Source organism: Microcoleus harperi Pol14_C6, from assembly GCF_036701295.1.
GTDB lineage: Bacteria > Cyanobacteriota > Cyanobacteriia > Cyanobacteriales > Microcoleaceae > Microcoleus.
Genome location: NZ_JAUBQN010000001.1, coordinates 286,080 through 343,750, shown reverse-complemented (window position 1 = coordinate 343,750; position 57,671 = coordinate 286,080). Strand labels below are relative to the sequence as shown.

Sequence of the window (57,671 nt, the reverse complement as noted above, 5' to 3'; positions counted from 1 at the left end):
TCTCGAAGAGCGCGATCGGGCGATCGAACAAGTTAAACAACTCACTCAAGCCCTCAAACAAGAAGAAGCCCGCCACGCTGAAACTAGCAAAAATTTAACTAGCGCCCTCGGAGATGCTGTTGACTTGCTCGCGAAAGCCCAAAATCCCGCTCCTGCAAAAACCGAGACAGTATATTCTTTGGAGATAGTACCCACTCGCACTGCAAATCCCGGCGAAACTGCTCTGGAAATCCGCCAAACTTCCGCCCCAGGCAAAAATCCCGCCCAGCTTCCACCTTCTAAAAATCAGTTACTCGACTTACCGCCCTTTGGGAATTAGGAGCTAAAAATTCAGGAATTGTCGGCATGGCGAGTCCCCTTAGCAGATGGGATTTAGTCACGGATGCGTTGTTTTTGCTTTTCCTGCACTTAGAGGGCATTAATTCATCCGCTTCTTTATTATTCCTCATCCACAGATGGTTTACTAATAGATTTAAATGTACTCTATCTCAACCTATAATCCGCATTCAAAATTTTGAGGAGTGCCAAAAAATATTCCTCGCGTCGTGCCGACCTACAGTCTTTAGATAGAACTTAACAGAGCTAAATTTTAGTAATATCTACAACGACTGATACGTGAGGAAACTTTATGAAGGCAGAGATATCCGCAGTCGGGGCAAAGATGGAGAGCATGATTGACAGCTTGATTATCCTGTTGCCCAATATTGTGCTAGCGTTAATTGTCTTTGCAATCTTTTTCTGTGTGGGCGGGGCGATTAAAAAAGCGGTCAGGCGGCTTACCCGCAACCACCACCAAGCACGAAATTTGGGGCTGGTGTTAGGACGGTTGGCGCAGGGTACGATCGTTCTAGTTGGCCTGTTTGTTGCTCTTTCGATTGTAATTCCCACATTTAAAGCTGGGGATTTGATTCAATTGCTGGGAATTAGCGGGGTGGCGATTGGTTTTGCCTTTCGCGATATCTTGCAAAACTTCTTAGCCGGTATCCTAATTCTGTTAACTGAACCTTTCCGAATCGATGACCAGATTGTGTTTAAAAACTTTGAGGGAACGGTAGAAAATATTGAGACCCGCGCTACAACAATCCTAACCTATGATGGTCGCAGGATTGTCATTCCCAATGCTGAATTGTTTACGAATTCGGTGACAGTGAATACCGCTTTCGATAAACGCCGCACGGAATACGATGTTGGTATTGGTTACAACGACGATATTGACCGCGCCAAGAAGTTAATGCTGGAAGCATTGTACAGCGTAAATGAGGTGTTGAAAGATCCTGCACCCGATGTGCTGGTGGTTGAGCTAGCAGAAAGTACCGTCAATATCCGCGTTCGGTGGTGGATTGCTCCGCCGCGCCGAATTGACGATATGCGATCGCGCGACAAGGTAATTTGTGCTATTAAAAAAAAGCTGGTGGAAAACGGCATCGATTTGCCTTATCCCACGCAACAAATTTTGTTTCACGACCAAACCGAAGAAACCGATGGCGATCGCTCCCAGCAGCGTGAAGGATGGCCCGCTGGTAAAAGTAAAGTTCCGAAACCTCGCCCTATTGGGGGCTCTGTGGGAAAACTTGCCCAAGGGCGATCGCAACAAGACGGCAACGGAAAATCTTAACCGCCTCACAAGTCATGAAAAATGTCAAGTGAGCAAACTTTTAGATTCGCTGCACTTGGGTCGTGCAACTGGAATTTATATTAATCACCGAGCGATCAAAGGAGTAACAAACCCGATCGATCTCATGCCTAATTTTCAAGCAAAAACCACAGTCCTATTGCCATAAACTAAAACACGATTTTGTAAATGATATCGCACGGCTCTTGCTAACACAACTCTTTCTAAATCTTTACCTTTGCGAACCAAATCAGACACTTCATCGCGGTGACTGACGCGCACAACATCTTGTTCGATAATCGGGCCCGCATCTAAATCTGGTGTAACATAGTGGGCTGTTGCACCGATAATTTTTACCCCTCTTTCATAAGCTCTTTCGTAGGGATTTGCACCCACAAACGCGGGTAAAAATGAATGGTGAATATTAATTACATTGGGAAACTTTCTGATAAAGTCTTGGCTCAAGATTTGCATATATTTAGCCAAAACTACTAAATCTATCTTATATTTTTTAATGATTTCTAACTGTTGTGCTTCTTGAATAGCTTTATTCTCTTTAGTAATGGGAATATACTCAAAGTCGATACCGTATTGTTCGGCAATAGGCTTTAAATTTTGATGGTTGCTAATAATCAGGGGTATTTCACCCTTAATTTCTTGCGCTCGCTGTCGCCAAATCAAGTCTAACAAACAATGATCTTGACGGCTTACCCAAATCGCGATGCGCCGAGTTTGATGGGAGAAATGCAATTGCCAATTGGCTTGTAAGTCCTTGGCAATTTCAGTAAAAGCAGGTGTTATTTGTTCGGTGGTTAAGTCAAAATCATCTAATTGCCATTCTAGCCTGCTTAGAAATAATCCGGCGGTAAAATCTGTATGGTGATCCGCGTGAATGATATTGCCATTATGGGAGGCGATAAAGTTAGCAAGTAAGGCGACGAGTCCTTTGCGATCGGGACAGGCAATTAACAGGGTTGCAGTAGGTTTAGTCATTGTATAATTGCAAAAGTGTTGAGTTTTATTTTAGGCGATCGCAGCGGGTTAGTTGCGATGGGCGATCGTCAATACTCCGGACAGTTTTGGAGGCAGAGACTGAAACCCTCATTCTACCGTTAGCATTTGACCTCACTGAGAAGGCCCAAACTCGCATTCTGCCGTTAGTGATGGAAAACTGTCCGGACTATCGATCGTCAATCGTTAGTGAAAACCGAGAAAGCCAGTTTTTGCGATCGACTGAGTTTCTGAAACCCTGCATCGGGTAGGGGTTAAATACAAGTTTTAATCATCTTTCATCGGCGAAGGGCATTCGCTAATACACATTATGACTATCCATAGAATAGAGTACCTGATTCTTTCTTCGGTTATAGAACATTATGAAAGTCTCAAAAATGTGGCATCGGATTGGAGACTCTCTCATGCTGAGGTGGCAGTAGCAGCCGAGCGCTTATTTCAGAAAGGTTACATCTTAGCTGGATTTTGCACTGAAGATGACAAATTAATTGAAGGTATTACCTTGAATCGCTCTCAAATTCAGGCACACTTGGATGGAAAACTCAACGCTCTTTACTACTTAACGCCTCAAGGGGGAGCAAGGTGGGAAAGCTTAACTCATCCCAATTGGAATCATTATAGACAATGGTATATGGGTTCTAGACGTGATGAAATAACTGGCTTAATTAAATCAGAAATAACCTGTTGTTCTCGGCAGATAATCGAAAAAATTATAAATCTTAGCGAACATTTAGAAAGCCAAACTATTCTTCTAGAAACTTGTGTTTGGGAGAAAATAGAGTGCTGGGAGGCAACGTACTGGAAAACTTTACCCAAAGCTTACAAAGTTACTTACCAGTATCGACATTTTGAATGGTGTATCAACTCAAATACACCCCAAGAGTGGATTGACAAAGATCGACAAGCAAGGCAGTGGAACTCAGAAATTTTGCATTGGTATACGGAGCCAGAATTAGATACAAACCCATCAAGTTTGTTTGGAGATGAATATCTCAACTCTTACCCAGCATTAGCACAAACTCCGAATCCAAAAATCGAATACTTGATTCTTGAGTTTGCTGTAATAGACAACTACTACGGACTAAGAAGAGTTGCATACTCAATGCACTTATCTCATGCTGAAACAGCACTTGCAGCGGATTCCTTATTTCAGAGAGGGGACATTAAAGCAAAGGTTTTTGCCGATGAAGATGACACCGAGGGAACTTCAAATGTTATCTTAACAAGAGCTGGCATTCAAGACCACTTAGACGGGAGACTTCTAGTTAGCTACTATTTAACTCCTCAAGGCGGTGCTAGATGGGAAGCAATGGCTGATCCTGATTGGAATAAGTTTTTCATTCTTAAATTTTTTGAACCGTTCCCTTACGAAGAGCAAATTCTAGGCACTCAGCGACAAATTATCGAACAATTGTTGGGTTTAGAGCGCTTTATTTTTGATCGTCAACATATCCGAGGAAAAGAAGTTTGGGATATCTTGGAACCTTGGCAAGCTACCTACTGGAAAACTCTACCGCGAGGCTATCGCGTTCGTTGTGAATCTCAGCCCAATGCTTCGGATGATTCGGACTTAGATTACCTAAAACAAGGAGCTCCCCCTGAGTTAGTTGAGGAATACGAGCAAGCAATGCAAAGGTACGAAAACATGAATAAATGGTATACAGATCCGTCCTTTGACTAGGATTTAACTTTACTATAAATCCTTACTTGTCATGCTGAGCGGAACACAGTTAAGCGAAGCCTCGGGCGAGATTCTTCGCTTCGCTCAGAATGAAAACTAATTTAGGACTTACGCACGGGTGGTCAGAAACCGGGTTGATGGGCGAAAATACTGCATCCCGACCTTTAAAACTGGTAAAAACCCGGTTTCTTTGGTATTTATGCGTAAGTCCTACAATTAATCAGAATGACAGCTACTCAAGCCGATTTGATATAACTTCTGCTAAAACCCCATCGCCCCAGCTACTGCATCCAAAGTCGGAGCAATGCCACTTTTAAATTGATTGTTGCTGTGATTAATTGCCGTATCCGGGTCTTTCAAACCGTTACCAGTCAACACGCAAACCACCGTCGCCCCAGTCGGAACTTGGTCTTTTACCTTCAGCAAGCCGGCCACAGAAGCTGCACTCGCCGGTTCGCAGAAAATCCCTTCCTGCGATGCTAACAAACGGTAAGCGTCGAGAATTTCGGCGTCGGTGACTGCGGCAAAACCGCCGCGGCTGGCTTCCGAGGCTGCGATCGCCTGTTTCCAGCTAGCCGGATTCCCAATCCGAATTGCCGTCGCCAGGGTGTCCGGGTGCGCCACCGGTTCTCCCGTTACCAACGGCGCAGCACCCGCCGCTTGAAATCCCATCATCTGCGGCAAGCGCGAACATTTTTTGGCTTGGTGGTATTGACAAAAACCCATCCAGTATGCTGTGATATTTCCCGCATTTCCGACGGGAATGCACAGCCAGTCCGGGGCGTCGCCTAAAGCGTCAACGACTTCAAAAGCTCCGGTTTTCTGGCCTTCCAAGCGGTAAGGATTCACCGAATTTACCAAGGTCACGGGGTAGTTAACGGCCATTTCGCGGACAATTTCTAAAGCTCGATCGAAATTTCCCCCAATCGAAATTACTTCCGCACCGTAAAGCAAAGCTTGCGCCAACTTGCCCAACGCCACGTAACCCTCGGGAATCAACACGAAAGCTCGCATCCCCCCGCGTCGGGCGTAGGCAGCGGCGGCGGCCGAAGTATTGCCGGTACTGGCGCAAATTACCGCCTCGGCGCCTTCCTCCTTCGCCTTGGAAATCGCCATTGTCATCCCCCGGTCTTTGAAACTACCAGTGGGGTTGAGGCCGTCGTATTTGACCAGGACGCGCACGTCTCGACCGATGATAGAGGCGATCGCAGGTGCTGGAATCAGGGGAGTATTGCCTTCTTGGAGGGTCACTACCGGCGTGGTTTCCGTCACCGGCAGGTAGGGGCGATAAGCTTCGATCAAGCCGGGCCAGCCGTGGCGCTTGGGCGAGGCGGCGCGGGCAGCAGAGTTAGCAGCAGAGTCAGTAGCAGGTAGAATCAGGGTCACGGTGTCAATGGTTTTAGGCAATGGCCGAAGAATTTACACTAATTTTAGCTCGATCGGTTAATTTGATGTTTAATACGATCGGTTCAGGTTAAAGTAACTTAATGGTGTGAATGTGTAGATATGTCTACTCAATTACTAATGTCAAATAATTCATCCACTCTTTCCCGGCCTCAAGTCACCGCGAGCAACCCCGAAATGGCTAGTTCTTCTACCCTATCGACCAGTTTTGCCCGCAAAGTAGATTCGGTGAAGTGCCCCTACCAAGCCGATCAGCAAGTTAAGTTCCTGCACTTGCAAGCGGAAATCGAATCCTTGCTGCTGGAAGTGCAAAGCCTCAAACAGCAACGCTCGATCGCTGGCTTGCGGGATCTAGACCCCATTTCTGGCAGCAACAGCAATTAGCAGACAACAGTCGCTAATGCTAATTGTCCTGCCCCTGTGTTATAAAAACAAAGGTTTTGCTACCCGCAGTATTTTTTGCCGAAAGTGCTAGAAATTCCTAACTGCGGATAGCGATCGCTAGCTTTTGCTAAAACGCGCTTGCCTACAGCTCAACTCGTCTGCTGCTTGCTGGCAACGAGCTGACATTTTATGGCGCTTTTTTATTGCGCTAATTTGTTAAGCCATCCTCATGGCATACGGAGAATCGAAATCAATTTATGACAGCATCGATCGAAAAACCACTAAATTTGACATCCGCAAGTGACACTTCCAACCTGCGCCTGAAAGATATTCTCAAAACCCTGCCGCGGGAAGTATTCGTCAAAAATCCCCGCAAAGCTTGGACAAAAGTAATCGTCAACGTTCTTTTAGTTGCTGTCGGTTACTGGGGCATAGCAGTCTCTCCTTGGTTTCTACTACCCCTAATGTGGATTTTCACAGGCACCGGATTAACCGGTTTTTTTGTGATCGGTCACGACTGCGGGCATCGGTCATTTGCTAACCGCCGCTGGGTAAACGATTTAGTCGGACATATCGCATTTCTGCCGTTAATTTTCCCGTTTCACGCATGGCGGCACGGACACAATTATCACCACAAGCACACCAACAAAATTGGCGAGGATAATGCTTGGCACCCGATGACAGCAGCAGACTACGCTGGCGCGTCCAAGCCTTTACAAATCGCTTATAGTTTAATATTTGGTCCTATGTGGTGGATCGGCTCGATCGCCCACTGGGCAAAAGTACACTTTATGTGGTGGCGGTTCACAGGAAAACAGAAACAAGAACAAGTGCGGTTTTCTGTCTTAGTGGTTTTAATCGGTGCTGCGATCGGATTTCCGATTTTAATTGCAACCACAGGCATTTGGGGATTTGTCAAATTTTGGTTGATGCCCTGGCTGGTTTACCATTTCTGGATGAGCACTTTTACGATCGTCCACCACACAGCACCAGACATTTCCTTTAAAGAACCCGAAGAATGGAACGAAGCCCAAGCGCAACTGTCGGGAACAGTTCACTGCGATTATCCCCGCTGGGTAGAGTTTCTGTGCCACGACATTAACGTCCACGTTCCCCACCACCTTTCAACTGCTATTCCCTGGTACAATTTGCGCCTCGCCCACAGCAGCTTAAAGGAAAATTGGCAAGATCATCTCTACGAAACAGAATTTTCGTGGTCTTTAATGAAGCGGATTGCCGACAACTGTCACTTGTACAATCCCGCTGGTGGCTATCAAACATTGCAGGAATTTAACGCTAAAACAAAGTAAGTTTTAAATGCGATAAATGCCAGAAAAACCCGGTTTGTCACACACAACCGGGTTTTTCGATATTATAACCCATAGCCTTTGTAAGGGGCGGAATGCGCGCCCTACTGTCAACATCACAATCCGTACCATGATTAAATCAGTCATTCCCAATCTAAAATCTAAAATCTAAAATCTAAAATCGAATGACTTTCAATCCCAATAACTGTCGCAACGAAAGCGAAGTAGAAAGCAAACTTATTGTCAGCTATCTGCTACCAAAGTTAGGCTATACCCCCGACACTTGGCACCAAGAAATCGCATTTGGGAATATTCGTCTAGACTTCCTCTCATTTGCCACGCAAGTTATCCCCATAGTTGTCGATGCAGACTCGCCGATGAGTGTAGTAATGGAGGCTAAACATCCGAAGGAAAATTTAGACCGCCACCTGCGAAAACTCCATCGCTATTTAACAAGTTTGAGCATCCGCTACGGACTCATAACTAACGGTAAAGAAATTAGAATTTATGAACGAGTAGCCGATGATATTGAGCTAGTCTTTAAGTGTGCTGGAAAAGACATTGAAAAGAGAATTGATGAAATTATCGCTTTAATTGGCAGAGAAAGTTTAAAATTTATAAAAAATCCCGATAATCTCGAACTGGAAGATAGTAAAATTAATTTGGTTCGTCCTGAGTTAGTTAGCGAAGTCCCAGTACAGCCGAACAATCCCGCCACCGCAGAACCTGAGCCAAGTCAAATCTCAGAACCGGAACAAATACCTGAAAATTATTCAGTTAAGCCTCAAGTTAAATCCGATGTAACCGTTCCCCAAAAAAGGCAAAATAGTATGAAAGTTATTGCAGTTTACCATAACAAAGGTGGCGTGGGCAAAACTACAACAGTAGTCAATTTAGCTGCTGCGCTGAGCAAGAAAGCTAAGAGAGTATTGGTGATAGACTTAGACAGTCAGGCTAATACAACCTTTGCGACGGGTTTAGTAAAATTTGAGGATGAAGAACAAGATGATTTGAAAGATAATAATATTCTTCAAGTTTTGCAATCAGAAGACTTTTTCTCGATCGCAGAAGTAGCTCGCAAGTCTAATTTTTGCCATCCAGAAATAGATGTGGTTCCTTCCCACATTGATTTAATGCAATATGAAATGGAACTGAATCAACTAGATTACAGCCGAATGATTTTAATTCAGAAACTAGCAGAAGTACAGAATAAATATGATATTGTACTGATCGATACGCCGCCATCGTTGAATTTTTATGCTAGAGTTGCCCTAATTGCGGCAGATTATTTAATTATTCCTTCTGACTTAAAACCTTTTGCGAATCAAGGGCTGATTAATGTCAAGGATTTTATTAAAAAAGTTAATGGATTCAAAAAACAAATTGGCAAGAAACCTCTAGAAGTTTTAGGCGTACTCTCTTGCAAAATCTCAACAAATAGTAAATTTGTACAGTACAGTTTGCCCAAGCGGAGGGAGGCAATTCCCAAACGCTACGGCTTTGAAATCATGGACAGCGTAATTTACGAGAGAGACGATTTAGCAAAGTGTGCAGAACAATTTCAAATCGTGGGAAATATGGAAATCGCAGATCCCATTTCAGTGCTAGACTTTAAGCCTGATTGCATCGCATCCCAAGAATTTGAAATGCTAGCACTCGAAGTTTTAGAAAAAATAGGTAAAAACTAATGAAAAAATTATCTCCGTCACTGGTTGCAGTTAAAAAAATTACATCCGCAGTTCCCCGTTCCAATTTTGCAGAGGCTGATTTGGATAAATTAGCGAGACTGATTTTAGAGTCAGGAGGATTGATTAACCCGATAATTGTCCGCCGCAACGGTATGGATGCTTACGAAATAGTAGACGGAGACTTTGAATACTATGCGGCGGCGAGAGCAAAGGAAATAGAACCTCAAAAAGGCGAGACAATCGGAGCATTTATCCTGGAAGAAGAAAATGAAGAGCTTCTCCTACAACAACTTGAAATTCTCAGAAAAACCGCAATCACTCAGACGAAAAGTGTAAGTGACGTTCCCCAGCAGTCCTCTAGCTTTGAACAGCGGCTGACAAATATTGAAACTCGATTGGAAAACAGAATTAATGAATTGAAAGCCGAGTATACGCAGGAAAAACAGGCGCTCATAGAGAGGGTTAAAGATGTTGAAAGCCGGATTCCAAAACCTGTTCCGCTGTTGGAAGCACTCAACACTCAAGATAAATTCAAATTGGCTACAAATTTGAAAAATGCTGGCATAAAAGCTCAAATAATAGAACAAATCATCAAAGAGCGAGATTTGGAGCAGTTTGCATCTTTTGAAAATGTGTTGGAACGCATTAAAGGTAAAGGGTTAGGCGAGAAAACAATGATTAAGCTTATTGACAAGTGGCAAAAATATTTATAAGCTTTCACCCATCTCAATTGCATTTTTGGGGCGCTCAAGTCCCGCCCGACAAAAGTTGAAAAACCCGATCTGACTCGGCGGTTGAAACCCATCCTACACGAACTTCCGTCCCTCTCGCTTGAGACTAAAGAATAAGGGCGATATTAAAGCTGGCTTTCGTATAAATCGCAATTGCGATCGCAACTCGCAACGCCAGCCCGCTCGCCCTGACGCCAAAATAAGTAAAGATGAGTAAAGCAGTGGATCATTGGTGTCCCGCAGCCAGTTAAACTCTTCACAGTCGCTTTTTTTAGGAATTGCAGTAACTTTTGCCGTAGCTTGCGGGGCGGGACGCCATCGCCCGGGCTGTCACCGCACAGCCAGCAGCACAGTTACAGCAGCAAGGGGATATTTCCCCAGATAACCGAGTTCGATCGCAGACTGGGAAGACTCAGCCCAAGAAACCCTTTAACTTACCACGGTCTGGGTAAGGTGTTTGTCTCGCACCCTACAATTAGAGTTCTTGGGTTAGTCCTGCATCCCTTAAAACACAGGCTGTAAAGTGAAACATACATAAATACCCAAACATCAGATTTTCATGACAAAAGGGGACTTGTAACAAGATGGATCGATCGTCCGATCAAAACCAAATAGTTGAATATTTGCGGATTAAGCCAATTAGTCACACTCAGATTTACACTTCCCAAATTGCCATACCAGAGCCTCATCGGGGCGAAATTCCTCGCGAACGCCGCGAAGCTCTCAGGAGAAGTCTGATCGAGCAAGGCAGCAACTTAATTCCTTTAATTGTACGCCCTACCGAAGCTTACAGCAACGAAGAAGAATATGAAGTAATCTGCGGCTCAGATTGGTGTATTGTTGCTAAAGAACTCGGCACCGAGCAAATGTGGGCGTGGGTATTTGAAATGACCGACGAGGAGGTAGCTGTTGCTCAAGCAGAAATGGAACATTTAGCTCCGCAACCGACTCCTAAAACAGCACAAATTGAGACTCTCCTGCAACAATTTGAGCTATCATTTCAAAAAAAGGTAGATAGTCTAACAAAACAAATAGAACAATCTGTTAAAAAAAATGAAGACCTGCTAAAAAAGCACGTAAAAGCTCTAACTGAGCCGAACTTTGAGCGTAACCAAATAGAACAGATTAAGCATTTGCTCGAACAAGTGGAAAAAGCATTTCATGAAAAGGTAGATAAAATGGCTAAAAAAATTGAACAATCGAGCAGCGACCGTCCGCCAACATCCGCTGTTATTTCTGAGGTAAATCTTGAAGGTGCTTTGAGACAGTTGGATGAACTGGAAAGACTGCTGTCAATCAAATTAGAACGCACAGTCCAAACAATTAATCAGTTTGTTTCCGACGCCATTGAAAACGTAGAAAATGACCTGAAAAATCAAATTGAAACGCTCCGGCACCAACTGGGAGCCGCAGGGACTCACTCAGAAAGACAGCCCGAGGCACAGCCGAAGAAGCAGCCAAAAACGCAGCCGAAGAAGCAGTCGAAAGCACAGCAGAAACCTCAGTTACCGCAGTTGCAGTTGGAGTTGCCGTTTCCGTCCCCGTCGCCAGAAGAAGACTACGAAAGTCTTTCGCTGAGGCGGTTGAAGGCGATCGGCAAAGACAGGAAAGTGCGGGGCTACGCGCGCATGAAGCGACCGGAAATTCTGGAGGCTCTCAGACAAACTGACGGTCAATAAAAGCGTAGTTGCTAATAGTTAAAAACTAATTATTGGGTGTTCGATCGCGTTTTTGGGCAAAAAGCGCGCTCGGGCTTTCAGAATAGTCCTGGGCGCAGAAACGACCCGATCGCCTGGCCGCGAAACTGCGAGAATTAAATATTAATCCCGATACAATTTAGCGATCGTCCTTTTTATTCTAACTTTCTGTATTGTAAGCGCGTTTAGGCGATCGCATATCCCGTATGTTGCCGAACATGATACGGATGAAACCCTAAAACTATCTTGTCTTTAGGCACTCCTAATTCTACAAGTTCTGCGGTAATTCCCGTTTCTATACCATCTTGTTGAATCCAGATTTTGCCGTCGATAATTTCCACATGAACGATACAATCGTGAATTCTTTGAGGCCCTTGCCAGCCTTCGTGCATCAGTAAAAAATTGTTTTGTTCGCGGTCAACAATAACGCTGCTTTTAAGTTGTCCGTAACTCTTAGGAATACTGGCATAACTATTTAAAACAGTGCGAACAATTTGGCGATATTCATCTAGTCTATCCATCTGATAATTATCTCCCTTGATGAATCAAAAACAATTAGTTTGAGTCTTTTTTTTGTAACAAAAGTTGCCCAAGTGGCTCGGATAAAATATCTAGATAAACTTCTTTCCGAACAGCCAGATATATATTCCGTTCTGGTTCTGAGAACTCTAGGATATCTTCATAGACAATATACTGTCCCAGAGCTTCTTCTAAGTCATGAACGGGTGAAATACTCAAAAAACTTTTTACTTCAACAGCAATTTTGCGACCTTGCTTTTCGGCAGCCAGTATTTTTTATGCACCCAAATCGACGAATAGGGAACGATCGCCAATTTCTAAGGTTAACGGATCGTTTGTTATCATCCAGCCGTCTTTTTCTAGAGCTGTTCTGACAGTATTGTGGTAGATGTCTTTGGCTGGCATATTTTAAGCTGAACCATCAAATCTCACCCTACTTATAGAATAACATAAGACTTTTGAAAACTGATAGCTCATCAATTCCAACTACTTATTGCCGCGTGTATCTGTGCTTCACCCCCATCGGAAAATACTCCGCATCGCCCGTCGCAGTTAATGTCACCACAGGTAACTGATATTCTGGCGGAACGTAATTAGCAAATTCGCTGTTTAGCCGTCGCAATTGCGCGAGAATTGAAGATGCGATCGCCTGCTTCATCTCCTCGTCGCCCTCCACCCCCGCTGCTAATTCCACAACCACGGATAAAAACCGATTTCGATCCGCATTTTCCTTGACTTGCAGCACAAATTTTCCAGTCACCCATTCCCGAATGGTGGGAACTTCTAAACCTACGGTGACATTTTCCGGGTAAATGTTGGCACCGAAGTAGGAAACGGTAAAGTGCGATCGCCCGAATACATAGACAAATGGCAAGCAGCGAATTCCTCTGGGGAAATCAGAAACTTTCATACCTGCTTCTTGCTGCAAACGTGCCACAGGGTTAAATCCCCATTCTGCCAAAAAATTGAGCATTGCTTCGTAACAAATTAAACCGCCGTTATCCGAGATGTGATAGCGTATTAGCGGGATGCCGTTGTCGCCAGAAAATAACAGCGTGCCGTCATTATTCACTTCAAAAAAGCGACTTTTCGGATCGTACTGCACCAGCGTTGGCAACCGCGATTCCCCGAATAAATTGCGTGCTGCTTCGGGATTGTTTGCTAAAAAGCGGCGGATGCAAATACTCAGCGGTGTCTCGTTGGCCAAAACGCCTGCATCGGCAGTACCGTAAAGGCTCGCAGAGTTGTAATATAGATTGTCAGAATTAGTACGATCGCTCACTAAACTCCGCCATTCTTCGCTAAACACTTCCCCCGCAAACACCATCTTAATTCGGTATTTTTGCCACTCCACACCCCCAGCAATTCCGCTATCAATCACATCCTTGATAAATGGCGGATATCCCAACAAAACTACTTGCTCGAAATGCTCCCCAAGTTCCTGCACAACTCGAAATATCTCAGTCTTATTATTCCCAGGCGTTACAACTGTAACGGGATAACCCTTACTCGCTAGATAGCGGCAGCAATTCGCCGTGTACATTCCCCCAACCCAAGTCCCCAAAGCAAAGCAAATCACAGCTAAAGTTGAGCGAGTATCGGCGGAAAAACTGTCGTGAAATATTTGTTCAAAACGAGTAGCTATTTGCAACTCGTCACTGATAAAACGCGGCCAAAATGTCGGGTTTCCTGTCGAACCCGATGAAACAGCAATGAAATCGCAAGTTTCTAATTTGCCCTGGTGGCACAACTGAGGTAGCGGGTGACAGCGTAAATAATTCTCTTTGGTAATTAGCGGCAATTTTTGAAAGTCTTCAAAGGTTTGGATTGAAGCGGGATTGATGTTATGTTCAGTTAAGAAAGTCTGGTAAGCTGGTACTGTAGCCGCGACTTTTTGAAAAAGCGCGATCGCCCCGGATTCGGCAACTCGATTCTGCTGGTGTTGCAATCGTTCCTCAAGCGGCGCCCTCAAAAACTCTTCAAACGCCCCAATTGCTCGCTGACGCTGTTCTGGCTGCATGATTTGCTCCTTAAAATGGGTATTTTGCACCCCGATCGCTCAAGATTCAATTAGTAGCGCTAACGCCCGATCCCACATTGGGCTGGACACTAAAAATTTGAACACATTTTGAGGTCGATCGAAAATATGTCGCAGTAGATAAACTTCCATAGCACAAAACCGCTGTTTTCACAATAACCACAGGGGATAGCCAAGCTGCCGATCGACTAATCAACACTGACACACTATGTCAAGATTAATTCAGCGATCGCCCAAAACTCCTAGTCTCAGTCAAGCGTGAAAATCCGACGCAGCAAGTTCCAATGAACAATCCCATCTACCCCGGCATAACTCTCAACAACCACTACCGCATCGTCCGCGAATTGGGACACGGAGGCTTCGGGCGCACCTACCTAGCAGAAGATGCCCACCGATTTAACGAACCCTGCGTTTTAAAAGAATTTGCGCCCCAAGTACATGGAAGTTACGCTTTACAAAAATCCGAGGAACTGTTCGAGCGGGAAGCAGGAGTGCTCTACAAGCTGCAACACAATCAAATCCCCCGCTTTCGCGAACTCTTCCGGGTCAGTATCAGCGATCGAGGCTACCTATTTCTCGTCCAAGACTACGTTCCCGGTCAAACCTACCGCTTTCTGCTCGACGCCCGCAAGCGTCAGGGTTTGCGGTTTATAGAAGCAGAAATCAATCAATTGCTGCTGCAGATTTTGCCCCTGCTCGAATACATTCACTCTTTGGGAGTGATTCACCGCGACATCTCCCCGGACAACCTGATTCTGCGGAGTTCTGACGGGATGCCCGTGCTAATCGACTTCGGCGGAGTAAAACAAGTCGCCGCCACCGTAGAGTCTCTTTTCGCTGAGGCTAACGGCGCTCCCGCCCCCGCGACTCGCATCGGCAAGCTCGGCTACGCTCCCGTCGAACAGATGCAGATGGGAATCGTCTATCCCCACAGCGATTTGTACGCTCTGGCGGCCACGGTTTTGGTGTTGCTGACGGGGAAGGAACCGCATCAGTTGCTCGACAGCCAGACGCTGAATTGGAACTGGCGGGCGGAATGTTCTCTGTCTCCAAATTTGTCCCTGGTGCTGGATAAAATGCTTGCTCAACAGCCGAGCCAGCGTTACTCCTCGGCTCGCGAGGTAATGCTCGCTCTCTCCGGCAATCCGCCTTTACAGCCACCTTTGCCACCAGCCCCGGATTTTGGGATCGCGCAGCCGCCGGCTCTCTCGCCTATACCCGTGCCCGCCCCCGCGCCAAAACTGCCGGGAACTCCGGTGCGAGTTGCTGCTATTGGCAATCAGCAAAAAATGCCTGCTTGGAAAATGGTTTTGTTGGTGGTGGCGGTGCTCTCAACTATGGGGGGAGTTGGCTGGTTTGCGGGCAATTCTTTGTTAAATCTGCAATCAAAAGTACAGAAAGTTCCCCGGCCTCCCAACCCGAAGCAGCAGCAAGAAGATGCTTTGCAAGATCGCTTTGTCAAGCTCAAAATTGACGATCGATTCTATAACGGTTACGTCAACCTCGTGGACGAGACTTTTTATGCCAAATACCCGGAATTGGGCGGACGATTGTTAAAAGAAGGCGATGACGATCGCCAGTGGCGTGAAAGGTGGCAAAAAATCGGCGACGAGTTGCTCGACAAGCTGGAAAACCTCAGCAGCGACGCTAGAGCGCGGTTGGGCAGTTACGACACGGCCGATATCGATCGCTGGAAAACTGAGGTTAACAAGCTGAATTTGAGCAGTCGGGCTTTGTACGATTTGGCTGATGCTAGGTTCTTTTATTGGTTTCCAGAACAGCCGCGCGATCGCAATCTCATTGGTTTGCCGATCGGACAAATTTGGCAAGCAATTACCGCCGACGAACTCGAAGCCTTACAAGCTGGAGCAACTATCGAAAGCGTTGAATTTGACCGCCTATCGAAGAGCAAACGCCTCACAGGCAATCTCAAACCCGGAGAAGGGAAAGCTTACATTGCCAGGTTCGCTCAAAATCAAACTTTGCGCGTGAATTTGCAAGCACCGCCCAAATCTACTCTACTGTCAATTTATACTCCGGGGCGGACAAAGGGCGCGCGAGCTTTGCTGCAAGATGCAGAGGGGCTGAGTTGGTCTGGATTGCTGGATGATGCTGGTTATTATGAATTCGTGGTAGTTTCTCAAGCATCTGAGCCGATCGCTTACGAGTTGAACCTGACGGCGGAATAACTGCTATTGACGCTCTCGATCCACCCAGGCAATAATAAGGTAATACCAATCAGATAAGTTGTCGGGTTCAAACAAAGAATATGCTGAGATTCGCGATCGTAGCTTTAGTGACTTTGGGATTAGTATTAGTGACTGCACTAGGTTTACATCCGGCCAATGCGACAGTCAGCACTCCCGAATTTTATGCTTGGAACTTTGCCTCTGTAGGCAGTAGCGAGCTGGTTTGTAAAAAGACAGTGGTAGTTCCGCAAGACCTGATTATTCCGTCATCATCACTGCACCCTGTCAGTATTACTTCGGCAATTGTAGATGAAAAGTTTTGCGCGAATTCCACTAAGCCAGTGAATTAATAAAGTGGATAATATGATGTCTGGTTATACAACCATAATTAAATTATTCTTCAGTCGATTTGAGATTTGAGATTGGAGATTTACTTTACGGATGAATCTGGAAGCTTGAACCTTAGTCTCAAATTGTTATTTCTCCCCGACTGTTATACTTCGCAGCCATTTTTGGGGTGGGTCAGGAGGTACCGTACTGATTCATCCATCAAGAGAAAACAAAAGTCCTAAGTACAAACACGGGCTAATTATGAACAATTAACCGGACATCATATAAGTGATTGCCTGAGTAATTTCCGCCATCCGCGCACTGAAACTGTTGGCTGATTTTTTTTAATGACAAACGGGGGGTATTTTGTAATAAAAATTTATCAAACGAGTCGGGCCCAGAAGTTTTCTGCTCTTGAAAGAGATCGAACTCTTCCCTATTTTAGCAGTGCTTTTATTGTGACTTAAGAACCGAAGTAAAATATTCAGCCATTTGGCTAATCGTTTATTGGCTAATTGGCCGACTCGGTAATTCGTTAGTTTGAATATGCTAGAGTTAGTCAGGTTGATATAGAGTGCCATCTGTTATCTAAGTATCATGCTCAAAATTTTGGTAATTGAGGACGACGAATTAATCCGGGAAACTCTTCTGCAACTCCTGGAATCTCACAGCTACCGGGTCATTGCGGCTGAAAACGGTCGAGCTGGGGTGCAGATGGCACTTTCGGAGATACCGGATTTAATTTTGTGCGACGTGCAGATGCCGGAGCTCGACGGTTATGATGTGTTGCGGACTCTGCGGCAAAACTCGCTAGCTGCAACAATTCCATTTATTTTCCTCACGGCTCAAAGTGACAAAACCGATTTTCGTCGGGGGATGGAATTGGGCGCAGACGATTACTTGACAAAGCCGTTTACCAAAGCTGAATTGCTAGGAGCCATTGCTTCTCGCGTCTTGAAACGGCAAACTATTACTCAACCGCTGACAATCGCGCTTCACCAAGCAGAAGCCAGACTCAAAGATTTAGTTAACGACTCCACTAAGGTTACGACCCTCTCTCCTGAAAAGTTTGCTCTCGAAGCTTTGTTGCGCCACGCTTTGGCACAAGGTGAGTTTCAGGTATACTATCAGCCACAAGTGAATATTGCTACCGGCCAAGTTATCGGCGCTGAAGCTTTAGTGCGCTGGCAAAATCCCGATCGAGGTATAATTTCTCCCTGCGAATTTATTCCATTAGCAGAAGAAACAGGTTTAATTATTCAGATTGGCGAGTGGGTACTGCTTTCAGCTTGCGCTCAAGCCGCTAGTTGGCTGGCGGCGGGGTTTTCGCCCTTTACAATATCAGTAAACTTGTCTGCCCGGCAGTTGTCCGACCCGGAACTAAAAGCGCGAATCGTCCAAATATTGGAAACTACAGGTTTAGAGCCTGCTAATTTAGAATTAGAAATGACCGAAAGCGCTTTGGTGGAAAATGCGACTGTAGCAGGCGCTACTTTAAACGAACTTAAAGCTCTAGGAATTCGGATTGCTATTGACGACTTCGGCACTGGTTACGCTACTTTAGGATATCTTAAGCAATTTGCTTTTGACACTTTAAAAATTGATCGAATTTTCGTCCGTAATGCCAGCGAAGATACTCAAAATGCTGCTATTACTACAGCAGTAATTTTACTTGGTCACAGTTTGAATATGACAGTAATTGCTGAGGGAGTGGAAACAGAAGCAGAACTAGATTTTTTGAAACAACATCAGTGCGATATCATGCAGGGGTATCTGTTCAGTCGCCCCGAACCCGCACCGATAATTGAAAGTATGTTGGTTGCCGACCCGAGTTGGTTCGCGCCGCCCCCAGCAGCAGGACCTGCTCGCGCTGTCCCTTTTGTACCTGTATCCGAACCTGAGAAATCTAAAAACCTTTCAATGTCGGGTCTAGGAATAGTATAAGTGTCACCCAGATTTCAGTTTTATAGGATTAAATTCTTTCTTTTACCTTCTATTTTCTGCATAAAAGTTGACGCTTCCTCATAAAAAGTTGTAGCTTTTGATGATATGCGAATCAAAGAAGGATATTCCCCATATTGCTCTACTGCTTCCGCTTTTATGCGCTAGGCGCCCCTAATTGGACTATTTGAGAAAGTGTGGCGTCTTGAAATTGTGAGCCTTTATCCAGTTGCAGGAGGTAAACTCATTTAAGTTCCTACTTTGGGACTGGCAGTTTCAAGAACTGTCCAACTGGAATTGGTGCAAGCCTGTCATGGAAAGAATATTAGTGGTTGACGACGAAGCAGACTGTCAAACAGTCTTAGCAATGTACTTGGAAAGTCAGGGATATCGGGTGGAATGCGCTAATTCAGGGGTGGAGGCGCTCTCAATGTTTGAAAATGCCCCCCCAGATTTGGTAATTTCAGATGTGATGATGCCGGAAATGGACGGGTTTGAGTTTTGTCGCCGTTTGCGAACTACCCGTTTGGGACAGTTAGTCCCGTTTATATTTTTGTCTGGTCAAGGGGAGATTGAGTCAAAAGTTGAAGGTCATTCGATCGGCGCTGACGATTATCTGGTAAAACCTTTTCAGTCTGAAGAAATCTTAGCTAAGGTAAAGGCGCAGTTAGAGCGCTCTCACCGGATTCACGCCGAGATTGTCCGACTGCTTCAAACTGCTAGCGGTAGGGCGGTGGAACCACAATTTGTGGCAGTATTGCCAGCACCTGCACCTTTGCCTTTAACACCAGCCGAAGAAAGAGTTTTTTGGGAGGTTATCCAGGGTTATACTAACAAACAAATTAGCGATCGGCTGTTTATTAGCCCCCGGACTGTGCAAGCTCATTTAGGCAGCATTTTCAGCAAATTACAGCTAGAAAATCGGGCACAGCTTGTGAGATTTGCCCTAGAAAGAGGGTACAAACCGCCTCAAACTTAACTCGGATCTCAACCTAGGGTGCGCCAGCCAGCCAGTCAGTAGATTTTAGATTTTAGATTTTAGATTTATTCCACATATTCATCTGGGAGCTACAACTTTAGTCTAAAATTTTGATCTTTCCACGGCTTAAGTCGGAGACTTCTAGGGGTTTTTGGGCCGGGTCAGTCGATTTTAGATTTTAGATGTATTCCACAGATTCATCTGGGAGCTACAACTTTAGTCTAAAATTTTGATCTTTCCACGGCTTAAGTCGGAGACTTCTAGCGGTTTTTGGGCAGGGTCAGTCGATTTTAGATTTTAGATTTTAGATTTTAGATGTATTCCACAGATTCATCTGGGAGCTACAACTTTAGTCTAAAATTTTGATCTTTCCACGACTTAAGTCGGAGACTTCTATCGGTTTTTGGGCCGGGTCAGTCGATTTTAGATTTTAGATTTTAGATTTATTCCACAGATTCATCTGGGAGCTACAACTTTAGTCTAAAATTTTGATCTTTCCATGACTTAAGTCGGAGGCTTCTATCGGTTTTTGGGCGGGAACACAAATTCCTGCTGCTGCAAAAAAAATGGAGGCTGACGCACTCAGCAAGCAGATTATTCCACATTCAAAACACAATAAGGAAAAGTAGTGATCACGCAAACCCCAGGCCCCAAATTCGTACCTCGCAAGTTGGCACGTTCCAAATCAGCCTGCCGCACGTTATTCGCCGCATCAATATTTGTCCCGGTCAATTGAGCCCGAGGAAGCCTAGTATTTGACAAAATAGCATTCTGCAAATTAGTATCGCGCACATCGGCGAAAGACATATCCGCTCCGCTTAAATTCGCACGATTCAAATTAACTCTAAACAACAGCGAACGCCTCAAATCTGCATTTGACAAATTAGCTTGGAGCAGATAAGCTTCCCCCAGATTGGCATTAAACAGTTTAGCACCGCGCAAATCCGCACTCGTCAGATTCGCTCGCCCCAAAAAAGCATTAGACAAATCCGCATTTCGCAGATTAGCACCATTCAATTCAGCACCGTACATCTCGGCATTAACTAAGTTAGCATTTGCCAAATTAGCATCACTTAAATCCGCTTCTAGCAAATTAGCTTCATAAAGATTTGCTCCGCTTAAATCGGCTCCTCTTAAATTAGCTCTGTACAAGCTAGCCTTGAACAAATCAGCATTTCTCAAGTCACAGCCCTCGCACTCTTTAGTTTCCAGCAATTGCCTAACATGATCTGGATTTTGAGCTTTAACGGGAGCTACCAGCCCAAACAAAGCTAAACTTGCCGTTACAGTTGCCAAGAGTTTAAGTTTCACAAACAAACCTCACTGCTACTTCAAACAAATTATACTAGCAAACTCTAGACTTTAAACCGATATCCTTCTCTCTTTTCTCTTGCTCTGCGTTCTCTGCGCCCTCTGCGGTAAATCTTCAAAAAAATGATTCCCAGCCAAGGATATAGACCTGCTGACAGCAAGGCGGGCAAAGCCCGCCCTACTTAACTTAATTAAGCTTCATCTAAAGCAGCAACACCAGGCAATTCCTTACCTTCGAGCAGCTCCAAACTAGCACCGCCACCAGTAGAAATGTGGCTCATTTGTTCACCTAAATTCAACTGTTCAACAGCCGCCACCGAGTCACCACCACCGATAATTGTGGTAGTACCAGTTTTAGTAAGTCCAGCCAAAGAATGAGCGATACCTTCAGTTCCCACAGCAAACTTCTCCATCTCAAACACGCCCATGGGCCCGTTCCAGATAACAGTTTTGCAATCGGCCAAAGCATCTTGGAAAGTTTTTACTGAATCCGGCCCGATATCCAAACCCATCCAACCGTCGGGGATGCTTTCAACAGAGACAGTTTGAGTGTTAGCATCAGCAGCAAACTTGTCAGCAACTACCACATCAGTAGGTAACAGAAAAGCAACTCCCCGTTCCTTCGCCTTAGCTTCCAAAGACTTAGCCAGTTCCAGCTTGTCCTCTTCCACCAAAGACTTGCCCACGTTCAAGCCGCGAGCTTTGTAGAACGTGAAAACCATGCCACCGCCCAACAGCAGTTTGTCGCACTTTTCCAACAGTTTTTCAATGACTCCAATCTTGCTGGAAACCTTTGAACCGCCGATTATAGCAGCTAAAGGACGCTGAGGATTGTCGATCGCACTGCCGAGATATTGCAGTTCCTTCTCCATCAAAAACCCAGCCACAGAAGGACTCAGATACTTAGTAACGCCTTCAGTAGAAGCGTGAGCCCGGTGAGCCGTACCAAAAGCATCATTGACATACAAATCGGCGACAGAAGCTAACTTCTTAGCAAATTCCGGGTCGTTTGCTTCCTCCTCTGGGTAGAAGCGGACATTTTCCAGCAACAGCACGTCGCCATCTTGCATCGCCGCGACTGTAGCAGCGACTTCATCACCGATGCAGTCGTCAGTCTTTTTGACCTCTTTGCCCAACAATTCCGACAGGCGCACAGCAACCGGCGTCAAGCGCAACTTCTCTGTCACACCCTTGGGACGGCCGAAGTGGCTGCACAAAATCACCTTAGCGCCCTTGGACGCTAAATCTTGAATTGTCGGCAGAGCCGCCCGGATGCGAGTATCATCGGTGATATTGCCGTTGTCGAGCGGCACGTTAAAGTCCGCCCGCACCAATACCCGTTTGCCCGATAAGTCCGATGCCGATAAATTTGCTACAGTTTTTTTTGTCACAGGATTAACCTCCTAATATGTGTGTTTTTGTCGAATTCCGTTGAAATGGCGGCACTGGTCACTTGCACTTGGGCCTCGGACGCATTCAACCGCGTCCGTACAAAAAACGGAAGATGAAACAAACGGCACTGATTGGCTCAACGTAAACATTTTATCGGAGTCCGCGTCCCGGAGATGCGCAGTATGTTCAAGACTGTCTTATTTCCTGTAGATCAAAGCCGAGAAGCCCGCGAAGCTGCCGAAAAGGTGGTCAATATCGTGAAAACCTACGCCTCTCGCTTAGTTATTCTCTCCGTAGTCGAGCCCCCAGCCGAGGAGGCCGACGCCCCCGCGCGAGAGGTGATGACTTCCCCCGAAGCAGTCGCCAAACTTCTTGCTGAGGCCCAATCGATGTTTTCCCAGCAGGGAATTGAAGCTGAAATCATCGAACGGGAAGGCAAACCTGCTTTCACGATTTGCGATGTGGCTGACGAAATTGGGGCCGATTTGATTGTGATGGGCTGTCGGGGGATGGGTTTAACCGATGAGGGGGCGTCTGACAGCGTTACCAATCGGGTGATCAATCTGTCTCCTTGTGCAGTTTTGATTGTGCCTTAAGGAAGGAAGAAGGAAGAAGGAAGACGGAAGAGGGAATAAGGAAGAAGGAAGAAGCAATAAGGAGGAAGAAAGAAGGAAGACGGAAGAGGGAATAAGGAAGAAGCAAGAAAGAAAACTCTTTCTTTTTACTTAATCTCAGCAGTGTAAGTTAGATACCTAACAGCTTACTTTTTCATTTTCCCTTTTTCATTTTCCCTTTTCCCTCTTCCATATTCGCTTCTTACTTCTTGATTCCTTACTTCCTGATTGCCTCCCTAGTTCCTTCCTTTGTGATTCTCTCTTTCCTTAAACTCATCCTTCTTCCTTCTTCCTTCTTCCTTCTTCCTTCATATTATGAAAATTCACTGGTATCCCGGTCACATTGCCAAAGCTGAACGGGCATTAAAAGAACAGCTAAAGCGGGTAGATGTGGTGCTCGAAGTCCGAGATGCCCGCATTCCATTGGCTACTTATCACCCCCAAATGCCAAGTTGGGTGGGCGGCAAGCCGCGAGTGTTGGTCATCAACCGCATGGATATGATTACGCCTCGATCGCGCGAGGCGTGGGAAACATGGTTTGAGGCCCAGGGGGAAACTGCGTATTTTACTAATGCCGAGCACGGTCAAGGAGTAGACGCTGTGGCGGATGCGGTGCAGAATGCTGGGGTGCAGCTAAATAAAAGAAGGTTCGATCGAGGTATGCTGCCCCGTCCAGTCCGGGCAGTGGTAATGGGATTTCCCAATGTCGGAAAATCTGCTTTAATTAATCGGCTGTTAGGGCGGAGAGTGGTGGACAGTGCCCGCAGAGCTGGAGTAACTAAATCGCTCCGATGGATTCGCATTTCTGACGAAATTGAATTATTAGACGCGCCCGGAGTGATCCCAACCCGAATTAACAATCAAGAAAATGCCATAAAATTAGCTATTTGCGAAGATATTGGCGAAGCTGCTTACGACAATCAGGTAGTAGCAGCAGCGATGGTAGATTTGCTCCGAGGGCTGCAAGTGGCTGATGAGACTTTGATATCAATATCTGGTTTCAAATCCAGGTATAAATTAGATCCAGCGTCTAGTAATGGTGAAGATTATTTACACGCCGTCGCAAAAGACAAGTATAAAGGAGATGTCGAACGAACAGCGCGGCAGATGTTAAACGATTTTAGAACTGGTGTGTTGGGTCAGCTTTCTTTGGAGTTGCCACCGGCGTGATAAGGCTCGTGCCATACAACTAATCAGGAATGGTATTAAATAGAGACTTGCTGACCGTGAGAATTTGAATTTCGTCTCCTATGTGTACTATTTTTTCGGCTGATTGAGGTGGCACTCTGGTGTTAACTATCAGCCGACTAATGGGATTTAAATGCCTTTTTACCAAGTCAGGCATGATTTCATTGTGCTTTGCTGCTAGTATTTTTTTTAAATTTGGATAAGCTTCTTTCGCTGCATAATTTGGCATAGATAGGAGACAGGCCTGACCGGGATTAATACCTTCCAATATTACAGTCCCTATTTTAAACCTAACAATGTCATCAGATTGTGAGAAAAGTTGGTCTTCCCAAAAAGCAGGGACATCCCCTATTTCAATATTAGCTCGCAAGCGATGGCGCATCTCGTTAACGCAAACTCTCGGAAACCAAGATGCAACTTCGGCAATTGTTTCGGTACTGATAATGGTTGGCCCTGGTGCAGCAAGATTGTCGGGAAAACCAGTCAGCAAGTTTTCAATTAACTTGACGGAGAAACCGAAGTAATTGCTCAACCAAGATTCTATTCCCAAACGTTCTCGATCTACATGAAAAAATATTTCTTGTTCGGTGCCTTGAATTTTCAGGCCGGCAATTCTCTTTTTAATGTCAAAGGATAAACGTAGAAAACAGACTCCGCTGTTGTGCTTAGTGTTAACCAATTCTCCTGCTGCATCGCAGATGGCAAAAGAGCGATCGCCTTCTAGAGCTCCGCTGGCTAGAATAGTTGCTTGACTGACTGCTATGCCGTCAAGGGACTTGACCGGATAGATATGAATGCTGGCGACGTAGGACATTTCGAGCCCTTGATAAATAATTCTCGTTTTAGATACATTCTAGCATCCCGGTAGAAGGATGACCGCAGTTGACTTTACTAAATAAAATATGAATGAAATAAAAATAGGTCACTGTTTTGAAGTTTACATTTTGCCGTAGCTGCGTGTAAAGAAAAATCAAAGAAGTCTGAGTGAGGTTGTGGTAGATATTATGCTATAAAATAGAAAAAATTGAACCTAGTTATAAGCAATGACTGAAAGCGGAAAAAAAGGCATGATTTCGCGACGCAATTTTATGTTGAAGGCTGGTGCAGGGATGCTCGCGGCAAGCTTGGCACCAGTGCTTTTACAAGCCCAAGCAGCAAAAGCAGAGGCAATCTCTGACCTGACTCCCGACGGTGCTCTCAAGAAATTGATGGAGGGGAATCAACGCTACATTGAGCAAAAACGGACATTTCCCGACCAAGCTCGATCGCGGATTGTAGAAGTAGCACAGGGTCAACATCCGTTTGCAACCATCCTGGCTTGTTCTGATTCGCGCGTTGCTCCCGAAATTATTTTCGACCAAGGATTGGGAGATTTATTTGATATCCGAGTAGCTGGCAATTTTCTCGACGATGTGGTTCTCGGAAATATAGAATATGCGGCCTTAGAATTAGGCGTGCCACTATTAGTAATTCTGGGTCACGAACGCTGCGGTGCTGTTAAAGCAGCTTTAGATGGCAAAGCTGTGCCGGGTCACATTAGCACTTTGGTGGCGGCGATTAAACCAGCAGTTGATTCGACTAAAGGTCAAACAGGCGATGCGTGGGATAACGCAGTCAGAGCTAATGTGAAAAGGAATGTAAATAACTTACAATCATCATCGCCTATTTTAGCTGAAGCAGTCAAAGCGGGCAAGCTTAAAGTTGTTGGGGGTCGCTACGATTTGGATAGCGGCAAAGTGGAGATAATTGCTTGATTTTACTGGTTGTATCTCATATCTTGGAATATTGTTAATGAACAGGCTTTCTGGCCTGTTCCACGAGAATTTGATTGTGGGGTGGGCATCCTGCCCGCCCATGAAAGCCATAATTTCAGTTACATTAAACCCATTTCTTGCAGTCCCCGGCGCAGGCGTTCTGCTTCAAATGGGCGGCGCTGTTCATGAAGGGCGATCGCTCTTTTGAATTCTGCTAAACTCTCTGGCATTTTGCCAATTTTTAACAAGGCTACTGCCAAGTTTTGATGAGCTTCGGCGTGTTCGGGATCGATTTTTATCGCTTGTCGGTAATAGGCGATCGCATCTGCTAAATTTCCGGCGGCCTTCAGCGTCAGTCCTAAATTATAGTGACCTACTGCAAAATTGGGGTCAATTTTTAAAGCTGCTTTGTAAGCTTTTTCAGCAGATTTTAAATCTCCTTCATCTTTGAACAAATTGCCCAAATTATTGTAAGCGCCCAACTTGAGCGGGGGGAAAACAGTGGTATTAATTGCGGCTTGATAGTGTTTTTTTGCTTTACCAAATTGCTGCTGCTGGCGATAAGCAATTCCCAAATGATAGTTCAGCTCGTAAACAATAGAATCATCAATGCCCTCGGCAGTTAAGCCTTTGGTTAATAAATTAATTCCCCGCCCAATTTGCCCGGTTTCTACATACAGCGCACCTAATTTGCTACAAGCATAAGCATCGTTTGGATAATAAGCGATATACCGTTCCATGGCTGCTTGAGCTTTTTGGAATTTGCTTTTTGCTGCTATCGCATCTTTTTGATAACCAGAGTGCCAAATCGCCACATCGGGGAGAGCAGCTATTTTCCACTCCGGTTCCCTCTGCAAAATCTCACCTACGCTGTCGTCTACCATGGCGTGGTAAGGGCGAGAAAAGCGGATGTCGGGGCGATTGCGAAACAAGCGCGACACCAGGGAATAGGGAGATTGAGAGGCACCGATTTCTTGGCGGATGAGATTGATTAGCAGCAGCCGATCGCTCGCAATTGCCTGCTTCATTTGAGGTACCATCTCCGGTACCAAAACCTCATCGGCATCCAACACCAAAATCCAGTCGCCCTGGGCGTGCTTCAGACACTCATTGCGCGCCGCTGCGAAGTCGTCGCACCATTCAAAGTCATAAACCCTCGCCCCGGATTCTCGGGCAATTTCACGGGTGCGATCGCCCGATCCCGTATCCACCACCACTATTTCGTCCACAACACCCTTAACGCTGTCCAAAGTCCGCGACAGTGTTGCCTCTTCATTCTTCACAATCATGCACAGAGTCAGATCCATCGGGCGCAAACTTTCCTCGTTTCACAAAATTATTGTAATTTTTTTACCAGTAAAACACAAAAAGTCCCAGAAACAATTCTCCTATTTCCTTTTTGCCTTGAGCATAAGTACCTTTCTTCCCTAGAGAAAGTGGGTTAACTCTTTTGAGATATTAAAAAGCCTCAAACTCGGACAATTAATGGGAAATCCTACCACTTTCGGTTCCTCCCTACGGTAGAGGTAAGGACGGGATAGCACTTGTTATTCTAAAAACATAAGACAAGGCACGAGAAAAGTTTAAGTATTCAGGAGAAAAAGAAATGGGAATTATTGCTTGGATCGTTTTAGGACTGATTGCCGGTGCGATCGCCAAAGCCATTTATCCGGGAACTCAAGGCGGTGGCTTTCTGGCAACAACAGGTTTAGGAATTTTGGGCGCGCTAGTGGGAGGTTATCTGGGTCAAGTCTTGCTGGGGACGAGCGGGGGAGCATCCTTTGGAGCATTGACTCTACCCAGTATAGCTTTTGCAGTTGTAGGTGCGATCGTTCTACTTTTCATCTGGGGATTGTTAACTCAGCGTGCTGCATAACAAATATTGCCAATTCCCAGTCGATAGACTTTTAGGGTATTCATAAACCCGGTTTCTTGAAGAAACCGGGTTTTTCAGTTGTTGGTAGGATGCGTCAGCCTACTTTTACCAAATCCGCGTTAAAAACCCGATCAGACTCAGCGCTTGCAACGGTTCAAGAGCAAAACTTTTGTCCGCACAGAGGGGGACTGAAGAATAAAGGGGTAAAAATCCCGGACTTGGTATTAATTAATCAATCCGCAAATTGAAAGGCAAGCGAACATAAATCCCCTGCGGGTCGTTCATAGACTTAATCACAGCCAATTCATCTTGCATTTTCTTAAATTCGGCCGTTAGCGGGTCGAGTTTGGTGGCTGGTTTCAAAACGTGAACGCCTGAAATTTTTTCCAAAATTCGCTCCTCCAGACTGCGGCGTTTGGGATATTCTTCCACCTTCCAATCGTCGCCGAGTTTAGCTTGCTTAGCAGCCTCTCTGACAGCATCTTCAAGCCCGCCAATTTCATCGACCAAACCCAACTGTTTCGCCGCCGTACCAGACCACACCCTGCCTTGAGCAATTTCTTGTACCTTGTTTTTCGGCAGTTGGCGGGAGTTGGCGACTTTAGTAATAAATCGATCGTAAATGCGATCGACTATCCTCTGAATATTCGCCAGTTCTTGAGGATTTTTGGGACGGGAAACCGTGTTAGTATCCGCAAAGCGGGCTGTTTTTACCACGTCCCAAGTTAGGCCGTTGTTAGCAGCCAACTTTTCGGCGTTGAACAGCATTCCAAAAACGCCGATCGAACCGGTAATCGTATTGGGTTCGGCAAAAATGCGGTTGGAACCCATCGAAATCCAATAGCCGCCGGATGCTGCTAAATTGCCCATCGAAACGATAACTGGTTTCTTTTTGCCCGTCAGCATCACTTCGCGTCCGATTACTTCGGCCGCCGTCGCGCTACCTCCGGGACTGTTGACGCGCAAAACCACTGCTTTTACGTCGTCATCTTCTCGGATTTTCCGCATTTCTTTAGCGATGCGATCGCCTCCTACTTGAGTCGGACCCCCTTCGCCGTCTACAATCTCTCCCTCTGCGTAAAGTATAGCAATTTGGTTTTTCTTGTCAGCGCGAGTTGAGTTTTTATCCTCAGCAACTCTGGCGTAGTTTTTCAAACTAATTTGCTTGAAAGATTTGTTTTCGCCATCGGTTCCTGTGAGCTTTTTAAGTTCAGTCGATATTTCGTCAAAGTAAACAACTTTATCAACTAACTTACTTTTTAGAGCTTCGTCAGCCATCAAAGTTCCGCCCTTATCTGCAAGCGCTTGCAGTTGCGGAACAGTCACTTTACGGATCGGGGCGACAGTTTTCAGGTATTCTCCCCACATATCTCCGAGCAACTTTTGAGTTTGCTGGCGATTTTCGGGACTCATTTTTGTGAGCAAAAACGGCTCAACGGCTGACTTGTATTTGCCGACGCGAGTCACTTGCACTCCCACGCCGTATTTCTCCAAAGCACCGGTGAAAAACATTGCCTGACTGCTAAAACCGTTGAGTTCCAAAGCGCCGTAAGGATTGATTGCTATTGTATTAGCAACGGAACCGAGGTAATAATCTCGCTCATTCCAGTCCATCTGGTAAGCAAAAATGGGCTTTTTGGCATCTCGGAAACGCTGCAAGGCTCCTCGAACTTCTTTGAGGTTGGCAAACCCGCTGCTGCTCGAATCCGAGCTGCCTTCGAGATAAATGCCAACGATTTTGGGGTCTTTTTTTGCATATTCGATCGTGTCTAAAACAGTCCGCAGCGTCACTGTATCCCCGGAATCTTCCGAAAGGACTTCTTCAATCGCCGCGCCAGTGCTACGGCTCGGTTTGCTGTCGGTAATATTTAAAGAAAGGTCTAATACCAATACCGACTTATCTTTAACTTGCGGGCTCGAATCCTTAGACGACGATGCGGCCAGAGCAATTAGCAGTACCAGTCCTCCCAATCCGATGCTGCCTAGCAGCAACAGTCCTAGGAAGGTTCCCAGTAAACTTGCACAGGTATATTTTAGGAAATCTTTCATTTAGATAATTAGTCAGTTGACAGTTGACAGTTTTCAGTTTTCAGTTTTCAGTTGACAGTTGACAGTTGCCCTTAATCAATAAAGTTCAGACAATAAATTGTCTTGAAATTATATGCGTTTATCTGTGTTTATCTGCCTAGCATCTGCCGTTGACCTATTAATCAAAGATTCAGGCAAAAGCTCTTAGGACAACTGACAACCCTTCGACTTGCTTCTGCTACGCTCTTCGGACAAGTCGCTGGCTGACAAGCTGTCAACTCTCAACTGTCAACTGACTCACTTTTATCTTAACCTTTCCAAAACCCCAGAATGTTTTAACTCATCCAAGCTAGCGCAGCCCGTACAGAACATCACGGTAGCGATTTCTGCAATTAACACCTCAGCTAGAAGGGCTGCGGCTGATTCCGATTCCGCTGCAGCTTGCAGAAATGGCCGCGCCAGTCCCGCAATATCCGCGCCAAGAGCGAGAGCCTTCGCTGCATCCAGCCCGTTTTGCAAGCCTCCAGAGGCAATCAAAGGAACATCCGGCGCTACGGCGCGGGTGCTGACAATGCACTCGGCTGTCGGTATTCCCCAGTCGGCAAAGGTTGCGCCCAACCTGCGCTGCTTGCCATCTTTAGCTCGCTCTCCTTCTATTTTCGCCCAAGAAGTGCCTCCGGCCCCGGCAATGTCGATCGCACCTACCCCCGCAGCGAGCAATTTCTTTGCCATTTTTCCTGAAATACCGTTGCCGACTTCTTTCGCAATAACTGGTACTGGTAATTTATCGCATAATTTGGCAATTTTATCTAGTAGTCCTTTAAAGTTAGTATCGCCTTCGGTTTGAACGCACTCTTGCAGCGGATTGAGGTGCAAAATTAGAGCATCTGCTTCGAGAATATCAACAATTTTTTGGCACTCTTCCAAACCGTAATTATAGTTTAATTGAACTGCTCCGATGTTGGCAAATAGCAGAATATCGGGAGCGCGGCGACGGACGGCAAATGTAGGAGCTAGTTGAGGATTTTCTACAACAATTCGCTGGGAACCGACTCCCATTGCTAGTTTGTATTCTTGAGCGACATCGGCGAGGCGATAATTGATTGTCTGGGCTAATTCTGTGCCACCGGTCATCGAGGAAATGAGCAGGGGAACGGCTAGTTTTTTGCCGAGAAATGTGGAGGTTAAATCAATTTCAGCGCGATCGAGTTCTGGCAAACAGCAGTGTTCAAAACGGTAGCGTTCTAGGCCGCTGGTAGTTTCGCGAAATTGTACGTCTTCTTCGAGGCAGATCCGCAGGTGGTCTGCTTTGCGGGTTTCGGTTTGCGAGGGGGAGGTTAGCGGCAAGTTCACTGTGGCTATTTGGCGAAAGAGTTGTGATTTGGGAATATAGCAATTTTATTTCATTTTTGAGATTTTTTTTATGAACCGCAGAGAGTGCAGAGGGCGCAGAGGAGAAGAAAATAGAGATGTGCGTAAATCCTGTAAGGGTTGCTGTATTATCCAGGAACAGTAAGCGGCATTCCGTTATCTGAAGGTTTTAACTTGAGTAAAAAAGGAACTGCTTTTTGCACCCATGCTTTGACTGATGTGTAACTTGCCGCCTCTTCTCCGAAACAAATTTCCAGCATATCCGTGTGAATGATCCCCGGATTCAAAGGAACTGCTGCCATACCTGCAGGCAATTCTTGAGCGAGCGATCGCGTAAGTCCTTCTATTGCCCACTTGGAAGCGCAATAGGGCGCGACTTCCGGCGAAGTTGACCTTCCCCAACCAGAACTAAAGTTGACAATTATGCCGCTTTTTCGAGCAATCATTGCCGGGACAAAGTGACGAATTACATTAGCCGTACCTTTAATATTAACATCAATTACTTGGGAAAATTCTTCGTTACTGACATTCCAAAGAGGCGCGAGACGATTAACTACACCTGCATTATTAATTAGCAAATCTGGCGGCTCTTTTTTTGCCATAATTTCTGTTGCCCAAGCTTTTACTTGCTCATCGTTGGTGAGATCCAAACAAGTAAAATGATGGGGCGCACTATGTTTTTTGTTAAGTTTTTCCACCGCTTCTGAAGAACGGGCGCATCCCACAACTGTATGTCCCAATTCAATAAACTTTTCGGTCATGGCAAGACCTAGACCGCGACTAACTCCGGTAATTACAATTAATTTTGTCATAGATTTGCTCCAAGTTTGAGATTAAGTAATACAATACATATTGACTGTGAATTGACAAATAGAGCGCAGGGAGAAAGGATGAAAGTAAAAGCAGCAGTTGCTCGCAGTGCCGGCCAACCTTTGAGCATTGAAACGGTGGATCTGCAGGGGCCGCAGGCTGGAGAGGTGCTGGTGGAAATTAAAGCCACGGGTGTTTGTCACACTGATGCTTACACTCTTTCCGGTGCCGATCCTGAAGGTTTGTTTCCGGCTATTTTAGGCCACGAGGGAGCCGGGATTGTCGCAGAAGTTGGGCCGGGAGTCACGAGTGTCAAAGTGGGCGATCGGGTAATTCCTCTCTACACTCCCGAATGTCGCAACTGCGAATATTGTTTGAGTGGCAAAACGAATCTCTGTCAAGCAATTCGCATCACTCAAGGTCAGGGAGTCATGCCCGACGGCACGAGCAGGTTTTCCCTAGACGGGCAGAAACTTTACCATTACATGGGAACTTCTACCTTTGCCAATTATACAGTATTGCCAGAAATTGCAGTAGCCAAAATTCGCGAAGATGCTCCTTTTGAGAAAGTTTGTTTAATCGGCTGCGGCGTAACAACTGGCATCGGCGCTGTCATCAATACGGCGAAAGTAGAACCGGGTTCTAATGTGGTAGTTTTCGGTTTAGGCGGCGTGGGTTTGAATGTAATTCAAGCAGCTCGTATGGTGGGAGCTAACATGATTGTCGGCGTAGACTTGAACCCCAACAAGCGAGAGATGGCGGAAAAATTTGGCATGACTCACTTTGTCAATCCCCGCGAAGTGGAAGGTGAGTTAGTGCCTTATTTAGTAGATTTAACCAAAGGCGGAGCAGATTACAGTTTTGAATGTATCGGCAACATTAATGTGATGCGCCAAGCTTTGGAATGCTGCCACAAAGGTTGGGGTGTGAGCGTAATTGTCGGGGTAGCGGGAGCCGGTCAAGAAATTAGTACCCGCCCGTTTCAGCTAGTAACTGGTAGGGTTTGGAAAGGGACGGCTTTTGGCGGGGCGAAAGGCAGAACAGATGTTCCTAAGATTGTTGATTGGTACATGGACGGTAAAATTGATATTGACAGTCTGGTAACTCAGGTAATGCCGATCGAGAAGATCAATGAAGCCTTTGATTTAATGCACAAAGGCGAAGTAATTCGCACAGTGTTGACATTTTGAGTTTTTGAAGGAAGAAGGAAGAGGGAAGAAGGAAGACAGGACTTACGAAAAAAGGGTTTTTACACGCTACTCACAGCCGTAACGTGCACGACTGCACCCAACATAACTGCTCTCTTCTCTCTTTCTTTGCGCCCTCTGCAGTTAATAAAAAAAATCTAATTCACAAAAGAAATAGAATTAATATGATATCAGAATCCCTAAAACTGCACAAAGAACATCAAAGTTTCGGTGGCAAGCTCGGATTTTACAGCCATCAATCCTCCACTTGCAACAGCGAGATGAAATTCGCTATTTATCAGCCGCCACAGGCTTTATCTCAACCCGTACCAGTTTTGTATTTTCTATCAGGTTTAACCTCCACGGAAGAAAACTTTATGGCAAAAGCGGGGGCGCAACAGTGGGCGGCAAAATACGGGTTAATGTTGGTTGCGCCCGACACTAGCCCGCGCCAGACGGGCATTCCTGGCGAAGATGACGATTGGGATTTAGGAAGTGGTGCGGGTTTTTATGTTGATGCGACAGTCGCACCTTGGAACTCTCACTATCGAATGTATAGTTATGTGGTTGATGAATTGCCGAATTTAATCGCCGAAAATTTTCCAGCGATACCGGAAAAACAGGGAATTTTCGGTCATTCGATGGGCGGACACGGGGCTTTAATTTGCGCTTTGAAAAATGGATCTCGCTATCTTTCTGTTTCCGCTTTTGCGCCTATTTCCGCGCCCATGCGCTGCCCTTGGGGACAAAAAATATTCGGGTACTACCTCGGTGGTGACAAAGAGATGTGGAAAGGTTGGGATGCTAGCGAGTTGGTGCTTGAGGCGCAATACAACCGTCCGATTCTGATTGACTGCGGCACTGCTGATTCGTATCTGGCTGACGGGCAGTTGTTGCCGGAAGTGTTCGCCGAGGCTTGTGCAAAAGCGGGACAGCCACTAACTTTAAGGATGCAGGAAGGTTACGATCATAGCTATTATTTTATAGCGAGTTTTATGGAGGATCACATTCGGCATCACGCGGGTGTTTTGTGCGGGTAAGTAATATCAAATCCGGTTACATCTTACATCTTCGCCATTCTCAATAACAGGCTTTCCGGCCTGTTCCACAAACAGTGAATTTGTTGTGGGGTGGGCATTCTGTCCTCCCATAAAAGGCTTATTGAGAATGGTGCAACATTTCAGTTACAGCCGAAAGATACAAACGAGTATTTTTGCACTATCTATGGGGTAAGGTGCGCACTGCGCACCCTACAATCTGAGTGAAGTCGCTTCTACGAGCACAGGTATTTTCGGTTAATTAAGATTAATCGGAAATACCCATTCTTTATAATTGCTGTCGCGATTTTCGATAATCTCCGTCAGTTTGTCCAAAATCTTTTCGGTGATGGGTCGATTTTTGGGCAAGTGATAGTTTTCCACTCGCTTAATTGGGGTAATTTTTGCTGCGGTTCCGCAGAGGAAAATCTCGTCTGCAATCAACAATTCTGATTTATCAACTGGTCTTTCTGTGACTTCAATTCCTAAGTCCCTAGCGATAGTTATAACGCTGTCTCTGGTAATTCCTTCGAGAATATCTTGCTCGAAACCGGGAGTAACTAATTTACCGTTTCTGGCGACAAATATGTTCATCCCTGAAGCTTCGCTGACTTTTCCTTGAGAATTCATCATGATCGCTTCGTCGAAGCCGGATTGTACTGCTTCTGTTTTAGCTAAAGCTGAGGTGATGTAAGCGCCGCTAATTTTACCTCTTAAGGGCAAACTGCGGTCTTCTTGGCGGTACCAAGAGCTAATTCTACAGTTGACTCCTTCTTTGGGTAAATAGTCTGAAAGTTCTAATCCGTAGACAAAAAAGTCGGTTTCTACGTTGTGCAGTCGCGGGGCAATTCCTAAACTTGATGTGTAGATAAAAGGGCGGATATAAAATGATTTTGTTGGTTGGTTTTTCTGAACAAAATCAATGATTATTTGTTGGATTTTGCTGGCAGGTAAATCGCAGTGAAGGAAGCTGGCACTTTGACTTAATCTTTGACAGTGGCGGTCTAATCTAAATAGCAATATTCGATCGGCATTTTGGGGGTCTGGGATTCCCCGCAACCCGCCTAAGACTCCAGTTCCGTAGTGCAGTGCGTGGGTGGCTATCGAAATTTTGGCGTCGGTAAAGGGGAGAAATTGGTTTTGAAAGTAGGCAATTGGTAGAAAACTATCCATGATTCAAGCTGGCGATGAGTTTTGCAGTCCGCTAGGAAAGCTGAATTTGGTTATATTACCATAAGTTATACCAATTTAGATTTTAGATTTTAGATTTTAGATTTAAAATGACTGATTTGGTATCAGTTTTGAGGTTGTCAAAAGTTACATCTTTTTATTGAATGAGATGATTAGTGTGTTATTTGACTGAGCGATAAAATAATATAATATGCGGTCATTTGGGTTGATAATTGTTTTGGGGAAAAGTGCGATCGACTAAAAAGAAAAATCAACCAAGGGGCAACTATGGCACGTAAATGTTTCATCATTGAAATGGGGATGGGTATAGACCAGCACGGGCAGGAACCGACTGTAGCCTGTGCAAGGGCTGTACGGAATGCGATCGCCCACAATGCTTTGCTGGGTGTCTGGGAAGTGGCGGGTTTGACTGACCCCAATCAGATGATTGTTGAGGTAAAGGTAGCTGTTCCTTACCCGGAACAAGTGCGGGAACAGGAGGTGTTGGCGGTGCTCCCTTTCGGCAGCAAAACTCTGATTGTGGAGCAAGGAGGCATGATGGTGCCAGGAAGGGCGATCGCCTCTCTGAATGATAAAAATGACGAAATGCTAATCGCTGTGGCGGCTGTGAGTGTTTTTGTGGACACTGAGGACTAATTAATTTGGTGTTGTTTGAATAATTCTGCGGTGAAATTACGATCGCCCGATCGCACTTGCTTGTTTCCGCGCTCGGGCGATCGAACGCCTGTCTGTAAAAAAATGATTAATTTAGGCTAAGTCTCAGAGCGGCAAAGGTAGAGTGCGATCGTCTTTTAGCCGATCGCACTCTACCTCCTCTACCTCCTATTTGGGCTGGCTGGTATCTGCCAACATTTGGTTAACCATTTGCAAGTGCGCCTGAAGGTTCGGCAACTTCTGGGTGGCCCAAGCCTTCAAGTCGGGATCTTGTCCCTGTTGAGATTGAGCCTGAAACAGAGCAATAGCCTGATTGTGGCTCTCGATCATAGCCTGCTTGTAAGCAGTGTCAAAACTTGTACCGGAGAGTCCCGAAAGTCGATCCATCAAAGCTTTGTTCTGGCTGCTCATCTCGGTTGGCAATTCAGCCTGCTTTTGCATTACTAACTGCATCAATTCTTGATTTGCCTGAGTGTGTTCCTCTACCATTTCTTGGCCGTATTGTTTCACACCAGCACTCGAACCGCGCTGCACTGCCAATCTGCCGAGCTCCACTTCCAGCATACCAAGTTGACCTGCTTGCATGGCAAAAGTTCTGTCTCTGCTGCTGAGAGAATTAGGCGAAGTTTCGCCACTTGTTGGAGTGCTGGGAGAACGGCCGGGAGTGTTGTTGATGGGGCTATTTGGAGAACGGCCGGGAGTGTTGTTGATGGGGCTATTTGGAGAACGGCCGGGAGTGTTGTTGGTGGGAGTATTTGGAGTGTTGGGAGAACCGCCAGGATTGTTGTTGTTGTTTCTATCTGTAGCAGGAGGTCCCGGAGAATTAGGATCGTTTAAGTCGCTATCAGCAAGCTCAAAAACCCGATCGCTCGACTGGTTGAAGCCGTGAGTCTGGCGGTTTAATTCTGCGAATCCCGGCACAGCTATCAAAGAACTAACGCCGGCAATTCCGGCAACTGTTACCAATTTTTTGAACAAACTTTTGCGATTGAGTGAAGTCATGACTTTCTAAGCCTCTAAGTTGTTTTCAAAAGTACGTGAAGCGAAGCTATCCCGTAGGGAATCGCCCGAAATTACCGATGGGAGGGTGTACTGCCTTTCCTAAACAAGTTGATCAAACCAAACGCACCCAGGGCACCCAGCCACCCGAAATTGTTGGGGCTATCGCGCCGAGCACTCAAAACTCCTGAATTAGTATCAGCCGAAGTCGATGTGGTACCGGTTGTACCGGTTGTACCCGTACCAGTCGTACCGGTTGTACCGGTTGTACCGGTTGTCCCCGTACCAGTCGTACCGGTTGTACCGCTTGTACCCGTACCAGTCGTATCGGTTGTACCCGTACCAGTCGTACCAGTCGTATCGGTTGTACCCGTCGTGCCAGTCGTACCGGTTGTACCCGTCGTGCCAGTCGTACCGGTTGTACCGGTTGTACCCGTACCAGTCGTATCGGTTGTACCGCTTGTACCGATGCCAGTCGTACCGGTTGTACCGCTTGTACCCGTACCAGTCGTATCGGTTGTACCGCTTGTACCGATGCCAGTCGTACCAGTCGTATCGGTTGTACCGCTTGTACCGATGCCAGTCGTACCAGTTGTAGCGCTTGTACCCGTGCCAGTCGTACCGGTTGTACCGCTTGTACCCGTACCAGTCGTACCAGTCGTACCACTTGTACCCGTACCAGTCGTACCAGTCGTACCACTTGTACCGCTTGTACCCGTACCGGTTGTACCGGTTGTACCGCTTGTACCCGTGCCAGTCGTACCGGTTGTACCGCTTGTACCCGTACCAGTCGTACCGCTTGTACCGCTTGTACCGCTTGTACCGCTTGTACCCGTACCGCTTGTACCAGTCGTACCGCTTGTACCCGTACCAGTCGTACCGCTTGTTCCCGTCGTACCGCTTGTGCCACTGCCGACGCTACCGCCTGCACCCCCGCCTGCACCTCCTCCAGCACCGCCCGACTGGGCAGAAGCAGGCACTGCGAAGGAAACCGTTGCTAAACCTAAAGTACAAGCGCTTGCTAAAACAGTTTTCAACAATTTAGAAGATTTCGATTTCATGGTAATGCTTGCTTTTACGTAGAGTCTTGCGATCGCTTGTGATGCCAAAACTGCAGGGTCAAATTGACAGCGTAACGTGCAAATTTTCTAACCTTCGCTGCGGAATAATGAAGGTAAGGGAGCAAATTTAGTCCCGTTTCCTTAATGATTTTTCCCTGATTAATTACACCGCCGCGTTAACAGTTTATAAGCTATTACGTATGCTTCAAGTTCGCCATTCATCTTTAGGAATATTTGACAAAATGGCTTTTTATTTCAGGTGGTGGATGAAATTTGATTGAGCGACCGACTAGCTTAATCAAATTTTGTGTGCGGGGGATAGAAACCAGGTTGATATGAAACATTTTGGGTGGAGTAACCAGACATATACGAATTAACCGGCTTTCTCAGACAAGCGCCCGCTTCTTCCTATGAATTTTCCCCGGATGCAGGTGCTTTGAGGCAGAAATTGTTGATTTTCTCACCGTCAATTTTGGTTTAGCACTCCGCCAGATGAGTTAGTTTAATTTTTTTTTGAGCGCTATTTTTTCTTAACTTGCGGCGGACAATTTGGGCACTGGCAGAATACGGCTCAAACTTTCCCAGGAAACTAAATTATCTCAAAACGCGCGAGCGACCGCTCCAAGTCGCAAAAGCGCCTGCTACCCCGCAACAGCAAGGCTTTTGACTGGGATTGGAGTTGTCTCAAACACGAAGGCGAACTGAGGGTTATGCGAGTTGTGGTCGCGCGACATGAAATTAACCAGCGGCCACACTCGGCAGAATTGCTTGTAAGTGCGATCGGGCAAACTCTGATATAGTGAAGCCAAAGGTATGCCAGAGAGCGCTTGTTCTCTAACAAATTTTCCAAAGAGAGATCAACTATGCTGCATCGAATTCTTGCTAGAAGTCGCTATCTAATGTTAATCGCTGTATTCGGTTCTTTTGCAACGTCTGTGACGCTTTTGATCTACGGTGCCCTGGAAACCGTCATTACCATCGGCCACACAGTTACAGTACCGGTTTCCAGCGAAAACTCCAAACAACTGATTCTGTCAGGCATCGAAGTTGTAGATTTGTTTCTCCTCGCCACAGTATTTTACATTACTGCACTCGGACTTTACGAGCTGTTTATAGACGAGCGCATCAAAGTACCACACTGGCTGGAAATTCACACCATCGATGACCTGAAAACCAAACTCACCAGCGTGATTGTAGTAGTGTTGAGTGTATTGTTTCTCTCTGAGGTAGTTCGGTGGAACGGCGGGACGAACATCCTTCCCTTGGGAGCGGGTACCGCTTTAGTAATCGCTGCGCTGACGTATTTTCTAAGTTCGCAGGTGAAAAAGCCGAAGTCAGATTAATGGCTGTTTGAGGAGGGAAATTAGCCAAATCCGGCTGAACCAGCAACGGCAATTAAGTTGCATTATATTTTCCCAATAAATTTAATATTACATCTGTCTTCGGACTGATAAGAATGCAATCTTAAACTTGCTTTTAGAGAGAGGAAAGGAATGGGTTCTAGTATATAACATTTAATTTGTGTTTAATAATTAGAGGTCATTATGCCAGAACAACAATTTGATACCTTACCTTCAGAAGCACAAGAACTCCCCCAAGGAGCGAAACAAATTTTTCAGGCGGCTTTTAAGAGCGCTAGTGAAGATGGAATGAGCGCCGATGGTGCTACTAGCGTTGCTTGGAACAGCGTAAAATCTGAATACGTTCAAGGCGAAGGTGGCACGTGGCATCACAAGGGCGACGATACTAACCAAACCCGCAAATCTGTACAGTCTGGTGGCAATTAGTTATCAGCCATCAGTAAGATCGTGTCCGCTAAAATAACCGTTATCCCGTGTGTAGTGAGGACTTCATTCCTCATTTTAGTGGAGTCCTCACTACCAACCAATGTGAGTAACGTTATTCTAGCGGTCATGATATCATCAGTAATTAGCAAGGTACTGATGACTGGTGGTTAATTATTTACCGTTGATAGCTGTTGGAATCGCGGTGGTAGTGAAGTTAATGCAGCCTGTTAAGAGGCTGGTGCATATCCCATTGCAACTCGGCTAAAACGAGCAAGCTAAATACCATTACGGCTCCCGTAAATAGGAAAGACCAACTGCCCGTGAAAGGCAAAATAAAAATCCCTAACAGGTGAAATAAACTTGCTGCTAAAAGCGCGCGCGATCGCACTGCAAATCCAGTCCCCAAATACCCTATTCCGCTCATTCCCAACCACAGGGGACAGAGATTCGCCAACACTTTTCCCCAACGGAGAAAAATTGCTAAATCGGTCAGCAGCAATCCTAATAACATTAGTATTACCCAACCGTAAAGCACCCAAGCCAGGCGTTCTATTTTGACCCAAGAGTATGTCATGCTTACCATTGCTGCTGTACCTACGAGGCTGAGCGCTGACCACAAACCAGCTTGCAGCATCCAACTCACAGAAAAAAATTGTGCTGTGCCGAAGATTGGTATTAACAGCAAGCTCCACAGCAAGCAAGTACGATCGAGACAAGTATAAAATTTTGAATAAAATCGCTCTTTGCCAATGGGAAACTGAACGTGCCAAATCCCTTCTAAATCCTGAACGGCAATGTTAATCTGTTTGCGGCGCAGAGGCGGAACTGAATAATTAAAAAAGGTCATGTTGGACAATATTAAAATTTAAAATTATTTGCTTAGGTACTATCTCACCAGCAATCGCTATAATTGCAATCTGTCAATCGGATTAATCTAGTTAATTTGATAATCTGTCGGCAGTAATAGTTATTTGATCGCACGAGATAAAACAGGAAGAGAGAGATTGCAGAGTTTGATAAAATAGCTCTTGCGACAGATGGCTGGGATATTACTTATTCGATACTTTGAAAATAGTCAACTTTGTTACAGAATTTATGCTCACTTCATCCCATCCTCTGAAACAGGTATTCCACTGCCCGGAAGAATCGGATTTTTACGCGCACTGCTTGGAAAGTTTAGTGTTAAATGCTAGTGACAATTCTCGACTTATCGTAGAGTTTGGCTCAGGAGAGGGAAGTCCAGTTATTAAGTCTTTGCTGAGAAGTGATTTTGATGGGACAATACAGGGATTTGAGCTAAATAATGTAGCTTGGAAAATTGCTCAGTCTCAAATTAAGGAATATCAACTGAGCGAAAAATACACTGTCAACAATTGCTCTTTTTTTGATTCGCCTTTATACGAGTCGGCGGATTGTGTCATCTCAAATCCGCCTTACTTGCCGGCGGTGGATGATAAGATTTACCAGCCGCTGTTGCACGGCGGGAGTGATGGTTCGACAATTGCTAAAAAACTTTTATCTCTGGGCAGTGATGAAGTTTTGCTGATGGTTTCTAGCTATTCTAATCCTGTGGGTTTGATCGATTATGCCTTGGATCGAGGCTACTCGGTTGCGAATTTTGAGATTGCACCTTTAACTTTTGGCTATTATAGTTCGGAACCCAAGGTGAAAAGCGCGATCGCCACTCTCAGAGAACAGGGAATGGCTTTTTATACGGAAAACATCTATCTGCTGGCTGGAGTTTTGTTTAAGAAGCACCAAAAGTCGCAAAGAGATTTGTCGATCGAGCTAATTCAGTTAATGACAGCATTTTAAAATACAGCGCTGGTTGGATGCCTCTGAGAGGTTGCACCATTGTCAGCAACAGGCAAGATTGTCAGCAACAGGCAAGATGCCTGTTCCACAAGAAATACACTCTTTGTGGAACAGGCATCTTGCCTGTTCCTCAAAGGCTTATTGACAACGGTGCAACATCTAGGGTACATCCAAGACTTATGCACCCTAAATAGCCGTTAATTCCGTTCTGCGGCTTGGATCGATCGCACCACAGCAGCCCCAGCCCGATCGCCGATCGACTTCTCCTGATCGTACCCCAACACCAGCTCCCACGCCTCCTGCGGGTATCTATCAACCAGCGGGATCGCCACTTCATCCAACATCCAGCGGCCGTGACGCTCGTCTTCTTTGATGTGTAGTTCCCAATAACCCATCGCAGCCTGCGAGAGGCCCAGACGCTGGGCGGCGGCTAGATAATTGCGGTAAGCGACGGGCCCCGCCACCTCAAAATAAGTGAGTCCGCCGTTGTAGCGCAGAAAATGGCGCTTGCGTTCCGTCAGCAGAAAGTTGTGATTGATGCTTGCGAGCACTTCCCAAGGCACTAAATCGAAGTACGCTTCCGGTTCCGTACTCATATCGAATTCTGCCAGCATTTGAGCAAAAAAGGTCGAGTGCTTGCGGGGGAGACGACCGCCTCCGTATTCTTCCATCAGCACTCGCGTAAGGGTACACTGAATTTCGTTGCCGGCGCCGCCGAGGATGCGAGAAAGGCGGCTGGCTTCAACTAAACCGTCGAAGGACGCGATCGCCAGCAGGTGTTTGTATCCCTCTTCAGTCATCTGTTCCCGCTGGTAGCGATCGAGCTCAGTTAGCGGAGGATCGACATCGGCGGCCGCGCGATCGCGCAGGGCTTGCTTGACATCCGGCAATTTTTGCAGCGCTGCAACGTCGATTTGCGCTAGTTCCCACTGCTGCCAAGGTTCCTCTATGCGATCGCGCACAGACCGCAAATAGTGCGATCGCTCGTTATTGTAGCGGCGCAAATCGTCGTACCAAAACAAGTTGAGGCGGTTGATGCGGTAAAGTACGCGCTGCAAGAAGCGGTGAGCGGCCTCATCGCCGGGTTCCTGTTGGTAAGCTGCTTGAAGTGCATAGGCGATCGCGCTTTCAAAATCGCTAACAAGCAACGGTTTTGCCGCCACCGTCTTGTCTAAATCCTCGACTTCTAGCAAATTGACAAATTGCCGATCGGCTGCTTCGTAATTTGGGGGTGCGGGTTGCTTTTTGGGAAGACTCGGCGAGTCGGAAGAAGCAAGTATCTCTAGGGTGTTTTGCATGGAATAAAGTTATGCTAACTCTAATTATTGTGGTGCCTGCCCAAACAGCCAACCGTTGCAGATTGCTGAGGATAATGGCTACTTTTCTTGAAGATAGCTAATCTGTCAGCACGATACACCTTTCTATTGATAGAGATTTGACCAAAATCTATTTTGTCACAACTGCCCCGATTCATTCCGAAAGCATGGTGACTGACGGAGACTTTATCAAACTCCGCAAAGTAATTGGGGCTAATATCTCGGCATCTTTTGGAGCCGGCACTGCTTGCCGCCACGCTTTGATACCGCCTGAAAGCACAACAAAATTAAGGCTAATATCCTTAATCTTATTAGTCTGGTTTCCTCCAGATTCGTGGGAATACCGATCAACTTTTTCCAACTGTTTGTATGCTTTAACCGCTCGCCCTCCTCTGGCACAATAAAGTACAATTACGGGCTGAGGTTGATCGGATTTCACCCTAGCTTTTACAATGGATTGAATCTGCTTTACACCGAACCCCATCTCAATATCAATTATGGGAACAAGGGGACTTTCACCGATGCGGTCTTCCGCGTATTCTTCTGGCGATCGCACATCTATCAAAATCACTGGTTTCAACTTACCCTGCTGCAATTCGGCAACAGTTACTTGTTTCGTATTTAAACTGGCGATAAAAGTTAGGATATCCATGTGATGAAATAGGGACACTGCACCCACAGAAGCAACACTCGTCAAGCCAAAACCCATAATTACCAGCAAAATCCGAAAATAGCGATTAATACCTGGTTTTGCATTTTTATCTAGCATTTTTCATCATCCTTGAAAATGGAAAGAATATTTGTCCGACATATCCAACAGGTATAGAATCAGAAATTCCATATTTATGAGGCATTTTTTTCGCTGGCATATACATAGTACCAAATAGCAAATCTAACAGTGGCAACTGAACAGCAAAATTTTTGTTGTAGATTTCGGGAATTTTACTGTGATGCCAGTGATGAAATTGTGGGGTGGCTACGAACCATTTTAGAATGCCAAATCTTAACTTAATATTAGAATGAATTAAGAAAGCTATCGCCGCCGAATAAAGAGCATAAACCACCAAACTCTCCTTAGTAAATCCCACCCAGTAAAGAGGCATGATTTTGCAAATCTGAGTAAAAATTTGCTCGCAGGGATGCACCCGCACTGCGGCTAACCAGTCCATGTGTTCAATGCTGTGATGGACTGCATGAAATTGCCAAAGCCAGGGTACTTCATGCAGCAGCCGGTGAGCGATATAATATGCCATATCTGAAACGATAACTGCTTCTGCAAACTGCAACCACACAGGTTGAGATGCTACTTTGCTTTGCAATTCCAGGTTTAGTAAATTAGTCATCAGCGACAAAGTTACAGTCACAACAATAGCCCCGGATCTGCCAATAAAGTGACCTGTAAAAAAATAAGTGGCATCGGTTGCCCATCCGAGACGAAATATCTTTTGCTTGTGCAAGGATAAGACTCTTTCGAGGGGAATGAAGATGCAAGCTAAGATGATGAAGCCTTTGACAATTTCTGGCATAATTTTGGTCGCGATTTACTTATTCACTTCTACTGTCCCATCACCGCAAGCTAATTTACCGTTAATATTTATTGGCTCAGCAGGTGGAGTTTGACTATCAGATTGGGCGATACATAATATAGTTAGCACCGTACTTATATCGGCAGTTTTATTCGCATGGGCAAGAGGAGTGGCTACTAAAAAAACTCCTCCGACAACGCTCTTGATATCCTTTTGTACCGTGCGGGATACGCCGTAACTAAATGCAGCTTTTTTACCAGTAATTACTGAATAATTGTAGTTGGTTGTTTGAGACTTGAGGCCAAGAGCGAGGGCATCAAAGGAAGTTGCAAAAACACCTTTTTCGGCAAAATAAGCTTGTTGAGCGCGGTTCATTGAGCTAACGTATAGTTTAGCTTCTGACTGCTTCGCTTTATTGCCACAAGAGAGCAGATTCGGCAACGCGATCGCACCAAGTATTATGCTACCCAAAGGAAAATAAATAAAAGTTATTTTCAGAAAAGTTCCTACCCATGATTTACGTTTTTTGTCAGGGAGAATGTTTTTTTCTGAAGATTCCGCTTTTTTATCGAGTGCATCGAGTTGAGGATTTTTCTTAAGCTGCATGATTGTTATTCAAATGTGTTAGCCGGTTAGTTTTCCAGCGAGTAATGGTTGGAGGAGAGGCGCGACAATATTCAGGTTTCAGGTAAATGCCTCATTGAGGTTAAACTGAATATATTACTGAGTGCGGCGGGGTATGCAAACCTCGCATATTGTGCCTCGCTTCTACTCTATCTCTATTAAATCACCAGGGTATTTGAGAACTCGACTGACTTTTCATCGACTTCTCATCGACTTTAGACATCCCTGGCATTTAATAGGGCGTGTGACTATAATCGAAGAAATAATTAGAGGAACGGTAAGTTATGGCCGTGCAGTTGCTCAAAAGACTTTTTACAGTAGAAGAATACCATCAGATGAGTCAAGCTGGGATTCTTTCAGAGGGCGATGGCGTAGAATTGATAGAAGGAGAACTTGTTCAAAGGGCCGCAATTGGAACTCGTCAGGCTTCGTCTGTGAGGCGCTTAGCCAGACTGTGCAGCCAAATTCCAGAAAATTTGGTTATTTTCGACGTGCCGAACCCCCTGCTGTTGAGTGATCGCACGGAACCGCAACCCGATTTAGTATTGCTGCAACCTCGCGCCGATTACTATTCAACCGCCCATCCCCTACCATCGGAAGTTTTACTGTTAATAGAAGTAGCTGACACTTCAATAGATTATGACAGAGACGTGAAACTTCCTATTTACGCCCGATCGCAAATTCAGGAAGTATGGATTGTCAATTTGCAGGAAAACTGCTTGGAAGTTTACCGCCAGCCAACGGTTAACGGTTACAGTTTAATGCTGAGGTTTTGGCGTGGCGACGAAGTTTCGCCGCTGGCTTTTCCCGAATTTGTAGTTAGTGTGGATTTGGCGATCGGGTAAATAGGGATTATTTGCAGTCAAGGCGATCGCGAAAATACTCCTCATACAAATTGCATCTCGCACTGCAATAATTACCCTCCTGTTTCACCAACCCCATACTGTTTAATTTGAACGCCAATTCTAGCCTCAATCTGACTGGCTTTGACACACTCGAAACCTCTCTCATCGCCTCGATTAATTCTGGATATTTTTCTAAATTCCACAAATGCCGACGCAAATGATCGCTGTAAATCCCTGCCTCCGTTGTCGCCGATTTCAGCAATTGATTTAAAGTCACATCTTGACGGGAAATGCGATACATTGCCAGCCGCACTAAATAGGGATGTCCTCCTACTAACGCCATCAATTCGGCAACTTCTGTATCACTCCAATTTATTCCGTGTCGGGCTGCTAAGTCTTGCACTTGCTGCGAATTAAACTCTGGCAAATCAATGGGCAACCCCACATTAAACGGCGATTTATTCACATCCAGCGGGATGTAGACTTCTGTCGAATGCACCACAATCAAACGCAATTTTTTCCAAATATCTCGCCGTTTTGCTTCTTCGTGTAAAGCTCGCAATAACCCAAAAAAGTCGTCTGCAATTTCCGGTGATTCAAACAGGCGATCGCTCTCATCCAACCCTAACGTCAGGGGTTTTGATGATTCAGACAGCAAATACTGTTCAAAATAAGCCTTGCAGCACTGATTGCTGCCAATCAAATCGGCTAACTCCCAACACTTGGGCAACTGCTCCAGCATTCCTAATTCTTGACCGATGCTAGCACAAAACCACTGCAAAAATGTGTCTGAATTAGCGAATATTTTCCTATTGGCTAGCTGAAAACTCAGCGCTACCGTGCGAGAACCTTGCTGTTCTGCATGATGCAAAATCCTCGCCATCAAGGAAGTTTTGCCCATTTGTCTGGGTGCTTTTATGCGGATCAGCGCTCCCGGTTGGGCGATCGTCTCGTAACAGCGGGATTCGATCGGAGGGCGATCGATATAAAAACGAGAAGCTATTTCCACTTGTCCTCCCGGCAATTCTGGCGGCGCTGCTGGCAGGGGTTGAATTATTGACTGTTTGGTGCTAGTAATTACTTTCCATTCTACAGCCAATTCATGGTCGGCAGTTAACGATGTGCGACCTTCTTTGATAATGGTTAAAATTTGTGATAATAACTTAAATGAGTCGCCAACACCGCGCCACAGCCAGGGCTGAATTCCTGCTAAATAGCTCAGTAAATCAAAAGAAAGCGGTGTATTTACTTCAAGTAAAATCGGTAAAAGTGCGGGTTTATGAGCATTAATATTGTGCAGTTCTTTGGCTAGGTGCACTTGTTCCAATATCATTTCGCTCGCGGCAGATTCTTGGGAAATCAGCAACAGCAAATAATCGCAACGCTTTAAATATGAGGCTGAGTCGCTGCTGTTGTTAATAAAAAATACTTCGTGGCCTCCCGCACTCAAAGCTTGGTGTAACTGCTGAGAAAGGGTGGTGTTTGAGGTCGATCGACTCTTGGCGTTAGCGAAGCGATCCGAAGGAAAGCCCTCGAAGACGATCGCCACTTTTGCCCTCACCAGCAATACTTCCTCTGGCTCTGAATTCGCGTCAAAATCGGCTATATCGCGCCATTCCTGCCCCAATCCGCGACAAATTTCGATGAAATTTGCATAATCCACAGGTTTGCCATTCAGAAAATGGCTGACAGTAGATTGCGCCATCCCTAAATCCTCAGCCAGGATTTTCTGACTGGGAAAGCCATTTCTCAGGAGACAGGATTTAACTGCGCGAATGCACTCTTCGCGCACCCTTAGCGATCGTGGCATTGCTTATCACAATCAAAACACTGAAACCATCATAAATGCCAACCGTCCCTAAAGTCGATGAAAAGTCGATGAAAAGTCGATGAATTTTCAAATAACTCAGTCGCCAACTCAAATAGCCACCTGATTAGATTAGAAATAACAAGGTTGAATCCCATCGCAACGAGGTAAAAGCATTGTGTATTCTATCCTAATTTGGTCGCTGGCCTCAGCCACTAATCAACCAGGTTTCGCCTTCACCCCGCCCCTATTCTGGCTGCTGCTGGGAGTTGTGCTTAGTGCGATCGAGCTATTAATCATCAAAACTCAGCCCCAAAAATACAGATTTTACCTGCTAATGATGGGAGCTTCTGCTTTAATTGAATCCTTTATTTTGTGGAGAGGAGCTGTCGCATTTCAGTTTAGTTGGGCGAACATAATGTATGAAGATTTTGACTGGCAAATCTTCTACTGGATGGGGATAGCCCTCGCGCTGAGTATCTGGATTCGACCGATTTTCATTGTTCGCAAAAAGTTTGTCATTCCCGAAGCAACCGAAGCGACAACAATCTCCGAGATTTTCCCCGGAGAAACGGGAATGGTGATTTATGAAGGGGCTTCGTGGAAAGCTCGCAATGAAGATTCCCAAGGGGCGATCGCACCCAGACAAAAAGTTTACGTTTTGCGCCGCGAAGGAAACACACTGATTGTTGTACCTGACAGATTAATTCACATCAACGGCTAAATCTTAGCCGCAACCTCAATTCCTCTTTAGTTCACAGCTTAAAATTACCAGGAGATTCATTATGTATCAGTATTTTTTGATGGTCTTGTTTGCAATCACCGGAGTATCCTTAGCCAGCAGCGTCAAAATCGTCCGTCAAGGAGATGAGGCCTTAGTTGAAATTTTCGGGAAGTACGATCGCAAGAAACTCGAACCTGGTTTGACTTTTTTGATTCCCTTTGTCGAAACAGTGGCTTATAAACAAACTCTGCGCGAGCAAATTTTAAACCTGCCACCGCAACAATGCACGACGCGCGATCGCCTTGCCATCACCGTTGAATTTATTGTTTACTGGCGAATAATTGACTTAGAAAAAGCGTCCTACAAGGTGCAGAATCTCAAGGAAGCGATGTTAAATATGCTGATTCTTTCAATTCGGACTCACATTGCGACATTATCTATGGAGGAACTTTACACGGCTCGCCATCAAATCAATAATGCTTTAGTAGAGGAGTTGGATACAGCGACAGATCCTTGGGGTGTGAAGTTTACAAGAGTGGAATTGCGCGATTTTGCGATCGGCAGTAAAGTGGTTCAGCCCACATCTATTGAGCGGAAAGAAGTACAAAAGCTGCGAGCTTAGAGATTAGTATTTCCTCCTTTTCCTCGTTACCAGGCTCTTCCTGGTAACGCAGATCCAGAGCCTCTGCCTCGCCGAATTTAATTCGCTATATACCATTTAAGGAAAAAAGACCATGACTAAATATCAAGAATCAAGTATTAGCAATTCAGGTTATAACGGTTGCGGATGCTTATTGCTTTTAATGGGCATTGGAGCAATTGGCGCGATCGCTCTGCCATCATTTCTGAATAGTACCCATCAACCTATGATTTCAGAAGCAAAACAGTATGTTGGCTCAATGAACCGCGCACAGCAAGCTCTATTTATAGAAAAAAATGCTTTTGCTACTTCTGTTGATGCTTTGGGAATTGGGATTAAAACCGAAACAACAAATTTCAAGTATTCAGTTCGAGCCACTAAAAAAGCAGGATTTAATTATGGAGTATCCAAGGCAAAAAACTTAAAAAGTTATGTCGGCGGTGTCTTTCTAGTGCCTGCTAAAAATTTTGCTCCCAATCCTCCTAAAGATGAAATAAAGACGATATATATATTGTGCCAAGCTGATTCTCCCGGTACAATTAAACCAGCGGAACCCACCTATGAAAATGGTAAAATTGCTTGCGGTACAGGCACAACACAAGTGACAAAATAATCTAATTATATGCCAGATTATTCCTCCTTCCCAATCTCGGCAGGGTAACGCAGATCCACAAGCTCTGCATCGCCGAATTTAATTTGCCTCGTATCTACCATTTCAGGATATAAAAAAAACATGACTAAGAATCAAGCATCAATGGTTAGCAAATTTACCAAGGGCTGTTGTCGATTCTTATTGCTTATAATCGGCATTACACTAATTGATGCCACCGCTCTGCCATCATTTCTGAATCAGCGCGAGAAGGCAAAGCAAGCGGAAGCAAAACAGTATGTTAGGTCAATGAACAAAGCTCAGCAAGTGGACTTTTTAGAGAGAGGTAGTTTTTCCAATTCAGTTGAAGCACTGGGGATTGGCATTAAAACTGAAACAACAAACTACAAATATTCAATTCGCGCAACCAACCAAGCAGTATTTAATTATGGAGTCTCCAAGCAAGAACTTAAAAGTTGTATCGGCGCTGTCTTTGTAGTTCCTGCTAAAGAAGTTGATGCCAAGGCAGCTAAAGATAAAATGACAACAGCATCCATCTTGTGCCAAGCTGATTCGGCTGGTACACGTAAACCAGCGGAACCCACCTATGAAAATGGTAAAATTGCTTGCGGTACAGACACAACACAAGTGACAAAATAATCTAAGTATAGGCAATATAATGACAGTCGATTACCAATATCAAATCGGCGGCAGTCTCCCGCAAAATGCACCTACTTATGTAGTGCGACAAGCTGACTCAGAACTTTATCAAGCCCTCAAAGCCGGAGAGTTTTGTTACGTACTCAATTCCCGACAAATGGGCAAATCCAGTTTGCTGGTGCGAACTGTACAAAAGCTCTCGGCTGATGGCATTGCCTGTGCTACGATCGACCTTTCGGACATTGGCAACCAGCAAGTCTCTCTAGATAAGTGGTACGGCGGCGTCGCTTACAAGCTATTGTGCAGTTTCAACCTGTTTAACCCAGTCGAGTTTATGACTTGGTGGCGGGAGAGAGAGTTGATGCCCCCGGTGCAGCGCTTAGGAGAGTTAATTGAAGAGTTGCTGCTGGTCAAAATTTCTCAAAACCTGGTCATTTTTATTGATGAAATTGATAGCGTTCTGAGTTTCCAAGAACCGCTAGATGATTTTTTTGCATTAATTAGATCTTGCTACAATAAACGTGCTCACAATTCAGAATACCAGCGCATTACATTTGCTTTGCTGGGAGTAGCTACGCCATCTGATTTAATTAGCGATACAACTCGCACGCCCTTTAATATCGGTTTAGCTATTGAATTGCACGGTTTTAAGTTACAGGAAGCTCTGCCTTTAGCAAAGGGGTTTGAGGGAAAAGTAGACAATCCTCAAGAGGTTTTAAAAGAGATTTTGGACTGGACTGGAGGGCAGCCATTTCTGACTCAAAAGCTTTGCAAGCTGATTCTGCGCCATGTAAAAAGCTTAGCTTCGGCTTCTATTAGATCAGATTCAACAGATGAAATTAAAACTGAAATTATTACTACCAATCAATTATTAATTAGCGAGCTCGTGCAATCTCGTATTATTGATAATTGGGAATCATCCGATGAACCGGTACACATCAAAACAATTCGCGATCGCCTTTTCAGAAGTCAGCACCGCGCCAGTAGGTTATTAGGACTATATCAAAAAATATTGCCACTTTCAGAACCCCCCTTGTTAAGGGGGGCAGGGGGGATCTGCGCCGATGATACTCCCGAACAAACAGAATTGCGACCCAGCGGAAATCAGCAATTTTCAGAACTCCCGTTGTTAATGGGGGGTGGGGGAATCTGGGCGGATGATACTCCCGAACAAACTGAATTGCGGCTGAGCGGATTAGTAGTAAAACGAGCCGGAAAATTAACCGTATCCAACCGCATTTACGCAGCTATATTCAGCCATAGCTGGGTAGAAAAAGCACTCGGCGACTTGCGCCCCTATGCTGAATCCCTAACATCATGGATAGCTACAAATTGTCAAGACGAATCTCGCTTGTTGCGCGGTCAAGCACTGGAAGATGCCCGACAGTGGGCGGCAAATAAAAGCTTGAGCACCCAAGATTATCAATTTTTAGGTGCGAGTCAAGAAGCGGAATTTGCCAAGTTCCGCTATCAAGAAAAACAGCATCAAGCTGAAATTGAACAACTGCGCCGCGAAAAAAAGTTACTAGAGGAACTAAGCGAAGCACAAAAGCAGAAAAAAGCGATTGCAGTTAAACTTTGGCGCGAGCAACAACTGAGAGTGCAAACAGTTACAGGAGCTGCAGTCATATTAATATCAATCCTGATAGTAGCCTTTTGGGTAAAACCGTCAATCGAAGAAAGAAACAACAAAATTCTCACTCTCAGTTTGCTATCAGAAACGCTATTTGCCGCAGATAAAAAAGAAGAAGCTTTGCTAGAAAGTATCAGAGCTGTTACAGAAATGAAACGATCGCTCGGAGTGAGTTCAGATATTCAGATGCGAGTGGCGATCGCCCTCGAACAGGCAGTTTACAACTTTCGGGAACGCCGCCGCTTGCAGACTCAAGCCAGTACCCTTGCTTTCGCGAGTTTCAGTCCCGACAGTCAAACGATTGTGACTGCTACGGATGATAATTATATCAAACTTTGGCAAACTAATGGAACTTTGCAAGCAACATTAACAGGGCATACGGATAAAATTATCAGGGCTATATTCAATCCTAGCAGTCAGATTATTGTCTCAGCAAGCGACGACCAAACTGTAAAAATTTGGCAAAAAAATGGCAAATTGATCCACAATTTAAAAGGACATAGCGCTCAAATAACAAGCGTCTCTTTGAGTCCAGATGGTAATATTATTGCTTCTGCCAGTGCCGATGGCACTGTTAAACTCTGGAAAATCAGCGGTGAAGAATTGTCAACTTTTCAAGTGGACCGAGGTTGGATAACCAGCGCGAGTTTTAGCCCAGACGGTAAGATAATTGCTGCGGCTGGTACTGATAGCACTATTAAACTTTGGAGCTTGAGAAAGGTTACGGAAAAGTTGCAAAAACAGCAGTCAATCGAAGCCAGCACCGATATCAAATTGCTCCGAACTTTACAGATGGAAACTGATAAAATTATGAGTGTAACTTTCAGTCCCGATGGAGCAATGCTGGCGGCTGCAAGTGCTGGAGGAACTGCGAGAATTTGGAGCAAAGACGGCACACCGCTAAGTATTTTAAAGCATACAAGTGGAGTGACAAATATCAGCTTTAGCCCCGACAGTCAAATTTTGCTATCTGCAAGCACAGACAAAATGCTGAGGCTGTGGAACATTGACGGTACATTGCTCAAAACTTTAAAAGGTAACAAGGATGCTGTTTGGAGTGCGAGTTTTAGTCCAGACGGCAAGGCGATCGCTAGTGCTAGTGCTGACGGTACGGTGATGCTGTGGAATTTTAATCTTGACGATTTATTGCAGCAGGGTTGTAATGGAGTCCGCAATTATTTGCAAACAAATCCGATCGCAAATCAAAACAATCGCCACCTCTGCGACGGGATTGGAGATCAGTCGGAACTCACGCAAAAAAAACCGGGTTAAGAGTCAAACTCTTGAGTTTTCCAGCACAGTATCTAGGCAGAAACTGGCTTTTTGACCGCCCCTGCGTCTAGGGCTGATATGGTTAAAATTGGTAGCAGCTAATAGGTAATAGGTCAGCCCGATCGGTGTATTCAACTCTAGAGCAAAAGTACCAGCGCCTGCAAAAAGACTTAACAGGCGGAGTCATCGCCCTGGGCGGCATTTTCTGCACGGGTACTCTTTGGTATTGGCAGGTGGAAAAATGGTCTTTGCTAGATGCCGCTTACATGACAGTATTTACCCTAGCAACTGTGGGCTACGGTGAACTTCAGCCCCTCGGCCAACGCGGCCGAATGTTTACCATATGCCTGATTTTGATGGGGGTGATTGTGATTGGTTTCATCGTCAACCGCTTTACAGAAGCGCTGATTGAAGGATATTTTCAAGAAGGAGCAAGAATTAGGCAGCAGCGGCGATTGGTAGATTCTTTGATCGGGCATTACATTCTCTGCGGTTTTGGGCGCACTGGCCGCCAAATTGCCTTGGAATTTCAGGCCGAATATATCTCTTTTGTGGTGATAGATTCGGCGATACAGTCGGTTGAGGCAGCTTTGGCGCTGGGGTACACGGCTGTCCAAGGAGACGCGACTCTGGACGAAATTTTGCTGAGTGTGGGGATCGATCGCGCAATCTGCATAGTAGCTGCTTTGCCATCGGATGCGGAGAATTTATACACTGTGCTGTCGGCGAAAACTCTGAATCCGAAGGTACGGGCGATCGCCCGCGCCACCACAGAAGAAGCCGTAAAGAAGTTGCAGCGGGGCGGGGCCGATGCCGTCGTATCCCCCTACATCACCGGCGGAAAGCGGATGGCGGCGGCTGCTTTGCGGCCTCAAGTTATGGATTTTTTAGACGGTGTTTTGACGGGCACCGATAGTTCTTTTTACATGGAAGAATTTCTCGTCGATCCCAATACTTGTGTCTACGTCGGGCAAACTTTGAGAAATGCCAAGTTGCGATCGCAATCGGGGGCTTTGGTTTTAGCGGTGCGGCGTGCTGGCGGGACTTTGATTGTGGGGCCTACGGGAGAAACTGCGATCGAAGGAGGAGATATGCTGATTTGTTTGGGAACTGCTGAACAACTGCGAACTCTCAATCAAATCCTCAGTCCCCTGAGTTTTCGCATCCCCCGGCCTCCCAAGTAGTCGCCCGGTAATTACCGATGAGAAATGAGAACTTCTGCCGAATGCCTTCTTCTCTATAGCGGTTATTTCTTGAAGCGAGGTACGCACGCGAGCCGGCCCAGCAATTCTTTTGCATGAACAGGAACCACCAATGCCCTATGCCCTATGCCCTATGCCCGGTAGCACCTCCAGAAACCTGAGAAAGGCTATATCAATCGCAGTTTAAACCTGCCGCTGCTGCTGTCGGAAATTCGATCTGCACAAAAGTTACGCCAAACTGCTCCTTAGAACACTTGACAATATGCACTAATTTAGGACTAAAATTTTTGCGATCGCCCGTTGTGTCAAACTGAATTGTTCCGGTGGCTCCGGTAGCGCTAAAATTTGGATCGACCATAGTTTTTTGCATCCCTTCGCGGCTGGGTTGCTGCTGCTCTTCTATAGCTTGAATCAGCGTCTTAGCCGCATCGTAGGTTAACGCAGTTCGGTGACTGACATTTCCTACCCAAAGCTTGCGAGTATCCTCAAGAAATTTGGGGTTGGGAGAGTTTAAAGGATGCCAAGAAACTGCGGCAGCCATTTTCTCAAAAGACGGTAACTGAGCAGCAGCTTCTAAGGTTTTTTGACTGTATATTCCCCCGGTTCCGACCACCCAATTGCGGTCGAGATTGGCTTGGAAAAGTGCTATCGCATTGTTGATTGCGGTCTCGTCCTGACTCGTACTTAAAACAATTGTTGTTTTTTCCGTTTCCCCTGTTTGCCTAACTTCTTGGATGGCTTTTTTAACGTCAAAGTCACTTCTTGACAGGTCGAATTCGGTGATATTTGCGATAGTTCCTCCCCGTTCTCTAAACTGTTTTCTGAATTCTTCCCAAAAAGTCGAAGTGGATTCCCTGCTGGCATTGTAGAAACCAGCTACTTTGGTTTGACCTTGCTTTTCAATCAGATATTTCACGAATACTTCAACACTAACTTTAGTCCGAGGAACAGTCCTAAAGAAAAATTCTCTGTCTTTTTCTGTAACTTCTTCCGTTGTACTGCCTGGGGAAATTAATACTAAATGATTTTGGTTGTAAATATCGACTGTATAGGCTGTCATTTCGTTAGTGTAGTGACCGATCGCGCCCAAAACACCCGTGAGCTTGACTAGGGAATTAGCACGGGCGATCGACTCTTCTTTTAGATTGGCATCGTCAGCAATGATAACTTGTAAACCTTTACCTTTAATAGCTTGATTTACTGGGAATTCTAAACCATTTAGGTTGCGTTCTATCTCAGAATTGAATAATTTAAAATTAACTTCCGTTTGCGCTTGAGCAACTCCCCGCAAGATTTCTTTAGCCAAATCGATATCGACTCTACCTTGTTCATTTTTGCGAACCGGAACGATAACGGCGAGCGTGTAATACTCGGCTTTTTTAGCTTTTAATAAGGCATTATTCATGTAAATTAAAGTTTCGGGATCTTTGCGTTCTTCTTCATGCCACGACCTTTTAAAGTAATTAAATGCTTCCCGATAATTTGATTTTGCAAATTCATTAACTCCTGCTTGCTTTAATCGAGGAGTCGAGGATTTTAGTAGAGATTCTTCGCCGCAGCTTAAAGCATCACCTTGCAGTAAAAGACAAGTTTTTGGGGTAAAAACGTTGTGAAAAAAAAGGGCGATCGCACATCCGGCAATAATTGCTGCAATTGCCAACAGCGATCGGCGAAAGTGCGATCGAGAAAATCCCGAAAACCGATCGCGTTTCGGCGGTGGCGATAGGGATACGATTGAATGATTATCTTGCAACTGTTGCGGTACATTCAAATTCTGTGATAGTGGGGGCGGCGGGTGTAAGCTTGCGATCGAATTCAAAGCCTGCAAAACATCAGCAACAGATTGGTAGCGATCGGGGAAGTTGTAGCGCACCATTCTGTTTAAAATCGTTTCCATGCCGGCGCTAATCTGTACCATAGGGCGATCGGGAGTCGAGTAGCGCCAAACGATATCGCCCCGCCGGGAATCTGTCAGGAAATCTTGAGCAGGAGACAAGCCTGTGAGGGCTTGAATAGCGACAATACCTACAGAGTAGATATCGCTACAAAATTGAGGATTGCCAGCAATTTGTTCGGCCGGCGAATATCCTTGCGTATAAATAGTTCTGCTGATAGTGTTTCCCGAATCAGTTATTTCCAAGGAACTGATTTCTTTGACAGCCCCAAAATCAATCAGAACTATTCTTCCATCGCAATCGCGCCGAATTAAGTTAGAAGGAGTGATATCGCGGTGAATGACATTGTGTTCGTGAACAAAAGCGATAACTGGCAAGATATCCTGCAAAAATTCAACTACTTGCTCTTGAGTCCATTGAGTATTTGGAGCGAATTCTTTCCTCAGCGGATGTCCTTCAATGTATTCTTGAATTAAATAAAAATTGTCATTTTCTTCAAAGCTATCGAATAACTGTGGAATGCGCGAATGTCCGCCCAATCGGCGCAAAGCTCGAACTTCTCTTTCCAATCGCTGCTGTGCTTCTGGCAAGAGTTGCGGATTGCTTGGCTGCCTAATTTCCTTAACAACGCACAGGCGGTTATCCGGTATGTCTAAATCCCTAGCTGTATATGTCCTCGCAAACCCTCCCCGATCTAATTCACTGACAATTTGGTAACGTTGGCGCAGGATATCTCCTGGTTGCAGGCACATAGATTTTTCGCTATTTTTTTTACTGTCTGCGATTTTAAAGGTTAATTTTACCGCATTTTTACAGCGATTTCTGTTAAGTTTCTGTTAAGTTTTAGAAACACTAGCGAGCGGCAAAGTAATTACAAATTGTGTTCCCTTTCCTCTTTAGCAATTTACCTCAATTGGGCCTTGATTTTTGGCAACAATTTGACAAGCAATAGCCAGCCCCTATCTGGTATTTTTGCCATCGACAAAATCCGCAATGCCATAGGTTTGCAGCATCGGACTTCTGTCCTTATTAAAATCAGAGGACTTTACTCCTGACTAAAAACCATAAAAATTGGTAATCAAATAGCTTCGTAGTGAAGAGTTCAGTCCTCCTTAAAATCCGCGATGAAATAGGTTCCTAGTGAGGACTTCAGTCCCCCTTAAAATCCGACGACTTGCATTCCTCACTAAAATAGGCAAACCATAGACAAGTCATGGAAAAAACAAAGGTTCTACAGCATTAATAAGCTATAGAACCATTGAAAATATGTGTTTTATTGCAAGCCGATGGTGGGATTTGAACCCACGACCGTTCGATTACGAATCGAATACTCTACCCCTGAGCTACATCGG

51 protein-coding genes, 1 tRNA gene and 1 pseudogene (2 of these 53 cut by a window edge) are annotated in these 57,671 nt (G+C 45.4%); 30 read left to right on the top strand and 23 right to left on the bottom strand.

The features are described 5' to 3' along the window. Nucleotides 1-319 carry the 3' portion of a hypothetical protein gene (locus QUA27_RS01445; RefSeq protein ID WP_333065873.1) on the top strand. The gene continues 314 nt to the left of window position 1, outside the view, so only the last 319 of its 633 coding nucleotides appear in the window; its start codon lies off the left edge, out of view; its stop codon occupies nucleotides 317-319. Between the two features lie 309 nt (nucleotides 320-628). After that, a complete protein-coding gene (locus QUA27_RS01440) occupies nucleotides 629-1,615 on the top strand; it encodes a mechanosensitive ion channel family protein (protein ID WP_333065872.1) in 987 nt (328 codons plus the stop codon). Between the two features lie 135 nt (nucleotides 1,616-1,750). On the opposite strand, the gene purU is transcribed toward QUA27_RS01440, so the two are convergent. Continuing rightward, complete coding sequence (purU, locus tag QUA27_RS01435; RefSeq protein ID WP_333065871.1) at nucleotides 1,751-2,605, bottom strand: formyltetrahydrofolate deformylase; 855 nt, start codon at nucleotides 2,603-2,605, stop codon at nucleotides 1,751-1,753. On the opposite strand from purU, the gene QUA27_RS01430 reads away from it, so the two are divergent. Next, nucleotides 2,605-2,874 (top strand): hypothetical protein, encoded by a 270-nt coding sequence (locus QUA27_RS01430; RefSeq protein ID WP_333065870.1) that lies wholly within the window; start codon nucleotides 2,605-2,607, stop codon nucleotides 2,872-2,874. The two genes, purU and QUA27_RS01430, sit on opposite strands and share 1 nt — an antisense overlap. A gap of 59 nt (nucleotides 2,875-2,933) precedes the next feature. Next, the gene (locus QUA27_RS01425) at nucleotides 2,934-4,304 is read left to right on the top strand and encodes a hypothetical protein (protein WP_333065869.1); all 1,371 of its coding nucleotides are present in this window, start codon (nucleotides 2,934-2,936) and stop codon (nucleotides 4,302-4,304) included. Nucleotides 4,305-4,565: 261 nt separating this feature from the next. Here the strand turns inward: QUA27_RS01425 and thrC are convergent, their stop codons facing one another. Then, nucleotides 4,566-5,690 (bottom strand): threonine synthase, encoded by a 1,125-nt coding sequence (gene thrC, locus QUA27_RS01420; protein WP_333065868.1) that lies wholly within the window; start codon nucleotides 5,688-5,690, stop codon nucleotides 4,566-4,568. Nucleotides 5,691-5,828: 138 nt separating this feature from the next. Here thrC and QUA27_RS01415 point away from each other — a divergent pair, with 138 nt between their 5' ends. The 5 genes from QUA27_RS01415 to QUA27_RS01395 all read left to right on the top strand — a co-directional run bounded on the left by QUA27_RS01415 (nucleotide 5,829) and on the right by QUA27_RS01395 (nucleotide 11,497). Beyond that, nucleotides 5,829-6,092, top strand: coding sequence for a hypothetical protein (locus QUA27_RS01415; RefSeq protein WP_333065867.1), 264 nt, complete (start codon nucleotides 5,829-5,831; stop codon nucleotides 6,090-6,092). A gap of 257 nt (nucleotides 6,093-6,349) precedes the next feature. Beyond that, a complete protein-coding gene (locus QUA27_RS01410; protein ID WP_333065865.1) occupies nucleotides 6,350-7,402 on the top strand; it encodes a fatty acid desaturase in 1,053 nt (350 codons plus the stop codon). Nucleotides 7,403-7,584: 182 nt separating this feature from the next. Next, nucleotides 7,585-9,087, top strand: a complete 1,503-nt coding sequence (locus QUA27_RS01405) for an AAA family ATPase (RefSeq protein WP_333065863.1) — start codon at nucleotides 7,585-7,587, stop codon at nucleotides 9,085-9,087. Further along, a complete protein-coding gene (locus QUA27_RS01400; RefSeq protein WP_333065862.1) occupies nucleotides 9,087-9,800 on the top strand; it encodes a ParB N-terminal domain-containing protein in 714 nt (237 codons plus the stop codon). Before QUA27_RS01405 ends, QUA27_RS01400 begins: the two co-directional genes overlap by 1 nt. 602 nt (nucleotides 9,801-10,402) lie before the next feature. Then, nucleotides 10,403-11,497, top strand: a complete 1,095-nt coding sequence (locus tag QUA27_RS01395) for a ParB N-terminal domain-containing protein (RefSeq protein WP_333065861.1) — start codon at nucleotides 10,403-10,405, stop codon at nucleotides 11,495-11,497. A gap of 203 nt (nucleotides 11,498-11,700) precedes the next feature. On the opposite strand, the gene QUA27_RS01390 is transcribed toward QUA27_RS01395, so the two are convergent. The 3 genes and pseudogenes from QUA27_RS01390 to QUA27_RS01380 all read right to left on the bottom strand — a co-directional run bounded on the left by QUA27_RS01390 (nucleotide 11,701) and on the right by QUA27_RS01380 (nucleotide 14,054). After that, nucleotides 11,701-12,036, bottom strand: a complete 336-nt coding sequence (locus QUA27_RS01390; protein ID WP_333065860.1) for a XisI protein — start codon at nucleotides 12,034-12,036, stop codon at nucleotides 11,701-11,703. Nucleotides 12,037-12,070: 34 nt separating this feature from the next. Beyond that, nucleotides 12,071-12,379: pseudogene (locus QUA27_RS01385) on the bottom strand (element excision factor XisH family protein). 145 nt (nucleotides 12,380-12,524) lie between these two features. Next, nucleotides 12,525-14,054: a phenylacetate--CoA ligase family protein gene (locus QUA27_RS01380; protein WP_333065859.1), complete on the bottom strand. Its 1,530-nt coding sequence runs from the start codon at nucleotides 14,052-14,054 to the stop codon at nucleotides 12,525-12,527. A gap of 302 nt (nucleotides 14,055-14,356) precedes the next feature. Between QUA27_RS01380 and QUA27_RS01375 the strand changes: the two genes are divergently transcribed. From QUA27_RS01375 to QUA27_RS01360, 4 genes are all read left to right on the top strand, one after another. Beyond that, nucleotides 14,357-16,261: a protein kinase domain-containing protein gene (locus tag QUA27_RS01375; protein WP_333065857.1), complete on the top strand. Its 1,905-nt coding sequence runs from the start codon at nucleotides 14,357-14,359 to the stop codon at nucleotides 16,259-16,261. A gap of 80 nt (nucleotides 16,262-16,341) precedes the next feature. Further along, nucleotides 16,342-16,611: a hypothetical protein gene (locus QUA27_RS01370; protein ID WP_333065856.1), complete on the top strand. Its 270-nt coding sequence runs from the start codon at nucleotides 16,342-16,344 to the stop codon at nucleotides 16,609-16,611. Between the two features lie 577 nt (nucleotides 16,612-17,188). Next, nucleotides 17,189-18,535, top strand: a complete 1,347-nt coding sequence (locus QUA27_RS01365; protein ID WP_333065855.1) for an EAL domain-containing response regulator — start codon at nucleotides 17,189-17,191, stop codon at nucleotides 18,533-18,535. Nucleotides 18,536-18,845: 310 nt separating this feature from the next. Beyond that, nucleotides 18,846-19,511, top strand: coding sequence for a response regulator (locus QUA27_RS01360; RefSeq protein WP_333065853.1), 666 nt, complete (start codon nucleotides 18,846-18,848; stop codon nucleotides 19,509-19,511). A 594-nt stretch (nucleotides 19,512-20,105) separates the two neighbouring features. Here QUA27_RS01360 and QUA27_RS01355 read toward each other — a convergent pair. Beyond that, the gene (locus QUA27_RS01355; protein ID WP_333065852.1) at nucleotides 20,106-20,822 is read right to left on the bottom strand and encodes a pentapeptide repeat-containing protein; all 717 of its coding nucleotides are present in this window, start codon (nucleotides 20,820-20,822) and stop codon (nucleotides 20,106-20,108) included. Nucleotides 20,823-21,013: 191 nt separating this feature from the next. After that, a complete protein-coding gene (locus tag QUA27_RS01350) occupies nucleotides 21,014-22,213 on the bottom strand; it encodes a phosphoglycerate kinase (RefSeq protein WP_333065849.1) in 1,200 nt (399 codons plus the stop codon). Nucleotides 22,214-22,396: 183 nt separating this feature from the next. Here QUA27_RS01350 and QUA27_RS01345 point away from each other — a divergent pair, with 183 nt between their 5' ends. Both QUA27_RS01345 and ylqF read left to right on the top strand, forming a co-directional pair. After that, nucleotides 22,397-22,810 carry a universal stress protein gene (locus QUA27_RS01345; protein WP_333065847.1) on the top strand — a complete coding sequence of 138 codons (414 nt, stop codon included), beginning with the start codon at nucleotides 22,397-22,399 and terminating at the stop codon, nucleotides 22,808-22,810. Between the two features lie 333 nt (nucleotides 22,811-23,143). Next, nucleotides 23,144-23,998 (top strand): ribosome biogenesis GTPase YlqF, encoded by an 855-nt coding sequence (ylqF, locus tag QUA27_RS01340; RefSeq protein WP_333065845.1) that lies wholly within the window; start codon nucleotides 23,144-23,146, stop codon nucleotides 23,996-23,998. A gap of 19 nt (nucleotides 23,999-24,017) precedes the next feature. Here the strand turns inward: ylqF and QUA27_RS01335 are convergent, their stop codons facing one another. Continuing rightward, nucleotides 24,018-24,830 carry an MOSC domain-containing protein gene (locus tag QUA27_RS01335; protein WP_333065843.1) on the bottom strand — a complete coding sequence of 271 codons (813 nt, stop codon included), beginning with the start codon at nucleotides 24,828-24,830 and terminating at the stop codon, nucleotides 24,018-24,020. 229 nt (nucleotides 24,831-25,059) lie between these two features. On the opposite strand from QUA27_RS01335, the gene QUA27_RS01330 reads away from it, so the two are divergent. Continuing rightward, nucleotides 25,060-25,770 (top strand): carbonic anhydrase, encoded by a 711-nt coding sequence (locus tag QUA27_RS01330; RefSeq protein WP_333065842.1) that lies wholly within the window; start codon nucleotides 25,060-25,062, stop codon nucleotides 25,768-25,770. A gap of 119 nt (nucleotides 25,771-25,889) precedes the next feature. Here QUA27_RS01330 and QUA27_RS01325 read toward each other — a convergent pair whose 3' ends face one another. Next, complete coding sequence (locus QUA27_RS01325; protein ID WP_333065841.1) at nucleotides 25,890-27,077, bottom strand: glycosyltransferase family 2 protein; 1,188 nt, start codon at nucleotides 27,075-27,077, stop codon at nucleotides 25,890-25,892. Between the two features lie 299 nt (nucleotides 27,078-27,376). Between QUA27_RS01325 and QUA27_RS01320 the strand changes: the two genes are divergently transcribed. After that, a complete protein-coding gene (locus QUA27_RS01320) occupies nucleotides 27,377-27,646 on the top strand; it encodes a GlsB/YeaQ/YmgE family stress response membrane protein (RefSeq protein ID WP_333037423.1) in 270 nt (89 codons plus the stop codon). A gap of 228 nt (nucleotides 27,647-27,874) precedes the next feature. On the opposite strand, the gene sppA is transcribed toward QUA27_RS01320, so the two are convergent. The 3 genes from sppA to QUA27_RS01305 form a co-directional block, all read right to left on the bottom strand. Beyond that, a complete protein-coding gene (gene sppA / locus QUA27_RS01315; protein WP_333065839.1) occupies nucleotides 27,875-29,695 on the bottom strand; it encodes a signal peptide peptidase SppA in 1,821 nt (606 codons plus the stop codon). A 282-nt stretch (nucleotides 29,696-29,977) separates the two neighbouring features. Next, entirely contained in the window at nucleotides 29,978-31,027 is a 1,050-nt protein-coding gene (gene fni, locus QUA27_RS01310; protein WP_333065838.1) for a type 2 isopentenyl-diphosphate Delta-isomerase, read from the bottom strand. A gap of 146 nt (nucleotides 31,028-31,173) precedes the next feature. After that, entirely contained in the window at nucleotides 31,174-31,857 is a 684-nt protein-coding gene (locus tag QUA27_RS01305; RefSeq protein ID WP_333065837.1) for an SDR family oxidoreductase, read from the bottom strand. A 78-nt stretch (nucleotides 31,858-31,935) separates the two neighbouring features. On the opposite strand from QUA27_RS01305, the gene QUA27_RS01300 reads away from it, so the two are divergent. Further along, on the top strand, nucleotides 31,936-33,045 hold the full coding sequence (locus QUA27_RS01300) for an S-(hydroxymethyl)glutathione dehydrogenase/class III alcohol dehydrogenase (RefSeq protein WP_333065836.1): 1,110 nt from the start codon (nucleotides 31,936-31,938) through the stop codon (nucleotides 33,043-33,045). A 182-nt stretch (nucleotides 33,046-33,227) separates the two neighbouring features. After that, nucleotides 33,228-34,082: an S-formylglutathione hydrolase gene (gene fghA, locus QUA27_RS01295; protein ID WP_333065835.1), complete on the top strand. Its 855-nt coding sequence runs from the start codon at nucleotides 33,228-33,230 to the stop codon at nucleotides 34,080-34,082. A gap of 255 nt (nucleotides 34,083-34,337) precedes the next feature. Here the strand turns inward: fghA and QUA27_RS01290 are convergent, their stop codons facing one another. After that, nucleotides 34,338-35,252 carry a branched-chain amino acid transaminase gene (locus QUA27_RS01290; protein WP_333065834.1) on the bottom strand — a complete coding sequence of 305 codons (915 nt, stop codon included), beginning with the start codon at nucleotides 35,250-35,252 and terminating at the stop codon, nucleotides 34,338-34,340. Between the two features lie 285 nt (nucleotides 35,253-35,537). On the opposite strand from QUA27_RS01290, the gene QUA27_RS01285 reads away from it, so the two are divergent. Then, on the top strand, nucleotides 35,538-35,906 hold the full coding sequence (locus QUA27_RS01285) for a Lin0512 family protein (RefSeq protein ID WP_333065833.1): 369 nt from the start codon (nucleotides 35,538-35,540) through the stop codon (nucleotides 35,904-35,906). A gap of 186 nt (nucleotides 35,907-36,092) precedes the next feature. On the opposite strand, the gene QUA27_RS01280 is transcribed toward QUA27_RS01285, so the two are convergent. Then, on the bottom strand, nucleotides 36,093-36,926 hold the full coding sequence (locus tag QUA27_RS01280) for a DUF4142 domain-containing protein (protein WP_333065832.1): 834 nt from the start codon (nucleotides 36,924-36,926) through the stop codon (nucleotides 36,093-36,095). Nucleotides 36,927-36,997: 71 nt separating this feature from the next. Continuing rightward, complete coding sequence (locus QUA27_RS01275; RefSeq protein ID WP_333065831.1) at nucleotides 36,998-37,984, bottom strand: hypothetical protein; 987 nt, start codon at nucleotides 37,982-37,984, stop codon at nucleotides 36,998-37,000. An 863-nt stretch (nucleotides 37,985-38,847) separates the two neighbouring features. Here QUA27_RS01275 and QUA27_RS01270 point away from each other — a divergent pair. Both QUA27_RS01270 and QUA27_RS01265 read left to right on the top strand, forming a co-directional pair. Continuing rightward, the gene (locus tag QUA27_RS01270; RefSeq protein ID WP_333065830.1) at nucleotides 38,848-39,327 is read left to right on the top strand and encodes a YqhA family protein; all 480 of its coding nucleotides are present in this window, start codon (nucleotides 38,848-38,850) and stop codon (nucleotides 39,325-39,327) included. Between the two features lie 201 nt (nucleotides 39,328-39,528). Next, nucleotides 39,529-39,771 (top strand): ChaB family protein, encoded by a 243-nt coding sequence (locus tag QUA27_RS01265; RefSeq protein WP_190662935.1) that lies wholly within the window; start codon nucleotides 39,529-39,531, stop codon nucleotides 39,769-39,771. Between the two features lie 214 nt (nucleotides 39,772-39,985). Here the strand turns inward: QUA27_RS01265 and QUA27_RS01260 are convergent, their stop codons facing one another. Next, nucleotides 39,986-40,618 (bottom strand): hypothetical protein, encoded by a 633-nt coding sequence (locus QUA27_RS01260; protein ID WP_333065829.1) that lies wholly within the window; start codon nucleotides 40,616-40,618, stop codon nucleotides 39,986-39,988. A gap of 248 nt (nucleotides 40,619-40,866) precedes the next feature. Here QUA27_RS01260 and QUA27_RS01255 point away from each other — a divergent pair, with 248 nt between their 5' ends. Then, nucleotides 40,867-41,586, top strand: coding sequence for a class I SAM-dependent methyltransferase (locus tag QUA27_RS01255; RefSeq protein WP_333065828.1), 720 nt, complete (start codon nucleotides 40,867-40,869; stop codon nucleotides 41,584-41,586). Nucleotides 41,587-41,783: 197 nt separating this feature from the next. Here QUA27_RS01255 and QUA27_RS01250 read toward each other — a convergent pair whose 3' ends face one another. From QUA27_RS01250 to QUA27_RS01235, 4 genes are all read right to left on the bottom strand, one after another. Continuing rightward, nucleotides 41,784-42,884, bottom strand: a complete 1,101-nt coding sequence (locus QUA27_RS01250) for an iron-containing redox enzyme family protein (protein WP_333065827.1) — start codon at nucleotides 42,882-42,884, stop codon at nucleotides 41,784-41,786. A 172-nt stretch (nucleotides 42,885-43,056) separates the two neighbouring features. Beyond that, nucleotides 43,057-43,671 carry a rhodanese-like domain-containing protein gene (locus tag QUA27_RS01245; protein ID WP_333065826.1) on the bottom strand — a complete coding sequence of 205 codons (615 nt, stop codon included), beginning with the start codon at nucleotides 43,669-43,671 and terminating at the stop codon, nucleotides 43,057-43,059. Next, a complete protein-coding gene (locus QUA27_RS01240) occupies nucleotides 43,661-44,428 on the bottom strand; it encodes a sterol desaturase family protein (protein ID WP_333065825.1) in 768 nt (255 codons plus the stop codon). The genes QUA27_RS01245 and QUA27_RS01240 overlap by 11 nt, the downstream gene beginning before the upstream one ends. Nucleotides 44,429-44,443: 15 nt before the next feature. After that, entirely contained in the window at nucleotides 44,444-45,034 is a 591-nt protein-coding gene (locus tag QUA27_RS01235; protein WP_333065824.1) for a type IV pilin-like G/H family protein, read from the bottom strand. A 302-nt stretch (nucleotides 45,035-45,336) separates the two neighbouring features. On the opposite strand from QUA27_RS01235, the gene QUA27_RS01230 reads away from it, so the two are divergent. Beyond that, nucleotides 45,337-45,897: a Uma2 family endonuclease gene (locus tag QUA27_RS01230; protein WP_333065823.1), complete on the top strand. Its 561-nt coding sequence runs from the start codon at nucleotides 45,337-45,339 to the stop codon at nucleotides 45,895-45,897. A 7-nt stretch (nucleotides 45,898-45,904) separates the two neighbouring features. On the opposite strand, the gene QUA27_RS01225 is transcribed toward QUA27_RS01230, so the two are convergent. Further along, nucleotides 45,905-47,707 carry an AAA-like domain-containing protein gene (locus tag QUA27_RS01225; RefSeq protein WP_333065821.1) on the bottom strand — a complete coding sequence of 601 codons (1,803 nt, stop codon included), beginning with the start codon at nucleotides 47,705-47,707 and terminating at the stop codon, nucleotides 45,905-45,907. A gap of 175 nt (nucleotides 47,708-47,882) precedes the next feature. On the opposite strand from QUA27_RS01225, the gene QUA27_RS01220 reads away from it, so the two are divergent. From QUA27_RS01220 to QUA27_RS01195, 6 genes are all read left to right on the top strand, one after another. Then, entirely contained in the window at nucleotides 47,883-48,428 is a 546-nt protein-coding gene (locus QUA27_RS01220) for an NfeD family protein (protein WP_333065819.1), read from the top strand. Nucleotides 48,429-48,489: 61 nt separating this feature from the next. Further along, a complete protein-coding gene (locus tag QUA27_RS01215) occupies nucleotides 48,490-49,050 on the top strand; it encodes a paraslipin (RefSeq protein WP_333065818.1) in 561 nt (186 codons plus the stop codon). A 112-nt stretch (nucleotides 49,051-49,162) separates the two neighbouring features. Continuing rightward, nucleotides 49,163-49,681 carry a type IV pilin-like G/H family protein gene (locus QUA27_RS01210; RefSeq protein ID WP_333065817.1) on the top strand — a complete coding sequence of 173 codons (519 nt, stop codon included), beginning with the start codon at nucleotides 49,163-49,165 and terminating at the stop codon, nucleotides 49,679-49,681. A 120-nt stretch (nucleotides 49,682-49,801) separates the two neighbouring features. Beyond that, nucleotides 49,802-50,317 carry a type IV pilin-like G/H family protein gene (locus QUA27_RS01205; protein ID WP_333065816.1) on the top strand — a complete coding sequence of 172 codons (516 nt, stop codon included), beginning with the start codon at nucleotides 49,802-49,804 and terminating at the stop codon, nucleotides 50,315-50,317. Between the two features lie 19 nt (nucleotides 50,318-50,336). Beyond that, nucleotides 50,337-53,222 carry an AAA-like domain-containing protein gene (locus QUA27_RS01200; RefSeq protein ID WP_333065815.1) on the top strand — a complete coding sequence of 962 codons (2,886 nt, stop codon included), beginning with the start codon at nucleotides 50,337-50,339 and terminating at the stop codon, nucleotides 53,220-53,222. 125 nt (nucleotides 53,223-53,347) lie between these two features. Beyond that, on the top strand, nucleotides 53,348-54,406 hold the full coding sequence (locus QUA27_RS01195) for a potassium channel family protein (RefSeq protein WP_333065814.1): 1,059 nt from the start codon (nucleotides 53,348-53,350) through the stop codon (nucleotides 54,404-54,406). A gap of 190 nt (nucleotides 54,407-54,596) precedes the next feature. Here the strand turns inward: QUA27_RS01195 and QUA27_RS01190 are convergent, their stop codons facing one another. Together QUA27_RS01190 and QUA27_RS01185 are read right to left on the bottom strand one after the other, a co-directional pair. Beyond that, nucleotides 54,597-57,071, bottom strand: a complete 2,475-nt coding sequence (locus QUA27_RS01190; RefSeq protein WP_333065812.1) for a bifunctional serine/threonine-protein kinase/ABC transporter substrate-binding protein — start codon at nucleotides 57,069-57,071, stop codon at nucleotides 54,597-54,599. Nucleotides 57,072-57,600: 529 nt separating this feature from the next. After that, nucleotides 57,601-57,671 (bottom strand) — tRNA-Thr (locus QUA27_RS01185); it runs 1 nt beyond the window's last position.

Coding starts and splice junctions, on each gene's coding strand:
- QUA27_RS01215 (WP_333065818.1), top strand. CDS start 48,490: ATGTATCAGTATTTTTTGATGGTCTTGTTTGCAATCACCGGAGTATCC.
- QUA27_RS01200 (WP_333065815.1), top strand. CDS start 50,337: ATGACAGTCGATTACCAATATCAAATCGGCGGCAGTCTCCCGCAAAAT.
- QUA27_RS01255 (WP_333065828.1), top strand. CDS start 40,867: ATGCTCACTTCATCCCATCCTCTGAAACAGGTATTCCACTGCCCGGAA.
- QUA27_RS01440 (WP_333065872.1), top strand. CDS start 629: ATGAAGGCAGAGATATCCGCAGTCGGGGCAAAGATGGAGAGCATGATT.
- QUA27_RS01360 (WP_333065853.1), top strand. CDS start 18,846: ATGGAAAGAATATTAGTGGTTGACGACGAAGCAGACTGTCAAACAGTC.
- QUA27_RS01225 (WP_333065821.1), bottom strand. CDS start 47,707: ATGCCACGATCGCTAAGGGTGCGCGAAGAGTGCATTCGCGCAGTTAAA.
- QUA27_RS01390 (WP_333065860.1), bottom strand. CDS start 12,036: ATGGATAGACTAGATGAATATCGCCAAATTGTTCGCACTGTTTTAAAT.
- QUA27_RS01270 (WP_333065830.1), top strand. CDS start 38,848: ATGCTGCATCGAATTCTTGCTAGAAGTCGCTATCTAATGTTAATCGCT.
- fghA (WP_333065835.1), top strand. CDS start 33,228: ATGATATCAGAATCCCTAAAACTGCACAAAGAACATCAAAGTTTCGGT.
- QUA27_RS01245 (WP_333065826.1), bottom strand. CDS start 43,671: ATGCTAGATAAAAATGCAAAACCAGGTATTAATCGCTATTTTCGGATT.
- QUA27_RS01205 (WP_333065816.1), top strand. CDS start 49,802: ATGACTAAGAATCAAGCATCAATGGTTAGCAAATTTACCAAGGGCTGT.
- QUA27_RS01325 (WP_333065841.1), bottom strand. CDS start 27,077: ATGGATCTGACTCTGTGCATGATTGTGAAGAATGAAGAGGCAACACTG.
- QUA27_RS01395 (WP_333065861.1), top strand. CDS start 10,403: ATGGATCGATCGTCCGATCAAAACCAAATAGTTGAATATTTGCGGATT.
- QUA27_RS01380 (WP_333065859.1), bottom strand. CDS start 14,054: ATGCAGCCAGAACAGCGTCAGCGAGCAATTGGGGCGTTTGAAGAGTTT.
- QUA27_RS01320 (WP_333037423.1), top strand. CDS start 27,377: ATGGGAATTATTGCTTGGATCGTTTTAGGACTGATTGCCGGTGCGATC.
- QUA27_RS01305 (WP_333065837.1), bottom strand. CDS start 31,857: ATGACAAAATTAATTGTAATTACCGGAGTTAGTCGCGGTCTAGGTCTT.
- QUA27_RS01275 (WP_333065831.1), bottom strand. CDS start 37,984: ATGAAATCGAAATCTTCTAAATTGTTGAAAACTGTTTTAGCAAGCGCT.
- QUA27_RS01300 (WP_333065836.1), top strand. CDS start 31,936: ATGAAAGTAAAAGCAGCAGTTGCTCGCAGTGCCGGCCAACCTTTGAGC.
- QUA27_RS01330 (WP_333065842.1), top strand. CDS start 25,060: ATGACTGAAAGCGGAAAAAAAGGCATGATTTCGCGACGCAATTTTATG.
- QUA27_RS01285 (WP_333065833.1), top strand. CDS start 35,538: ATGGCACGTAAATGTTTCATCATTGAAATGGGGATGGGTATAGACCAG.
- QUA27_RS01250 (WP_333065827.1), bottom strand. CDS start 42,884: ATGCAAAACACCCTAGAGATACTTGCTTCTTCCGACTCGCCGAGTCTT.
- QUA27_RS01230 (WP_333065823.1), top strand. CDS start 45,337: ATGGCCGTGCAGTTGCTCAAAAGACTTTTTACAGTAGAAGAATACCAT.
- QUA27_RS01290 (WP_333065834.1), bottom strand. CDS start 35,252: ATGGATAGTTTTCTACCAATTGCCTACTTTCAAAACCAATTTCTCCCC.
- purU (WP_333065871.1), bottom strand. CDS start 2,605: ATGACTAAACCTACTGCAACCCTGTTAATTGCCTGTCCCGATCGCAAA.
- ylqF (WP_333065845.1), top strand. CDS start 23,144: ATGAAAATTCACTGGTATCCCGGTCACATTGCCAAAGCTGAACGGGCA.
- QUA27_RS01235 (WP_333065824.1), bottom strand. CDS start 45,034: ATGCAGCTTAAGAAAAATCCTCAACTCGATGCACTCGATAAAAAAGCG.
- QUA27_RS01370 (WP_333065856.1), top strand. CDS start 16,342: ATGCTGAGATTCGCGATCGTAGCTTTAGTGACTTTGGGATTAGTATTA.
- QUA27_RS01240 (WP_333065825.1), bottom strand. CDS start 44,428: ATGCCAGAAATTGTCAAAGGCTTCATCATCTTAGCTTGCATCTTCATT.
- QUA27_RS01415 (WP_333065867.1), top strand. CDS start 5,829: ATGTCAAATAATTCATCCACTCTTTCCCGGCCTCAAGTCACCGCGAGC.
- QUA27_RS01375 (WP_333065857.1), top strand. CDS start 14,357: ATGAACAATCCCATCTACCCCGGCATAACTCTCAACAACCACTACCGC.
- QUA27_RS01345 (WP_333065847.1), top strand. CDS start 22,397: ATGTTCAAGACTGTCTTATTTCCTGTAGATCAAAGCCGAGAAGCCCGC.
- QUA27_RS01400 (WP_333065862.1), top strand. CDS start 9,087: ATGAAAAAATTATCTCCGTCACTGGTTGCAGTTAAAAAAATTACATCC.
- sppA (WP_333065839.1), bottom strand. CDS start 29,695: ATGAAAGATTTCCTAAAATATACCTGTGCAAGTTTACTGGGAACCTTC.
- QUA27_RS01410 (WP_333065865.1), top strand. CDS start 6,350: ATGACAGCATCGATCGAAAAACCACTAAATTTGACATCCGCAAGTGAC.
- QUA27_RS01210 (WP_333065817.1), top strand. CDS start 49,163: ATGACTAAATATCAAGAATCAAGTATTAGCAATTCAGGTTATAACGGT.
- QUA27_RS01190 (WP_333065812.1), bottom strand. CDS start 57,071: ATGTGCCTGCAACCAGGAGATATCCTGCGCCAACGTTACCAAATTGTC.
- QUA27_RS01425 (WP_333065869.1), top strand. CDS start 2,934: ATGACTATCCATAGAATAGAGTACCTGATTCTTTCTTCGGTTATAGAA.
- QUA27_RS01365 (WP_333065855.1), top strand. CDS start 17,189: ATGCTCAAAATTTTGGTAATTGAGGACGACGAATTAATCCGGGAAACT.
- QUA27_RS01280 (WP_333065832.1), bottom strand. CDS start 36,926: ATGACTTCACTCAATCGCAAAAGTTTGTTCAAAAAATTGGTAACAGTT.
- QUA27_RS01405 (WP_333065863.1), top strand. CDS start 7,585: ATGACTTTCAATCCCAATAACTGTCGCAACGAAAGCGAAGTAGAAAGC.
- QUA27_RS01260 (WP_333065829.1), bottom strand. CDS start 40,618: ATGACCTTTTTTAATTATTCAGTTCCGCCTCTGCGCCGCAAACAGATT.
- QUA27_RS01265 (WP_190662935.1), top strand. CDS start 39,529: ATGCCAGAACAACAATTTGATACCTTACCTTCAGAAGCACAAGAACTC.
- QUA27_RS01335 (WP_333065843.1), bottom strand. CDS start 24,830: ATGTCCTACGTCGCCAGCATTCATATCTATCCGGTCAAGTCCCTTGAC.